At 68.6% G+C, this 56,206-nt stretch carries 51 protein-coding genes and 2 riboswitches (2 of these 53 running past the window's edge); of the genes, 24 read left to right on the top strand and 27 right to left on the bottom strand.

The window, feature by feature from the left end; all coding sequences use genetic code 11:
* Nucleotides 1-305 carry the 3' portion of a 2-hydroxyacid dehydrogenase gene (locus tag FG154_RS02385; protein WP_145103998.1) on the top strand. The gene continues 691 nt to the left of window position 1, outside the view, so only the last 305 of its 996 coding nucleotides appear in the window; its start codon lies off the left edge, out of view; its stop codon occupies nt 303-305.
* Nucleotides 306-458: 153 nt separating this feature from the next.
* Nucleotides 459-1,538, top strand: coding sequence for a GGDEF domain-containing protein (locus FG154_RS02380; RefSeq protein WP_186312269.1), 1,080 nt, complete (start codon nt 459-461; stop codon nt 1,536-1,538).
* A gap of 42 nt (nt 1,539-1,580) precedes the next feature.
* Here the strand turns inward: FG154_RS02380 and FG154_RS02375 are convergent, their stop codons facing one another.
* Nucleotides 1,581-2,036, bottom strand: a complete 456-nt coding sequence (locus tag FG154_RS02375; RefSeq protein ID WP_145104074.1) for an Lrp/AsnC family transcriptional regulator — start codon at nt 2,034-2,036, stop codon at nt 1,581-1,583.
* A 110-nt stretch (nt 2,037-2,146) separates the two neighbouring features.
* Here FG154_RS02375 and putA point away from each other — a divergent pair, with 110 nt between their 5' ends.
* Together putA and FG154_RS02365 are read left to right on the top strand one after the other, a co-directional pair.
* Complete coding sequence (putA, locus tag FG154_RS02370) at nt 2,147-5,590, top strand: bifunctional proline dehydrogenase/L-glutamate gamma-semialdehyde dehydrogenase PutA (RefSeq protein ID WP_145103996.1); 3,444 nt, start codon at nt 2,147-2,149, stop codon at nt 5,588-5,590.
* 95 nt (nt 5,591-5,685) lie between these two features.
* Nucleotides 5,686-6,426, top strand: coding sequence for a rhomboid family intramembrane serine protease (locus tag FG154_RS02365; RefSeq protein ID WP_145103994.1), 741 nt, complete (start codon nt 5,686-5,688; stop codon nt 6,424-6,426).
* Nucleotides 6,427-6,435: 9 nt separating this feature from the next.
* On the opposite strand, the gene FG154_RS02360 is transcribed toward FG154_RS02365, so the two are convergent.
* The 3 genes from FG154_RS02360 to FG154_RS02350 form a co-directional block, all read right to left on the bottom strand.
* The gene (locus FG154_RS02360) at nt 6,436-7,221 is read right to left on the bottom strand and encodes an inositol monophosphatase family protein (RefSeq protein WP_145103992.1); all 786 of its coding nucleotides are present in this window, start codon (nt 7,219-7,221) and stop codon (nt 6,436-6,438) included.
* 96 nt (nt 7,222-7,317) lie between these two features.
* Nucleotides 7,318-8,832, bottom strand: coding sequence for an inorganic phosphate transporter (locus FG154_RS02355; protein ID WP_145103990.1), 1,515 nt, complete (start codon nt 8,830-8,832; stop codon nt 7,318-7,320).
* Nucleotides 8,833-8,958: 126 nt separating this feature from the next.
* Nucleotides 8,959-9,864, bottom strand: coding sequence for a LysR family transcriptional regulator (locus FG154_RS02350; protein ID WP_145103988.1), 906 nt, complete (start codon nt 9,862-9,864; stop codon nt 8,959-8,961).
* Between the two features lie 93 nt (nt 9,865-9,957).
* On the opposite strand from FG154_RS02350, the gene metF reads away from it, so the two are divergent.
* Nucleotides 9,958-10,824, top strand: a complete 867-nt coding sequence (gene metF, locus FG154_RS02345) for a methylenetetrahydrofolate reductase [NAD(P)H] (protein ID WP_145103986.1) — start codon at nt 9,958-9,960, stop codon at nt 10,822-10,824.
* Nucleotides 10,825-10,877: 53 nt separating this feature from the next.
* Here the strand turns inward: metF and FG154_RS02340 are convergent, their stop codons facing one another.
* From FG154_RS02340 to FG154_RS02330, 3 genes are read right to left on the bottom strand one after another with little or no spacing between them, the layout of a single operon-like run.
* Nucleotides 10,878-11,420: a biotin transporter BioY gene (locus FG154_RS02340; RefSeq protein ID WP_145103984.1), complete on the bottom strand. Its 543-nt coding sequence runs from the start codon at nt 11,418-11,420 to the stop codon at nt 10,878-10,880.
* Between the two features lie 13 nt (nt 11,421-11,433).
* Complete coding sequence (locus FG154_RS02335; RefSeq protein ID WP_145103983.1) at nt 11,434-12,030, bottom strand: energy-coupling factor transporter transmembrane component T family protein; 597 nt, start codon at nt 12,028-12,030, stop codon at nt 11,434-11,436.
* Nucleotides 12,005-12,748 (bottom strand): energy-coupling factor ABC transporter ATP-binding protein, encoded by a 744-nt coding sequence (locus FG154_RS02330; protein ID WP_145103981.1) that lies wholly within the window; start codon nt 12,746-12,748, stop codon nt 12,005-12,007. Before FG154_RS02330 ends, FG154_RS02335 begins: the two co-directional genes overlap by 26 nt.
* Before the next feature lie 119 nt (nt 12,749-12,867).
* Here FG154_RS02330 and dprA point away from each other — a divergent pair, with 119 nt between their 5' ends.
* On the top strand, nt 12,868-13,977 hold the full coding sequence (dprA, locus tag FG154_RS02325) for a DNA-processing protein DprA (protein WP_145103979.1): 1,110 nt from the start codon (nt 12,868-12,870) through the stop codon (nt 13,975-13,977).
* An 88-nt stretch (nt 13,978-14,065) separates the two neighbouring features.
* Nucleotides 14,066-16,723, top strand: coding sequence for a type I DNA topoisomerase (topA, locus tag FG154_RS02320; protein ID WP_145103977.1), 2,658 nt, complete (start codon nt 14,066-14,068; stop codon nt 16,721-16,723).
* Here topA and choV read toward each other — a convergent pair whose 3' ends face one another.
* The 3 genes from choV to choX all read right to left on the bottom strand — a co-directional run bounded on the left by choV (nt 16,724) and on the right by choX (nt 19,644).
* Nucleotides 16,724-17,752 carry a choline ABC transporter ATP-binding protein gene (choV, locus tag FG154_RS02315; RefSeq protein ID WP_145103975.1) on the bottom strand — a complete coding sequence of 343 codons (1,029 nt, stop codon included), beginning with the start codon at nt 17,750-17,752 and terminating at the stop codon, nt 16,724-16,726. It abuts the gene before it with no gap.
* Nucleotides 17,749-18,585: a choline ABC transporter permease subunit gene (gene choW / locus FG154_RS02310; protein WP_145103973.1), complete on the bottom strand. Its 837-nt coding sequence runs from the start codon at nt 18,583-18,585 to the stop codon at nt 17,749-17,751. Before choW ends, choV begins: the two co-directional genes overlap by 4 nt.
* A 132-nt stretch (nt 18,586-18,717) precedes the next feature.
* Nucleotides 18,718-19,644 (bottom strand): choline ABC transporter substrate-binding protein, encoded by a 927-nt coding sequence (choX, locus tag FG154_RS02305; RefSeq protein ID WP_145103971.1) that lies wholly within the window; start codon nt 19,642-19,644, stop codon nt 18,718-18,720.
* 86 nt (nt 19,645-19,730) lie between these two features.
* On the opposite strand from choX, the gene betI reads away from it, so the two are divergent.
* The 4 genes from betI to FG154_RS02285 all read left to right on the top strand — a co-directional run bounded on the left by betI (nt 19,731) and on the right by FG154_RS02285 (nt 24,148).
* Entirely contained in the window at nt 19,731-20,315 is a 585-nt protein-coding gene (gene betI / locus FG154_RS02300; protein ID WP_145103969.1) for a transcriptional regulator BetI, read from the top strand.
* Nucleotides 20,312-21,763: a betaine-aldehyde dehydrogenase gene (gene betB / locus FG154_RS02295; protein ID WP_145103968.1), complete on the top strand. Its 1,452-nt coding sequence runs from the start codon at nt 20,312-20,314 to the stop codon at nt 21,761-21,763. The genes betI and betB overlap by 4 nt, the downstream gene beginning before the upstream one ends.
* A gap of 9 nt (nt 21,764-21,772) precedes the next feature.
* Complete coding sequence (betA, locus tag FG154_RS02290; RefSeq protein ID WP_145103966.1) at nt 21,773-23,419, top strand: choline dehydrogenase; 1,647 nt, start codon at nt 21,773-21,775, stop codon at nt 23,417-23,419.
* Between the two features lie 84 nt (nt 23,420-23,503).
* Nucleotides 23,504-24,148, top strand: coding sequence for a thermonuclease family protein (locus FG154_RS02285; RefSeq protein ID WP_145103964.1), 645 nt, complete (start codon nt 23,504-23,506; stop codon nt 24,146-24,148).
* Nucleotides 24,149-24,455: 307 nt separating this feature from the next.
* On the opposite strand, the gene pccR is transcribed toward FG154_RS02285, so the two are convergent.
* The 3 genes from pccR to FG154_RS02270 form a co-directional block, all read right to left on the bottom strand.
* Nucleotides 24,456-25,841, bottom strand: a complete 1,386-nt coding sequence (gene pccR, locus FG154_RS02280) for a propionyl-CoA assimilation transcriptional regulator PccR (protein WP_145103962.1) — start codon at nt 25,839-25,841, stop codon at nt 24,456-24,458.
* A gap of 61 nt (nt 25,842-25,902) precedes the next feature.
* On the bottom strand, nt 25,903-27,123 hold the full coding sequence (locus FG154_RS02275) for a multidrug effflux MFS transporter (RefSeq protein ID WP_145103960.1): 1,221 nt from the start codon (nt 27,121-27,123) through the stop codon (nt 25,903-25,905).
* Between the two features lie 35 nt (nt 27,124-27,158).
* Nucleotides 27,159-27,512, bottom strand: coding sequence for a DMT family protein (locus tag FG154_RS02270; RefSeq protein WP_011909266.1), 354 nt, complete (start codon nt 27,510-27,512; stop codon nt 27,159-27,161).
* Nucleotides 27,513-27,641: 129 nt separating this feature from the next.
* Here FG154_RS02270 and FG154_RS02265 point away from each other — a divergent pair, with 129 nt between their 5' ends.
* The 6 genes from FG154_RS02265 to FG154_RS02240 all read left to right on the top strand — a co-directional run bounded on the left by FG154_RS02265 (nt 27,642) and on the right by FG154_RS02240 (nt 33,141).
* Entirely contained in the window at nt 27,642-29,174 is a 1,533-nt protein-coding gene (locus FG154_RS02265) for an acyl-CoA carboxylase subunit beta (RefSeq protein ID WP_145103958.1), read from the top strand.
* Between the two features lie 105 nt (nt 29,175-29,279).
* A complete protein-coding gene (locus FG154_RS02260) occupies nt 29,280-29,630 on the top strand; it encodes a DUF6497 family protein (protein WP_145103956.1) in 351 nt (116 codons plus the stop codon).
* Between the two features lie 214 nt (nt 29,631-29,844).
* The gene (locus tag FG154_RS21695; RefSeq protein ID WP_044248239.1) at nt 29,845-29,979 is read left to right on the top strand and encodes a hypothetical protein; all 135 of its coding nucleotides are present in this window, start codon (nt 29,845-29,847) and stop codon (nt 29,977-29,979) included.
* A 72-nt stretch (nt 29,980-30,051) separates the two neighbouring features.
* Entirely contained in the window at nt 30,052-30,453 is a 402-nt protein-coding gene (locus tag FG154_RS02250; protein ID WP_145103954.1) for a hypothetical protein, read from the top strand.
* 313 nt (nt 30,454-30,766) lie between these two features.
* Nucleotides 30,767-30,994, top strand: a complete 228-nt coding sequence (locus tag FG154_RS02245) for a hypothetical protein (protein WP_011909263.1) — start codon at nt 30,767-30,769, stop codon at nt 30,992-30,994.
* A gap of 146 nt (nt 30,995-31,140) precedes the next feature.
* A complete protein-coding gene (locus tag FG154_RS02240; RefSeq protein WP_145103952.1) occupies nt 31,141-33,141 on the top strand; it encodes an acetyl-CoA carboxylase biotin carboxylase subunit in 2,001 nt (666 codons plus the stop codon).
* 1 nt (nt 33,142) lies between these two features.
* Here FG154_RS02240 and FG154_RS02235 read toward each other — a convergent pair whose 3' ends face one another.
* Nucleotides 33,143-33,583, bottom strand: a complete 441-nt coding sequence (locus FG154_RS02235) for a DUF4174 domain-containing protein (protein WP_145103950.1) — start codon at nt 33,581-33,583, stop codon at nt 33,143-33,145.
* Between the two features lie 92 nt (nt 33,584-33,675).
* On the opposite strand from FG154_RS02235, the gene scpA reads away from it, so the two are divergent.
* The 5 genes from scpA (at nt 33,676) to FG154_RS02210 (ending at nt 41,422) form a co-directional block, all read left to right on the top strand.
* A complete protein-coding gene (scpA, locus tag FG154_RS02230) occupies nt 33,676-35,805 on the top strand; it encodes a methylmalonyl-CoA mutase (RefSeq protein ID WP_145103948.1) in 2,130 nt (709 codons plus the stop codon).
* A 208-nt stretch (nt 35,806-36,013) separates the two neighbouring features.
* Nucleotides 36,014-36,101: riboswitch (glycine riboswitch) on the top strand.
* Between the two features lie 5 nt (nt 36,102-36,106).
* A riboswitch (glycine riboswitch) is annotated at nt 36,107-36,167 on the top strand.
* 71 nt (nt 36,168-36,238) lie between these two features.
* Entirely contained in the window at nt 36,239-37,372 is a 1,134-nt protein-coding gene (gene gcvT, locus FG154_RS02225) for a glycine cleavage system aminomethyltransferase GcvT (RefSeq protein ID WP_145103947.1), read from the top strand.
* 8 nt (nt 37,373-37,380) lie between these two features.
* Nucleotides 37,381-37,737, top strand: coding sequence for a glycine cleavage system protein GcvH (gcvH, locus tag FG154_RS02220; protein ID WP_011909258.1), 357 nt, complete (start codon nt 37,381-37,383; stop codon nt 37,735-37,737).
* Nucleotides 37,738-37,740: 3 nt separating this feature from the next.
* Nucleotides 37,741-40,611 (top strand): aminomethyl-transferring glycine dehydrogenase, encoded by a 2,871-nt coding sequence (gene gcvP, locus FG154_RS02215; protein ID WP_145103945.1) that lies wholly within the window; start codon nt 37,741-37,743, stop codon nt 40,609-40,611.
* A gap of 154 nt (nt 40,612-40,765) precedes the next feature.
* Nucleotides 40,766-41,422: a Hint domain-containing protein gene (locus FG154_RS02210; protein WP_186312268.1), complete on the top strand. Its 657-nt coding sequence runs from the start codon at nt 40,766-40,768 to the stop codon at nt 41,420-41,422.
* On the opposite strand, the gene FG154_RS02205 is transcribed toward FG154_RS02210, so the two are convergent.
* The 6 genes from FG154_RS02205 to FG154_RS02180 form a co-directional block, all read right to left on the bottom strand.
* On the bottom strand, nt 41,386-43,587 hold the full coding sequence (locus tag FG154_RS02205; RefSeq protein WP_145103942.1) for a 3-hydroxyacyl-CoA dehydrogenase NAD-binding domain-containing protein: 2,202 nt from the start codon (nt 43,585-43,587) through the stop codon (nt 41,386-41,388). The two genes, FG154_RS02210 and FG154_RS02205, sit on opposite strands and share 37 nt — an antisense overlap.
* A 14-nt stretch (nt 43,588-43,601) precedes the next feature.
* The gene (locus FG154_RS02200) at nt 43,602-44,813 is read right to left on the bottom strand and encodes an acetyl-CoA C-acetyltransferase (protein WP_145103940.1); all 1,212 of its coding nucleotides are present in this window, start codon (nt 44,811-44,813) and stop codon (nt 43,602-43,604) included.
* A gap of 72 nt (nt 44,814-44,885) precedes the next feature.
* Nucleotides 44,886-45,335 carry a GFA family protein gene (locus FG154_RS02195; RefSeq protein WP_145103939.1) on the bottom strand — a complete coding sequence of 150 codons (450 nt, stop codon included), beginning with the start codon at nt 45,333-45,335 and terminating at the stop codon, nt 44,886-44,888.
* 22 nt (nt 45,336-45,357) lie between these two features.
* Entirely contained in the window at nt 45,358-47,133 is a 1,776-nt protein-coding gene (locus FG154_RS02190) for an acyl-CoA dehydrogenase C-terminal domain-containing protein (protein WP_145103937.1), read from the bottom strand.
* Between the two features lie 20 nt (nt 47,134-47,153).
* The gene (locus FG154_RS02185; protein ID WP_011909252.1) at nt 47,154-47,549 is read right to left on the bottom strand and encodes a MerR family transcriptional regulator; all 396 of its coding nucleotides are present in this window, start codon (nt 47,547-47,549) and stop codon (nt 47,154-47,156) included.
* Nucleotides 47,550-47,672: 123 nt separating this feature from the next.
* The gene (locus FG154_RS02180; RefSeq protein WP_145103935.1) at nt 47,673-48,053 is read right to left on the bottom strand and encodes a MerR family transcriptional regulator; all 381 of its coding nucleotides are present in this window, start codon (nt 48,051-48,053) and stop codon (nt 47,673-47,675) included.
* Nucleotides 48,054-48,160: 107 nt separating this feature from the next.
* Between FG154_RS02180 and FG154_RS02175 the strand changes: the two genes are divergently transcribed.
* Entirely contained in the window at nt 48,161-48,646 is a 486-nt protein-coding gene (locus FG154_RS02175; RefSeq protein ID WP_145103934.1) for a PaaI family thioesterase, read from the top strand.
* Complete coding sequence (locus FG154_RS02170) at nt 48,643-49,149, top strand: PaaI family thioesterase (RefSeq protein WP_145103932.1); 507 nt, start codon at nt 48,643-48,645, stop codon at nt 49,147-49,149. The genes FG154_RS02175 and FG154_RS02170 overlap by 4 nt, the downstream gene beginning before the upstream one ends.
* Before the next feature lie 9 nt (nt 49,150-49,158).
* Here FG154_RS02170 and FG154_RS02165 read toward each other — a convergent pair whose 3' ends face one another.
* The 7 genes from FG154_RS02165 to FG154_RS02135 all read right to left on the bottom strand — a co-directional run.
* Nucleotides 49,159-49,917, bottom strand: coding sequence for a TIGR02186 family protein (locus tag FG154_RS02165; RefSeq protein ID WP_145103931.1), 759 nt, complete (start codon nt 49,915-49,917; stop codon nt 49,159-49,161).
* Nucleotides 49,914-50,834, bottom strand: coding sequence for a sulfite exporter TauE/SafE family protein (locus FG154_RS02160; protein WP_011909248.1), 921 nt, complete (start codon nt 50,832-50,834; stop codon nt 49,914-49,916). The genes FG154_RS02165 and FG154_RS02160 overlap by 4 nt, the downstream gene beginning before the upstream one ends.
* An 84-nt stretch (nt 50,835-50,918) precedes the next feature.
* Entirely contained in the window at nt 50,919-51,719 is an 801-nt protein-coding gene (locus FG154_RS02155; RefSeq protein ID WP_145103929.1) for a purine-nucleoside phosphorylase, read from the bottom strand.
* A 1-nt stretch (nt 51,720) separates the two neighbouring features.
* The gene (locus FG154_RS02150; RefSeq protein WP_186312267.1) at nt 51,721-52,686 is read right to left on the bottom strand and encodes an ABC transporter permease; all 966 of its coding nucleotides are present in this window, start codon (nt 52,684-52,686) and stop codon (nt 51,721-51,723) included.
* A complete protein-coding gene (locus FG154_RS02145; protein WP_145103926.1) occupies nt 52,686-53,780 on the bottom strand; it encodes an ABC transporter permease in 1,095 nt (364 codons plus the stop codon). The genes FG154_RS02150 and FG154_RS02145 overlap by 1 nt, the downstream gene beginning before the upstream one ends.
* Nucleotides 53,780-55,357 (bottom strand): ABC transporter ATP-binding protein, encoded by a 1,578-nt coding sequence (locus FG154_RS02140; RefSeq protein WP_145103924.1) that lies wholly within the window; start codon nt 55,355-55,357, stop codon nt 53,780-53,782. Before FG154_RS02140 ends, FG154_RS02145 begins: the two co-directional genes overlap by 1 nt.
* Nucleotides 55,358-55,359: 2 nt before the next feature.
* A protein-coding gene (locus tag FG154_RS02135; RefSeq protein WP_145103923.1) for a BMP family lipoprotein crosses the window boundary here: on the bottom strand, nt 55,360-56,206 show its 3' portion. 149 nt of this gene lie beyond the right edge of the window; only the last 847 of its 996 coding nucleotides appear in the window; the start codon falls outside the window, past its right edge; it ends in the stop codon at nt 55,360-55,362.

Below are 56,206 nucleotides of genomic sequence, written 5' to 3'. Positions count from 1 at the left end.
CGAGCCGCGGCGCCGTGGTGGATGCAAGCGCGGTGATCCGGGGCCTCAAGAGCGGCGTGATCGGCGGGCTCGCCCTCGACGTCTATGAGGAGGAGGCCGATCTCTTCTTCGAGGATCTCTCGCAGAAGGCCATCCAGGACGATGTCTTCGCGCGTCTCCTGACCTTTCCGAACGTCCTCATCACCGGCCATCAGGCCTTTTTCACCCGCGAGGCGCTGACCGGCATCGCCCGGACGACGATCGACAACATCAACGCCTTCGAGGATACGGGCCGCGTTCTCCATCCCGTTCTCGCCCCGCGCTGAGGATCGGCGTCGCGGGCGCCGGGGCGGGTCAGGATTCTCAGATCGGCAGCGGGGGCCCGCTGATCCGCCGGCGTTGAAGGTTGCAGCGGCCGGACAAGTCGGACAAAAAGAGCCATCGGCGTCCGATGCGCCTCAATTCATGGGTCGCATCCGGTGGCACTGGCTCTCCATCTGATAAACAGTTTCGCCATGATGGGCGCCATCGCGCTCATCTATGGCGGGGTCCAGCGGCTCAGCTGGTCGCGGCCCGCGCGGCATGTGCTGCTGGGCCTGGCCTTCGGCTTCGGCGCAAGCGTGCAGATGATGCAATCGCTGACGCTGGCTCCCGGGATCATCGTGGACAGCCGGGCGCTGTTCATCGGCTTTGCCGGCGCGTTTCTCGGGCCGCTCGGGGCGATGGTGGCCCTTCTGTCGAGCGCCATCCTGCGCATGTCGCTCGTGTCCACCGCCTCGCCGGTGATCGCCATCGGCTCGATGAGCGCCGCGGCCCTGATGGGCTCGCTCTGGCCGCCCGTGCGCAGGTGGCTCGGCATGGGGCATTTCGACGGGCTGTTCCTGCTGGCCGCAATGATCTCGCTGCCGCTGGTCGTGCTGGCCTGGCTGCCCGTCGCACCTGATCTTTCCCGCCTGATGATCGGGATGATCCTCGTCCTTCTCAATCTGGCCGGGGCGCTGGTCTTCGGCACGCTTCTGCAACGGGAACGGGCGGCCGCGCAGCGCGAGCGGGCGCTGGTCGCCGAAACCCAGACGGACGCCCTGACCGGCGTGCTGAACCGGCGGAGCTTCGAGCGGCGGTTTGCCGACGCCGACAGCCTCGCACGGTCGCGTGGGACGGGTCTGATGATCGTGGACATCGACCATTTCAAGCGGGTGAACGATGTCTATGGCCACGAGGCGGGCGACATCGTGCTGCGCGCCGCGGCCGATCGCCTGCGCCATGCGGTGCGGCCCAGCGACAGCGTGATCCGGCTGGGCGGCGAGGAGTTCGCGGTGCTGCTGCCCGACGTGGATGCGCAGGAGGCCGAGCGCGCGGCGCATCGGCTGCAGCGGATGCTGACGATGACCTGCCGGATCGACGACGCGCGGCGCGTGGACATCACGGTAAGCATCGGCGTGACCTTTCTTCCGCCCGGAAGCGCCGCCCTGCCCGAGGCCAGCCGCACGGCCGATGTCGCGCTCTACCGCGCCAAGAGCGACGGGCGGGCGCGGGTCGTGTTCTGCCCCTGCGCCTGAGCGGGCGGGGCCCATCGTTTCACGCTTCGCGAATGGCGGGGGTCAGCCCCGCGGTTCCTTGACGGACTCCATCGCCACATGGGTCGAGGTGGAGGCGACGAAGGGCAACGTCGAGAGCTTTTCGCCCAGCACGCGGCGGTAGTCCTGAATGTCGGCGGTGCGCACCTTCAGCAGATAGTCGAAGCGGCTGGCGATCATGTGGCACTCCTCGATCTCCGGCACCGCGAGCACGGCCCGGTTGAACGCCTGCAGCGCCGTCTCGCGCGTGTCCGAGAGCTTGACCTCGACGAAGGCCACATGGGCGAGCCCCATGCGGATCGGATCGAGCCGCGCACCATAGCCCGTGATGACGCCCGCGGCCTCGAGCCGCTTCATCCGCGCCTGCGTCGGCGACTTGGTCAGCCCGATGCGCCGGGCCAGCTCGGTCGCGCTGACGCGGCCGTCCGCGGCCAGAACCCGAAGGATCGCGCGGTCGAAACGGTCGAGTTCCAGCGTCATGCGGCCTGCCTTTCGCCTCATCTTCAGCCGATCCGGCTGCCAATCCGTGAAGATCGGGACGAACGGCTTTCGGTTGCAGGATAATCTAGGCGAAAGAGGAGTTCCCGTCCATGCTCGCCGCCGTCCCGCAGCCGCCCCTGAGCGACCGCCCCAACGAGGCCGACCTCGTCGCCCGCCTGATCGCCGAAGCCGATCTCGATGCCGAGGCCCGCGCCCGCATCGTGGCCCGTGGCGCGTCGCTCGTCCGCCGCATCCGCCAGGGCTCTCGCCCCGGTCTGATGGAGGGGTTCCTTGCGGAATACGGCCTCTCCACCGACGAGGGGATCGCGCTCATGTGTCTGGCCGAGGCGCTGCTGCGGGTGCCCGACGCCGACACGATGGACGCGCTGATCGAGGACAAGATCGCCCCGTCCGACTGGAACCGCCATCTCGGGCGATCGGCCTCGAGTCTCGTCAATGCCTCGACCTGGGCGCTGATGCTGACGGGCAAGGTGCTCGACGACCGCGAGCCGGGGGTGGCCGGCCATCTGCGGGGTCTGCTGAAGCGGATGGGCGAGCCGGTGATCCGGGCGGCCGTGGCGCGCGCGATGAAGCAGATGGGGCGGCAGTTCGTGCTGGGCGAGACGATCGAGGAGGCGCTCGACCGCGCGGCCGAGCTGGAGGGCCGGGGATACAGCTACAGCTACGACATGCTGGGCGAGGCCGCGCGGACCGAAGCCGATGCACGGCGCTATCATCTCGCCTATTCGCGGGCGATCACCGCCATTGCCGCCGCCGCCCGCAGCCGCGACATCCGCGACAATCCGGGGATCTCGGTCAAGCTCTCGGCGCTTCATCCGCGCTACGAGGTCGCCAAGCGCGCCCGCGTCATGGCCGAGCTGGTGCCGCGCGTGACGGCGCTGGCGGGGCTCGCACGAGCGGCGGGGCTGGGCTTCAACATCGACGCCGAAGAGGCCGAGCGGCTGGACCTCTCGCTCGAGGTGATCGAGGCCGCGCTGTCCGAGCCGTCGCTGGGCGGCTGGGACGGGTTCGGCGTGGTGGTGCAGGCCTACGGCCGCCGAGCGGGCGAGGTGCTGGACCGGCTCTACGGGATGGCCGTCCGGTTCGATCGCAAGCTGATGGTGCGGCTGGTCAAGGGCGCCTACTGGGACGGCGAGGTCAAGCGCGCGCAGGTGCTGGGGCTGGAGGATTTCCCCGTCTTCACCCGCAAGATGGCAACGGATGTGAGCTACATCGCGCAGGCCCGCAAGCTGTTCGCGATGTCGGACCGGATCTATCCGCAGTTCGCCACCCACAACGCCCACACGGTCGCGGCGATCCTCGAGATGGCCGACGGGCGCCCGTTCGAGTTCCAGCGCCTGCACGGCATGGGCGAGCGGCTTCACGATCTGGTGCGCGCCGACGAAGGGACGCGCTGCCGGATCTACGCGCCAGTGGGCGCCCATCGCGACCTGCTGGCCTATCTCGTGCGTCGCCTGCTCGAGAACGGGGCCAATTCGAGCTTCGTCAACCAGATCGTGGATGAAAGCCTCAGCCCGGAGGCGGTGGCGGCCTGTCCGCTGACCGCGATGGAGGCGCTGACGCCGGTGCCGAACCCGGTGCTGCGCACGGGCTCGGATCTCTTTCCGGGGCGGCGCAATTCCCGCGGATTCGATCTCGCGTCAGAGGCCGATCTCGCCCTGATCGAGAGCGCCCGCGCCCCGCACCAGACGGCGCTCTTTGACGCGCGGCCGCTGCTTGCGGGCTCGCTCGCCGGGGGTCAGCGGTGCGAGGTGGCCAATCCGGCGACGGGCGCGCGGGTGGGCAATGCCATCCCGGCCAGCCTGCCCGATGTCGAGGCGGCGCTGCACCATGCGGTGCCGTGGGAGGCGCGCCCGGAAGATCGGGCCGAGGTCCTGCGCCGCGCGGCCGACCTTTACGAACAGGCGTTCGGCCCGATCTTCGCCCTTCTCGCACGCGAGGCGGGCAAGACCCTGCCGGACGCGGCGGGCGAGCTGCGCGAGGCGGTCGATTTCCTGCGCTACTATGCGGCCGAAGGCGCAGCGTTGGACGGGGCCTCCCTTGGCACGGTCGTCTGCATCAGCCCGTGGAACTTCCCGCTTGCGATCTTCACCGGCCAGATCGCGGCCGCGCTGATGGCTGGCAACGCGGTGCTCGCCAAGCCCGCCGAGCAGACGCCCTTGATCGCGGCGCTGGCGGTCGAGCTTCTGCACCGGGCGGGCGTGCCGGCCACCGCGCTCCAGCTTCTGCCGGGCGAGGGGGGAACGATCGGCGCGGCGCTGACGCGCGATCCGCGGGTGAAGGGCGTCGTCTTCACCGGCTCGACCGAGACGGCGCTGGTGATCCGGCGCTCGATGGCGGAGCATCTCGATCCGTCCGCGCCGCTCATCGCCGAGACAGGCGGACTGAACGCGATGATCGTCGATTCGACCGCGCTGCCCGAGCAGGCGGTGCGCGACATCCTTGCCTCGGCCTTCCAGTCGGCGGGCCAGCGGTGCTCGGCCTTGCGCTGTCTCTACCTGCAGGAGGATGTGGCCGAGGGCGTGCTCGAGATGCTCTTCGGCGCGATGGACGAGCTGCGGCTGGGCGATCCGTGGGATCTTGCGACCGACGTGGGCCCCGTGATCGACGCCGAGGCGCAGGCCGGCATCCGCGACTGGATCGCCACGGCGCGCGCCGAGGGGCGCGTGCTCAAGGAACTGCCGGCGCCCGAGGGCGGCACCTTCGTCGGGCCCACGGTGATCCGGGTCGCCTCGATCCGCGAGATGGGGCGCGAGATCTTCGGGCCGGTCCTGCATGTGGCAACCTTCCGGGCCTCAGGGATCGACCGGGTGATCGAGGAGATCGAGGCAACCGGATTCGGGCTGACCTTCGGCCTGCATTCGCGGATCGACGACCGGGTGCAGACCCTCGTGGGACGGCTGCGGATCGGCAACATATACGTCAACCGCAACCAGATCGGCGCGGTGGTGGGCAGCCAGCCCTTCGGCGGCGAGGGTCTGTCGGGCACGGGGCCCAAGGCGGGCGGGCCGTCCTATCTGGCCCGGCTCCGGGTGCGCCCCGCACCGCCCGCGGCCGGAGCGGGTGCCGAACGCGAGGCGGCCGAGGCCGAGGTGCAGGCCGCGCTCGACCGGCTGGCCGATCAGGTGGGTCGGCCGCTCTCCACCCATGTCCTGCCGGGGCCCACGGGCGAGTCGAACCGCCTGTCGTGCCTTCGTCGCCCGCCGCTCCTGTGCCTCGGGCCAAGGGCAGAGGCCGCGCGGGCGCAGGCCGAGGCGGTCCGGGCGCTCGGCGGGCTTGCGGTCGAGGCGCCGGGTCTGCCGGCCGCGGCCCTCGGGCGGCTTGGCGGCTTTTCAGGGGCGCTGCATTGGGGCGGGGCTGAGGATGCCAGGCCCCATGCTCTGGCTCTCGCCGAGCGGGCGGGGCCGATCCTGCCGCTGATCGGCGGGCTGCCGGACGCGGCCCATGTCGCCGTCGAGCGGCATCTGTGCATCGACACCACCGCGTCGGGGGGCAATGCCGAACTGCTCGCGGCCGCCTCGGCCACGGGCTGAGGGCCGCGGCGCCGGGCGGTCCTGCCGCCGCAGCCCTGGCGTCGGGGCGGCCCTTCCCGCCTTGACGCCGCGCCGCGGATCGGGAACGCTGCGCCATGTTCCCCATCCGCGACCACAACCCCTCCGGCCGCACGCCCCATGTCACCTATGCGCTGATCGCGGCGAATGTCCTGATCTTCCTGCTGATGCATTACGGCGCCCCCTCACGGCTGGCGCTCGAGGTGGCCCTCTTCAACTGGGGGCTCGTGCCGGCCGAGCTGCTGCAGGGGACGGGCTACGAGGGGATCCTCACCTCGATGTTCCTGCATGGCGGCTGGGCCCATCTGCTGGGCAACATGCTCTTTCTCTACATCTACGGGGACAATCTCGAGGATGTGATGGGCCACTGGCGCTTTGCCGGCTTCTACCTCGCCTCGGGCCTTGCGGCGGCGGCGGCGCAGGTGATGGCCGATCCCCTCTCATGGATCCCGATGGTGGGGGCCTCGGGGGCCATCGCGGGGGTGATGGGGGGCTACCTGCTGCTCTTTCCGCGGGCGCGGGTCGATGTGCTGATCATCATCGTGATCTTCTTCCGCATCATCCCGGTGCCGGCCTACCTGCTGCTCGGCCTCTGGTTCCTGTTCCAGATCATCTCGGGCGTGGCGGTGCCGACCGATCAGGGCGGCGTCGCCTACTGGGCCCATGCCGGAGGGTTCGGCGCGGGCATCCTGCTCACGCTGCCCTTCTGGCTCGCCCGGGGCGGTCCGGCCTTCTGGCGGCGCACCCACGGGCTGCCGCCCCATCCCCAGTCGGCCCTGCCGCGATCGCGCGTGCCGCTGGTGCGCAGGCGGAAATGAGGCGCCGCCTCACTCGCCCCGGATGATCTTGCGGAAGGGCTCGAACAGGTTCTGGTTGCCGCAGATCAGCGAGCCGTCGATCGGGTTCTGCTCCTCGCGGATGCCCGAGATCAGGCCGCCAGCCTCGCGCACCAGCACCACGCCCGCCGCCACGTCCCAGGCGCTCACGCCGCGTTCCCAGTAGCCGTCGTAGCGGCCCGCCGCCACATAGGCGAGGTCGAGCGCGGCCGAGCCCCAACGGCGCACGCCCGCACAGGCGGGCATCAGCCGCGCCAGATCCTGAAGGGTCGCGGGCAGGGTGGGGCGGCCGCCGAAGGGCACGCCGGTGGCGAAGATCGCCTCGATCATGTGGCGCCGCCCCGAGACGCGCAGCCGGCTTTCGTTCATCCAGGCGCCAGCGCCCTTCTCGGCCCAGAACATCTCGTCCTTGGCGGCGTCGAAGATGACGCCCGCCACGATCTCGCCCTTGTGCTCGAGCGCGATCGAGACCGCCCAGTGCGGCAGGCCGTGGAGGTAGTTCGTGGTCCCGTCGAGCGGATCGACGATCCAGCGGCGGGTCGGATCCTGGCCGGCCGTCTCGCCGGTTTCCTCGCCCAGCCAGCCGTAGGTGGGGCGGCCGCCCATCAGTTCCTCGCGGATGATGCGCTCGGCCTCGCGGTCGGCCTTCGACACGAAGTCGCCGGGCCCCTTCGAGGAGACCTGAAGGTTCTCGACCTCGCGGAAGTCCTTCACGAGCGAGCGCCCCGCCTTGCGGGCCGCCTTGATCATCAGGTTGAGGTTCGCGCTGCCTTGCATCCGTCTGGCTCCATCCGTTCAAGGGCGCTGCTATAAGGCGAGGCGAGGCGGAAGGGAAGGGAAGAACGCGGCACCCGCCGCCGCCGCCCCGGCCCCTCAGCCCACGAAGGTGCGCAGCGCCAGGAAGACCGCCCCCGACAGCAGCGCCGTCGCCGGAACGGTGACAACCCACGCCGCCCCGATGGTCAGGAAATGCGCCCGCCGCACCAGCTTGCGGCGCTTGCGTTCCTCGGGCGGCAGCGGCTTGCCCTTGATGAGGCCGAGGGCCCGGCTCCGACGTTCGGCCTGCCATTCGCGGTAGAAGCCCACGCCGAAGATGCCGCCCACGGCGATGTGGGTCGAGGACACGGGCAGCCCCAGCCCCGAAGCCACGATCACGGTGATCGCGGCCGACAGGGCCACGCAATAGGCCCGCATCGGGTTCAGCTTGGTGATCTCGGAGCCGACCATGCGGATCAGCTTCGGCCCGAAGAGGACAAGGCCGAAGGAGATGCCCCCGGCGCCGATGACCATGACCCAGAGCGGGATCGCCACCTTGGCCGCCGTGTCCCCGTTCGAGACCGCATGGACGATGGCCGCCAGCGGGCCCACCGCATTGGCCACGTCGTTGGCGCCATGGGCAAAGGACAGCAGGGCCGCCGACGCCACCAGCGGCAGTCCGAACAGCTTCTTGAGCGATTTCTTGCGGTTCTCCATCCCCTCGGACTGGCGCCGCACCAGCGGACGGGTCAGGAAGACCGTCGCCACGCCGATCGCCACGCCGATCAACACCGCGGCCGGAAGCTGCACCTCCATGACCTTGCGCAGCCCCTTGAGCACCAGATAGGTCGCGAAGGTCGCCGCCATCACCCCGATCAGCAGCGGCACCCACAGGCGCGCGGCCGCGATCTTGTCCTCGGCGTCGAGCAGCCGGTTCTTGATGAAGGCGAGGAAGAGCGCCGCAAAGACGCCGCCGAGGACGGGAGAGATCACCCAGCTCGCGGCGATCTGGCCCATCACCGGCCAGTTCACCGCCGTCATGCCGGCGGCCGCGATGCCCGCGCCCATCACGCCGCCCACGATCGAATGGGTCGTCGAGACCGGCGCCCCGATGGCGGTCGCGATGTTCAGCCAGACGGCCGCCGCGATCAGCGCGGCCATCATGGCCCAGATGAAGATGCTCGCCTCGGAGACCGAGGCCGGGTCCACGATCCCGCCCGAGATGGTGCTCACCACATCGCCGCCCGCGATCAGCGCGCCCGCCGTCTCGAAGATGGCGGCGATGGCGAGGGCCCCCGTCATCGTGAGTGCGTTGGCGCCGACGGCGGGGCCCATGTTGTTGGCCACGTCGTTCGCGCCGATGTTGATCGCCATGTAGGCGCCGAAGGCCGCGGCCGCGACGATCACCAGCGAGTTGGGCGTCCCTCCGGTGATCAGCGAGGCCGCCACGCCCGCCACCACGATGAAGACGAGCGCGACCCCGATCGAGATGAGGGGGCGGCCGACGAACTGGCCGGCCTCCTCCAGCTGGACGATCCGCTTCAGGTCCTTGTCGAGCGTCTTCCACTGGTTGATCGAGGGGCTCGCGCCGCCGGGCGTCGGTTCGGCAGGACGGGTCGGTGGGAGGGTCATTCCAGGCCTGTCATGTGAGTTTTGCGCGGTGGAGGTATCGTTTTGCGCTTCTTCGGGCAATGTGATTCCGCCCGGTGGCGCGCGGCGCCATCCGGTTGCGACGTCGTGCGCGCGGCTTTGTTCCCGTCAGTTTCTCTGCAGCTTGACCGGCTCGGTCCGGCCCAACCTCAGGAAATGGGCCATGAAAGGCTTGGTCGCATCCTCGGCCCGCGTCGCGGCATAGAGGCGTTTGGTCACCGTCTGCGGCCCCAGCGGGCGGGTCACATAATCGGCATGGCTGCGGATGTCGCGCAGCACCCAGTCGGGCAGAACGGCCACTCCGCGATTCGAGGCCACCAGCATCAGGATCACCGCCGTCAGCTCGACCTGCCGGGTTCCGCGCGGCTCGACCTTGGCCGGTGTCAGCACCTCGGTGAAGACATCGAGCTTGTCGCGCGAGACCGGGTAGGTGATCAGCATCTGGTCGCGGAAATCCTCGGCCGAGATGAAATCCATTTGCGCCAACGGGTTGGAGGACGCGGCGACGAAGGTCGGGTGGTAGTCGAAGAGCGGGTTGAAGACCATGCCCTCGACCGTCACCGGGTCCGAAGAGATGACAAGGTCCACCTCCTCGCGCATCAGCGCGGGCAGGGCCTCGAAGGCAAGGCCCGCGCGGATGTCCACGTCGATCTCGGGCCAGGCGTGGCGGAACAGCTCCAGCACGGGAAACAGCCATTCGAAACATGCATGGCATTCAATGGCGATATGCAGCCGCCCCGTGCGCCCCGAGCGCAGCGCGCGGAACTCGTCCTCCAGCGCGTCGATCTCGGGCAGGATGCGCTCGGCAAGCCGCAGCATCCGCACGCCGGCGGCCGACAGCTTCAAAGGCTTGGAACGACGCACGAAAAGCTCGATCCCGGCCTGATCCTCCAGCCCCTTGACCTGATGCGACAGGGCCGACTGGGTCATGTTCAGCATGTCGGCCGCGCGCGCCAGCCCCCCCGCCTGATGGATCGCGCGGATGGTGCGCAGGTGGCGGAGTTCGAGGTGCATGTTACAATTCGCCTCATATTGATCTTGAGCATTATGAATTTGTCTCACATGGCCGATGCTGCCACAAGAGAGGCAAGGAACAGGAGACATCCCATGGCCAGACCGCGCATCTCGTTCGAGTTCTTCCCGCCGCAGACGCTCGAGGCGTCCTTCCGGCTGTGGGAGACGGCGCAGATGCTGGCGCCGCTGAAGCCCGACTTCGTGTCGGTGACCTACGGCGCGGGCGGCACCACGCGCAAGCTGACCCATGATGCGGTCGAGACGATCCACAACCATTACAGGCTGAACGTGGCCGCGCACCTGACCTGCGTCGATGCGACCAAGGCCGAGACGCTCGAGATCGCCAACTCCTACGCCGAGGCCGGCGTGACCGAGATCGTGGCGCTCCGGGGTGACGCGCCCAAGGGGGCCGAGCGGTTCACGCCGCATCCCGAGGGTTTTGCCAACTCGGTCGAGCTGGTCGAGGCGCTGGCCGCCACCGGCAGGTTCAAGCTCCATGTCGGCGCCTACCCCGAGCCGCACCCCGACTCGGCCGACACGCTGGCCGATGTGCGCTGGCTCAAGCGCAAGATCGAGGCGGGCGCGAGTTCGGCGATCACCCAGTTCTTCTTCGAGGCGGACACGTTCCTCCGCTTCCGCGATCTCTGCGTGAAGGAGGGGATCCGCGCCCCGATCATCCCCGGCATCCTGCCGATCGAGAACTGGTCAGGGGTGAAGAAGTTCGCCGCCCGCTGCGGGGCGCAGGTGCCGGGCTGGCTCGACGCGGCCTTCGCCAACGCCAAGCGCGACGACCGGGAAGAGCTGTTCTCGGTGGCGCTCTGCACCGAGCTGTGCGACCGGCTGCTGTCGGAGGGGGTGGAGGATCTGCACTTCTACACGCTGAACCGCCCGACCCTGACGCGTGAGGTCTGCCACGCTCTCGGCATCCTGCCCGATGTGGCCCTGCAGAACGTGGCCTGATGCGGCGGGCCGCGTAGGAAAGGACGCCCGGGGATCTCCCGGGCGCCGTCGTTTCAGGCGCGCGAGAGCACCATCCAGGGCCGGACCTGCTGAAGCCCGCGGGTCACCAGCGCGGCCGCGACGGCCTTGATCAGATCGCCCGCCAGGAAGGGCGTCAGCAGAAGCGCGGCCTCGGGCAGGGTCTTGCCCAGTTTCCAGGCCATCCCCACCACGCCGAAGCCGTAAAGCACCACGATCCCGCCGAGGATGCTGCCGGCCAGCGCCGACCAGGTCACCGGGGCGCGCCATTTCTCGACCACGAGGCCGGTCACGAAGGCCGCCACCGGGAAGCCCACGACAAAGCCCGCCGTCGGGCCCGCCAGCACGCCGATCCCGCCGCGGCCGCCCGACAGAAGCGGCAGCCCGAGGAACACCAGCACCAGGAACAGCAGCACCGCCAGGGCGCCCTTGCGCGCGCCGAGGACGGCGCCGCAGAGCATCACGCCCAGCGACTGCGCGGTGATTGGCACGCCCGACATGAGCGTGATCTGCGGCACGAGGCCGAGCACGGCGATCAGCGCCGCGAAGAGCGCCACATAGGCGACGTTGCGTTCCATGAAGTCCTTCTCCCTACAATCCGCCCCGGGCGCGCAGCGCCTCTGCCACCTGATCGGCATCGTCGAGCGCCCCGAGGGCCAGCGGAACGACGATCCTCCAGGTGGGGCGTCGCGCGCTTCGTGCCCGCCAGGCTTCGACAAGCCGCTCTGCACGCGCAAGTAGCACCGGCGTGAAGCGGATGACAAGCGCGATGGAAACGGCCAGCAGGTGCGGCTCGAGCCCGAGGCGCCGCAGCGGCCGGGCGAGCCGCTCGAGCACGGCGATCATCGCGTCGAGCCGTGTCGTCATGGTCACCAGATTGGCCAGCGCCACCGCGATCAGAAGCTTCACTCCGATGCCGGCGCCGCGCTCGAACTCACCCGTCCAGCCGTGCCAGAGCGCAAGGATGAGGAGAAAGGGCCAGAGCGGCCGCAGCATCCTGAGCCCGTGGCGCGCGAACTCGAGCCCCTGTGCCGCATAGAGCGCGAGTGTGCCCGCCAATGCCGCCCCCAGCGCGGGCAACCCCTCGAGCGGGGCGAGGGCCACCGCCGCCAGCGCCAGCGCCCCGAGCTTCAGCCCCGCGGGCAGGCGGTGCAGGCGGGTCTCAACCGGCGAGGTCAGCGTCAGCATCGAGGCCCCCCAGATGCTCCATCTCGGCCCGGAAGGCCGAGGCCACTTCGGGCGCGGGCCCATCCGCGCGCACCCGGCCCTGTTCCAGCCAGATCACCCGGTCATGGCCTGCGACCGCGGCCGGATCGTGCGAGATCGTCACGAGGCGCTGGGGCAGCGCGGCCAACCGGCGCGACAGGCGGATCTGCGTCGGCAGGTCGAGGCCCGAGAAGGGCTCGTCGAGCAGGATGGTGCGCGGCGCCATCGCCAGCACCGACAGCAGGCAGAGAAACTGCTTCTGGCCCTGCGACAGGGTGGCGACCGACGCCGCCGCCCAATGGGCGCGCCCGTGGGCGGCCAGCAGGTCGCGCGCCGCCCGGCGCGCCTCGGCGGCGCTGCGTCCCATCTGCTTCAGGCCGAACGCGAGTTCCTCCTCGACGGTGGGAAAGATGATCTGATGCTCGGGGTTCTGGAAGAGGATGCCGATCGCCCCCAGCATCGCCCGCCGGTCCGAGGCGGGCTCGATCCCCTCGACCGTCACCCGGCCCTCGGTCGGCGCCACCAGCCCCGCCATAAGGCGCAGGAGCGTGGTCTTGCCCGAGCCGTTGGGTCCAAGGATGCCGATCCGCCGCTCGGTCAGATGCAGAGAGATGTCCGACAGGATCGTGCGCCCGCCCACCGCGCAAGAGGCGCGGTCGAGGCGGATGCCCATGTCCGAAGGCGAGGAGACGTGCTGCATTCCGGCCTCTTAGCCGCGCCGAGCACGGCTGTCAAGCGGCGGCGCCACCCGATCTGCGCGATTCACCTGTCGTTAATCATTCGCCGCCATTGTCCGACGCTGGTCCATCAGAGGCAGCCATGCGGCCACAGGCACAGAGTCCCTCCTTTCCCGACCGCGAGCGCGTGGACCGGCTGCGGCTGATCCGCTCGCGCCGGGTGGGGCCCGCGACATGGCGGCGCCTGATGGCCGAACATGGCAGCGCCACTGAGGCGCTCGAGGCGCTGCCCGGCATCGCGTCCGCGGCCGGGATCGAGCGGTACGAGGCCTGTCCGGTCTCCGTCGCGCTGAAGGAGATGGCCGCCGGACGCGCGCAGGGGGCCGCAATGATCGGCCTCGGCGACCCGGCCTATCCCGCCGCGCTGGCCGAGATCGCCGATGCGCCGCCGATCCTCTGGGTGCAGGGCGATGCCGCCCTTCTCGCGCGGCCGATGGTCGCGCTGGTGGGGGCGCGGAACGCCTCGAGCCTCGGGCTCAGGATGGCGCGCAAGCTCGCGGCTGCGCTGGGTGAGGCGGGATATGTGGTCGTTTCGGGCCTCGCCCGCGGGATCGACGCCGAGGCGCATGAGGCCGCCCTCGACCGTGGCACGGTCGCGGTGCAGGCGGGCGGGGTGGATGTGATCTACCCGTCCGAGAATGCGGCGCTGGCCCACCGCATCTTGGTTGCGGGCTGCCGGATCTCGGAGCAGCCGATGGGGCTCGTGCCGCAGGCCCGCCATTTCCCGCAGCGCAACCGCATCGTCTCGGGGTTGGCGCAGGCGGTGGTGGTGGTCGAGGCCGCGGGCCGCTCGGGCAGCCTCATCACCGCGCGCGAGGCGCTGGATCAGGGGCGCGAGGTGCTGGCGGTTCCGGGCCACCCGTTCGACCCGCGGGCGGCGGGCTGCAACCAGCTCATCCGCGAGGGGGCGACCCTCGTGCGCCATGCGGGCGACGTGATGGAGGCCATCGGCACCCACCGGGCCGCCGCGCCCCCCGAACCGCAGCCCGATCCGCCGCGGCGACCGCTGTGCGATGTCGCGCCTGTCCACAGCCTGATCCTCGACCGGCTCGGCCCCGTTCCCGTGCCCGAGGATCAGCTGATCCGCGACCTGTCGCTGCCCGCCGGCCGCGTCGCGCAGGAACTGGTGGCGCTGGAACTCGACGGCCGCATCCAGCGCGATCCGGGGGGCCTCGTGTCCCGTCCGTCATGATCGGCCACCCCGGCCGCCCCCGAGCCGCGCATTGACATTGGCGCGTGATCCCCCACATGGTTCCGCGCCAATCCGCAGAGAGGGTTCCATGGCTGTCGTCGTCGTCGAAAGCCCGGCCAAGGCCAAGACAATCAACAAATACCTGGGCTCCGACTATACGGTTCTGGCCTCCTACGGGCATGTCCGCGACCTTCCGGCCAAGGATGGATCCGTCGATCCCGAGCATGAATTTGCCATGACCTGGGAGGTTGCGGCCGACTCGAAGAAACACGTCCGCGCGATCGCCGAGGCGCTGAAGACCGATGACACGCTGATCCTCGCCACCGACCCTGACCGCGAGGGCGAGGCGATCTCGTGGCACCTGCAGGAGGCGCTGGCCTCGTCCCTGAAGAAGGGCAAGACCGTCAGCCGGGTGACCTTCAACGCGATCACCAAGGCCGCGGTGACCGAGGCGATGAAGGCGCCGCGGCAGGTCGATACCGCGCTGGTCGAGGCCTATCTCGCCCGCCGCGCGCTGGATTATCTGGTGGGCTTCACCCTGTCGCCGGTGCTGTGGCGCAAGCTGCCGGGGGCGAAGTCGGCGGGGCGCGTGCAGTCGGTCTGCCTGCGCCTGATCGTCGAGCGCGAGATGGAGATCGAGGCCTTCCGCGCACGCGAGTTCTGGACCGTCTCGGCCGTGCTCGTCACCCCGCGCGGGCAGGAGTTCGAGGCGCGTCTGACGGTTCTGGGTGGCAAGAAGCTCGACAAGTTCGACCTTCCCACCGCCGAGGCCGCGGAGCTTGCGGTGCAGGCCGTGACCTCGCGGCCGCTCAAGGTCGCCTCGGTCGAGGCGAAGCCTGCGAGCCGCAACCCCTCGGCGCCCTTCATGACCTCGACCCTGCAGCAGGAGGCGTCGCGCAAGTTCGGCATGGGTGCCAAGCAGTGCATGTCGGCGGCGCAGCGGCTGTATGAAGCCGGCCACATCACCTACATGCGGACCGACGGCATCGACATGGCGCCCGAGGCCGTGATGGCCGCGCGCGACGAGATCAAGCGGCGGTTCGGGGCCGACTATGTCCCCGACAGCCCCCGGATGTACAAGAACAAGGCCAAGAACGCGCAGGAAGCGCATGAATGCATCCGGCCGACCGACATGTCGGCCTCGCCCGAGAAGCTGGGCCTGACCGAGGCCGACCAGCGCAAGCTCTACGAGCTGATCTGGAAGCGGACGCTGGCGAGCCAGATGGCCGCCGCCCGGCTGGAGCGCACGACGGTCGAGATCGCCAGCGCCGATGGGCAGGTGGGGCTGCGCGCGACGGGGCAGGTGGTGCTCTTCGACGGCTTCCTCAAGGTCTATGAGGAAGGTCGCGACGACCGCGGCGAGGGCGACGAGGACGAGGGCCGCCTGCCGCAGATCATGGCGAACGAGGCGGTGGAGAAGAAATCCATCACCCCCGAGCAGCACCACACACAGCCGCCGCCGCGCTATACCGAGGCCACTCTGGTCAAGCGGATGGAGGAACTCGGCATCGGCCGGCCCTCGACCTATGCCAGCATCGTCTCGACGATCCAGGACCGGGAATATGTGCGCAAGGACAAGAACCGGCTGATCCCCGAGGACAAGGGGCGGCTGGTGACGGCCTTCCTTGCGAACTTCTTCCGCAAATATGTGGAATACGACTTTACCGCCGATCTCGAGGGCGAGCTTGACGACGTCTCGGCCGGCGAGCGGAACTATAAGGAAGTGCTCGCGCGGTTCTGGCGCGATTTCTCGGCGGCGGTGGCCGAGACGGCTGATCTGCGCATCGGCGAGGTGCTCGACAAGCTCGACGATTTCCTCGCGCCGCATCTCTACCCGCCGCGGCCCGACGGGTCCGATCCGCGGATCTGCCCGACCTGCGGCTCGGGGCGTCTGCATCTGAAGACGGCGCGGGGCGGCGGGGCCTTCATCGGCTGCGGCAACTACCCCGAATGTCGCTACACGCGGCCGATCTCGGTCACGGGCGACGAGGACAACGCGATCTCGCCCGATGGCAAGCTCTTGGGCCATGACGAGGATGGCCAGCCGATCACGCTGCGCTCGGGCCGGTTCGGACCCTATGCCCAGAAGGGCGAGGCGACGGCCGAGGTGCCGAAGCCGCCGCGCGCCAGCCTGCCCAAGGGCTGGGCGCCGGATACGGTCGATCTCGAGCGGGCGCTGATGCTTCTGAACCTGCCGCGGCTGGTCGGGCAGCACCCCGAGGATGGCCAGCCGGTCGAGGCCGCGATCGGCCGCTACGGGCCTTATGTCAAGCATGGCTCGACCTATGCGAACCTGCCGGATGTCGAGGAGGTCTTCACCATCGGCATGAACCGCGCCGTCGAGGTGCTGGCGCAGAAGGCCGCCGGCCGCCGCGGCGCCTCGGCTCCGGCGCAGCCGATCAAGGAGCTGGGCGAGCATCCCGACGGCGGGATTCTGGCCGTTATGCCGGGGCGTTACGGGCCTTACGTCAAGTGGGGCAAGGTGAACGCCACGATCCCGAAGGGGATCGAGCCCGAGGCGATCACCCTTGAGGAGGCGCTGGCGCTGGTGGCCGAGAAGGCGGGCAAGGCGCCGAAGAAGAAGGCGCCCGCCCGAAAGGCCGCCAAGGCCGAAGGTGAGCCCAAGAAGGCCGCCAAGGCCGAGGGCGAGACGAAGAAGGCCGCGCCGAAGAAGGCGGCGGCCAAGAAGGTGGCTCCGAAAGCCTCTGGCCGGAAAAAGACGGCGTCGGACAGCGACGCCGCCTGATCAGACCGTTCCGCGCGGATCGATCAGACGGCCCATGACCGAAGCGGGGCGGATGGTGCCGATCACCGATCCGCCCTCGGTCACGGCAAGCTCGCTCGCCCCGTCGCGCATCAGCTCCATCACCGAGCGCACGGTGCAGTCGGCCTCGACCGCGCGGGTCGCCGAGGACGGCCCGGCCTCCATCACGTCGCGCGCGGTCAAGACGCCGAGCGGGTTCATGTGGGCGACGAAGTCGGCCACATAGTCCGAGACCGGGTTGGCGATGATCTCGCGCGCGGTGCCGCACTGGACGATCCGCCCGCCCTCCATCAGCGCGATGCGGTTGCCGATCTTGAAGGCCTCGTCAAGGTCGTGGCTGACGAAGATGATGGTGCGCCGCAGCTTGCGCTGAAGGTCCAGCAGCTCGTCCTGCAGGCGCGAGCGGATCAGCGGGTCGAGCGCCGAGAAGGGCTCGTCCATCAGCAGGATCGGCGCCTGGGTCACGAAGGCGCGGGCGAGGCCCACGCGCTGCTGCATCCCGCCCGACAGCTCGCCCACCTTGCGGTCGGCCCAGGCCGAGAGGTTGACAAGCGTCAACTGCTCGTCCACCAGCGCCCGCCGGTCCCGCGCGGGCATGCCCGCCATCTCGAGACCCAGCCCCACATTGTCGCGCACCGTCCGCCAGGGCAGCAGGCCAAAAGCCTGGAACACCATCGCGATATGGCTGAGGCGCAGCCGGCGCAGGTCGGCGGGGGAGGCGTGCGTGACCGACATCATCCGGTCGCCGTCCGACACCCGCACCTCGCCCCGCACCACCGGGTTGAGGCCGTTCACGCCGCGCAGCAGCGTGGACTTGCCCGAGCCGGACAGGCCCATCAGCACGAGGATCTCGCCCTCGGCCACGCTCAGCGAGCAGTCGTGCACGCCCAGCACCTGTCCGGTCTCGGCCTGCACCTCGGCCCGGCTCTTGCCCCGGTCCATCAGCGGCAGGGCGCGTTGGGGATCGTCTCCGAAGACGATGGAGACCCGGTCGAATTCCACGGCGGTCATTTGCGCGTGACCCTCAGCATGCGGTCGAGAATGATCGCCACCACGACGATGATGAAGCCCGACTCGAAGCCGAGCGCGGTGTTGACGGTGTTGAGCGCGCGCACCACCGGCACGCCGAGCCCGTTCGCCCCCACCAGCGCCGCGATCACCACCATCGACAGCGACAGCATGATCGTCTGGTTGAGGCCGGTCATGATCTGCGGAAACGCCCAGGGCAGTTCGACCTTCCAGAGCCTCTGGCGCGGAGTGGCGCCAAAGGCCGTCGCGGCTTCCTTGAGGGCGAGGGGGGTGGACGAGACGCCGAGATGCGTCAGCCGGATCGGGGCGGGCAGCACGAAGATCACGGTGGCGATCAGGCCCGGCACCATGCCCAGGCCGAAGAAGACGATGGCCGGGATGAGATAGACGAAGGTCGGCAGCGTCTGCATCAGGTCGAGGATCGGGCTCATGACCTGGTAGAGGCGCGGCCGGTGCGCCGCGGCGATCCCGAGCGGCACCCCGATCGCCATGCAGGTGACGCAGGCGAGCAGGATGAGCGTGAGGCTCTGCATCGTCTCGCGCCAGTAGCCCTGGTTCAGGATGAAGGCAAAGCCCACCACCACCAGGGCCGCCACGCGCCAGCTCCGCTGCAGATACCAGGCGAGGCCTGCAAGGATCGCGATGATCAGGAGCGGCGGCGATGCGCCGAGCACCCCCAGCATGGCGTCGATCACCGCCTGCATCATGCGGCTGATCAGGTCGAAGAACGGCCCGCCGTTCGCGTTGAGCCAGTCGAACATCATCTTCGACCAGCGGCCGACTGGCAACTTGTGGTCGGTCAGCCAATCCAGCATGCGCACCCCGTCAGTTGTGGATCGATCCGAGGCGGGGCTTCCGGCCGTCATGGCGGTCTGCCATGACGGCCGGACGCCCCGGAAGGCGCGCTCCGGGGGCTGACGCCTGCGGAACGCGCCGGAGGCGCAGCCTCAGAGGCCGAGGGCCTGCTTCACGACCGGAAGGCCGTCCTGGCCGTCGGTCGTGGTCACGCCCGCAAGCCACGGGTCGATCGTGTCGGGATTGGCCTTCAGCCACTCGAGCACGGCCGCGTCGGGCTCCATCCCGCCGTCGAGGATCTTGCCCATGATCTCGTTCTCCATGGGCAGGTTGAACTTCTGCTGCGCGAGCAGCTTGGTCACGTTCGGGCACTCTTCCTTGAAGCCCTTGCGCGCCACGGTCTTGACCACGCCTTCCTCGCCGAAGAAGTCCTCGCCGCCCGGCAGGTATTTCAGCGAGAAGGTGGCGTTCATCGGGTGCGGTTCCCAGCCAAGGAAGACCACGCCCTTTTCCTGCGGGTAGAAGCGGGCCACCTGCGCCAGCATCCCCTGCTCGGAGCTTTGCACGATCTCCATCCCCTCGAGCGGCTTGCCGGCTTCGGTCAGGCTGATGAGATATTCGTTGCCCTCGTTGCCGGGCTCGATCCCATAGACCTTGCCATCCAGCTCGTCCTTGAAGCTGGCGATGTCGGCATAGGTCTTGAGACCCTTGTCGTAGAGGTAGGTGGGCACGGCGAGCGTGTATTTCGTGCCGTCGAGGTTCGTGGTGATCTCTTCGATCGTGCCCTTCTCGAGGTAGGGGCCGATCGCGCCCTCCTGCGCCGGCAGCCAGGTGCCGAGGAACACGTCCACGTCGCCCTTGTCCATCGAGGCGTAGGTGACCGGCACCCCGAGGATGTCCACCTCGACCTCGTAGCCCAGGGCCTCGAGGATCTGGCGCGTGGCCGAGGTGGTCACGGTGATGTCGGTCCAGCCCACATCGGAGAAGGTGATCTCGCGGCACTGATCCTGGGCAAGCGCAGGTCCCGCAAGGGCCAGGGTGGAGGCGGCGGCCAGCAGGGCCTGTCGGATGGGCGTCATGGTGTCTCCCCGTTTTTTGTTGATTGACGAGTCAATAAACTTCACGATAGCTCGGCTTGGCAACCACAAAATCAGGTATCCTTCACATGCCGAAACTCGGTATGGAGCCTATCCGAAAGGCCGCGCTCGTCAAAGCCACGATCGCCGAGATCGGCCGGGCCGGCTCTCTCGATGTGACGGTGAGTCAGATCGCGCGACAGGCGGGCATGTCTTCCGCGCTTGCGCATCATTATTTCGGCGGGAAGGAAGCCCTTTTCCTTGCGGCGATGCGTCACGTCCTGGCGCTTTACGGCGCCGAGGTGCGGGGCGCGCTGAGGGGGGTCGCCACGCCCGAGGCGCGGATCACCGCGATCCTGCGGGCCTCGTTCTCGCCCACCAACTTCCGCCGCGAGGTGGTGGGGGCCTGGCTGAATTTCTATGTCCTGGCCCAGACCGTCCCCGAGGCCCGGCGGCTGCTCGCGGTCTATCAGCGCCGGCTGCGGTCGAATCTGCTTGTGGGGCTGCGTCCGCTGGCCGGGGTGCAGGCGGGCGAGCTGGCCGACGGGCTCGGCGCGCTGATCGACGGCCTCTATCTGCGCGAGGTGCTGAAGGATGGCGCGCCCGATGGCGCGGCCGCCGTCGCCTGTGCCCGGGCCTATCTGAAATCCCATCTGAAGGAACCGACCCTGTGAGAGCCCAGCCCGCCGCCAGCCATTTCGTTGACGGCCGCCCGCTCGAGGATGCGGCCGGCGCGCCGATCCCCGTGATCCACCCGGCCAATGGCGAGGAGATCGCGCGCCTGCACGAGGCCACGCCCGCCGTGATCGAAGCGGCGCTGGCGTCCGGTGCGCGGGCGCAGAAGGACTGGGCCGCGCTGCGCCCCGTCGAGAGGGCCCGCATCCTGCGCCGCGCCTCGGACCTGATCCGCGAGCGCAACGAGGAACTCAGCATTCTCGAGACGCTCGACACCGGCAAGCCGCTGCAGGAAACTCTGGTGGCGGACTGGCCGTCGGGCGCGGATGCGCTGGAGTTCTTTGCGGGCCTCGCGCCCGCCGTGACGGGTGAGACGGTCCCGCTGGGGCAGGATTTCGTCTACACGATCCGCGAGCCGCTGGGCCTTTGTGTGGGCATCGGCGCCTGGAACTACCCCAGCCAGATCGCCTGCTGGAAGGCGGCGCCGGCGCTGGCGCTGGGCAATGCGATGGTGTTCAAGCCCTCCGAAGTGACGCCGCTCGGCGCGCTGAAGCTGGCCGAAATCCTGATCGAGGCCGGCCTGCCGCCGGGGCTGTTCAATGTGGTGCAGGGCCGGGGCGCGGTGGGCGCTGCGCTGGTGAGCGACAGCCGGGTGGCCAAGGTCTCGCTGACGGGCTCGGTGCCCACGGGTCGCCGCGTCTATGCCGCCGCGGCCGATGGCGTGCGCCATGTCACGATGGAGCTGGGCGGCAAGTCGCCGCTGATCGTCTTTGACGACGCCGATCTCGAAAGCGCCATCGGTGCGGCGATGCTGGGCAACTTCTATTCGTCGGGCCAGATCTGCTCGAACGGGACGCGGGTCTTCGTGCAGAAGGGCATCAAGGAGGCGTTCCTCGCGCGTCTCGCCGAGCGCGCCGATGCGATCCGCATGGGCGATCCGCTCGACCCCGAGGTGCAGATGGGCCCGCTGGTGTCGCCGGCGCAGCTCGAGAAGGTGCTGGGCTTTATCGAGAAAGCCCGCGCCGAGGGGGGGCGGCTGGTCTGCGGCGGCGAGGCTTCGGTCAGCCCTGGCTGCTACGTCCAGCCCACGGTCTTTGCCGATGTGACCGACACCATGACCCTCGCGCGCGAGGAGGTCTTCGGGCCGGTGATGGCGGTCCTCGACTTCGAGACCGAGGAAGAGGTGATCGCGCGGGCGAACGGCACCGACTTCGGGCTTGCGGCGGGGGTCTTCACCGCCGATCTCACGCGGGCGCACCGGGTGGTGGCGCAGCTGCAGGCCGGGACCTGCTGGATCAACGCCTACAACCTGACGCCGGTCGAGGCACCCTTCGGCGGGGTCAAGATGTCGGGCGTGGGCCGCGAGAACGGCCGCGCCGCCGTCGAGCACTACACGCAGGTGAAGTCGGTCTATGTCGGCATGGGGCCGGTGGACTCCCCCTACTGAGGAACCGCGATGTTCGATTATGTGATCGTGGGTGCCGGCTCGGCCGGCTGTGCCATGGCCTACCGGCTGGGCGAGGCGGGCCGTTCGGTGCTGGTCATCGAGCATGGGGGGACCGATGCCGGTCCCTTCATCCAGATGCCGGCGGCGCTCTCCTATCCGATGAACATGGGGATCTACGACTGGGGCCTGAAGACCGAGCCCGAGCCGCATCTGGGCGGCCGGGTGCTGGCCACGCCGCGCGGCAAGGTGATCGGGGGGTCCTCCTCGATCAACGGGATGGTCTATGTCCGCGGCCATGCGCGCGACTTCGACCACTGGGCCGAGTCGGGGGCGGCGGGCTGGGGCTTTGCCGACGTGCTGCCCTACTTCAAGCGGATGGAGAACTGGCACGTTCCGGGCGACGTGGACTGGCGCGGCCATGACGGGCCGCTGCATGTGACGCGGGGGCCGCGGTCGAATCCGCTCTTCAACGCATTCATCGAGGCGGGGCGGCAGGCGGGCTATCCTGTGACCGACGACTACAACGGCGCCGCGCAGGAGGGCTTCGGCCCGATGGAGGCCACGATCTGGCAGGGCCGGCGCTGGTCGGCGGCCAACGCCTATCTCAAGCCCGCCATGAAGCGGTTCGGCGTCAAGGTCACGCGCGCGCTCGCGCTGCGGGTGGTGATCGAGGAGGGCCGGGCGGTCGGCGTCGAAGTGCAGCGCCGCGGCCGGCGCGAGGTGATCCGGGCGGGGCGCGAGGTGATCCTTGCCGCCTCGTCGATCAACACGCCGAAGCTGCTGATGCTGTCGGGCATCGGCCCGGCCGCGCATCTGGCCGAGCATGGGCTGCCCGTGGTGGCCGACCGGCCGGGCGTGGGCCGAAACCTCCAGGATCATCTGGAGGTCTACATGCAATACGCCAGCCTCCAGCCGGTTACGCTCTTCAAGCACTGGAACCTGCGCGGCAAGGTGATGGTGGGCGCGCAATGGCTGTTCACCGGGCGCGGCCTTGGCGCCTCGAACCAGTTCGAGGCCTGCGCCTTCATCCGCTCGAAGGCGGGGGTGGAGTATCCCGACATCCAGTACCACTTCCTGCCGATCGCCGTGCGCTATGACGGGAAGGCGGCGGCTGAGGGGCATGGCTTCCAGGTCCATGTCGGGCCGATGCGCTCGCCCTCGCGCGGGTCGGTCACGCTGCGCTCGGCCGATCCCGAGGCCGCGCCGGTGATCCGCTTCAACTACATGTCGACGCCCGAGGACTGGGACGACTTCCGCCGCTGCATCCGCCTCACGCGCGAGATCTTCGGGCAGGAGGCATTCCGCCCCTTCGTGAAGGGCGAGATCCAGCCGGGGCCGGCCTGCCAGTCCGACGACGAGATCGACGCCTTCATCCGCGAGCATGTGGAAAGCGCCTACCACCCCTGCGGCACGGCGCGGATGGGGCGGGCCGACGATCCGATGGCGGTGGTCGATCCCGAATGCCGGGTGATCGGCGTGGCGGGGCTGCGCGTGGCCGACAGTTCGATCTTTCCGCGGGTGACGAACGGCAACCTGAACGCCCCCTCGATGATGGTGGGCGAGAAGGCGGCGGACCATGTGCTGGGGCGGACACCGCTGGCGCCCTTGAATTACGAGCCGGTGGTGAACCCGAACTGGCGCCTGGCGCAGCGGTGACCTTTCAACGTTCCCTAGCCCTTCCTTAACCCTTCCTTAACTTCCGGCTTGCCTTTCGGCGCCCGAGCGTCGAAGTCAGCCGGTATGTTAAGACTTTGTTCTCTTCTCGTTCTGCTCGCCCTGCTGCCGTCCGGCGGGACCGCTGCGGCCCTCGAGGGGCCCGCGCGCGTCATCGACGGGGACACGCTGGAAATCGAGGGCGTCCGCGTGCGCCTGTTCGGGATCGACGCGCCCGAGCGCAACCAGACCTGCGGCGAGCGCGATCTCGTGTGGTCCTGCGGGGAATGGGCGACCGAGCGGCTCGAGTTGTTGCTGGGCGGCGGGCAGGTGCGCTGCACGGGGGGCGAACGCGATCGCTACGGGCGGCTTCTCGCCACCTGCGAGGTAGATGGGCAGGATGTCGGCGCGCGGATGGTGCGGTCCGGTGCGGCGCTCGCCTATCGGCGCTATTCCATGCGCTATGTCGGCGAGGAGGGGCGGGCGCAGGCGGAAGGCATGGGCGTCTGGTCCGGGCCGATGCAGCGCCCCGAGGACTACCGCCACCGTCCGCCCGCGTCGCCTCCGCCGGGCGAGTGCGCGATCAAGGGCAATGTCTCGAAGAACGGCCGGATCTACCACCTGCCGGGGCAGGCGGACTACGATCGCACCGTCATATCCGGCCCCGAGGAACAGTGGTTCTGCAGCGTGCGCGAGGCCGAGTCGGCGGGCTTTCGCCCGGCGCGCCGCTGACATTGATGCGCGTCAAGGCGCGAAAAGAATCTCCGGGGTAGCTTTTATTTAACGAAACCAAGAGGGAGCACGGCATGATCCACACCCCGCACGAGCTGATGGCGGATCTTCCGGACGTGACCGGGACGAGCGGCACCCTCAGGAAATCCGACCCGCATCTTGCGCGTCTTGTCTGGAATGAACGCGGCTGAACCTCGTGGTTCACAGGGTCCCACGTCGGACCGCTGACCCGGGCACGCACCGGATGAGGATCGCGCCATGAGCGCGTGCATATGAGACGGCTTGCAGGCCGCCCACGGGCGACCTGCTAATCGACAATCTCGTAGGGCAACAACCCGCGTCGGTCGGGGTCCACCCGAAGGCGCTTTTCCAGCGGCGGCACAGACCGCTGGTGGCACTCCTGCCGGTCGCAGATCCGGCAGGAGATGCCGATAGGCTCGAACCTCCCCTTCAGATCCAGCCCGTCCGCATAGACCAGCGCATCGGCGTGCAGCAACTCGCAGCCGAGGCCGATGGCGTAGCGGCGCACGGGCGCGGTAAAGGATCCCCCCGCTTTCGACACGTCCCGCGCCAGCAGCAGGTAGCGCACCCCGTCCGGCGTCTGGGCGAGCTGGCGCAGGAACTGGCCCGGCGTCTCGAAGGCGCGGTGGACGTTCCACAGCGGGCAGGCTCCGCCGAAGCGCGCGAACTGGAAGCGCGTGGCCGAATGGCGCTTGGTGATCGTGCCCGCCTGATCCACCCGGACGAAGAAGAAGGGCACGCCCTTGGCGCCGGGCCGCTGCAAGGTGGACAGCCGGTGCGCCACCTGCTCGATCGAGGCGCCGAAGAGGTCGGCCAGCCGCTCCAGATCGTGGCGCGTCTCGGCCGCCGCCTGCAGGAAGGGGCGGTAGGGCAGGAGGGCCGCCCCCGCGAAATAGTTGGCCAGACCGATCTTGGCGATCTCGCGCGCCTCGGGCGTCTGGAACCGTGCGAGATCCAGCGTCGCCTCGAGCAGGTCGTTCTGCGTCAGCAGCGCCACCTGATGCAGAAGCTGGAACCGTTGCGTGGGCGCGGCGGCGCGTGCCGACAGGCGCAGCGCATTGCCCTCGCGGCTGCGGATGGCCGGCATGTCCGAGATCTGCAGCTCGATCCCCGCCCGCGCCAGCGTCTCCATCGCGGCGGCGAGGATGTCGCGCCGGACCCCTCCGGGGGCTGCGTAATGTTCGGCCGCGCGGTCCACCGCGTCGATGTAATTGTCGCAATAGTGGAAGAAGTCGCGCACCTCCTCCCAGGGCGAGGGGCGCAGGTCGGCCTCATCCCGCCCCAGCGCCTCGTCGAGCGAGGCAAGGCGCTCGTGCGTCTGGCGGTAGGCGCGGTGCAGGTCGAGAAAGGCCCGCGCCAGCGCCGGGGCGTTCGAGGCCACGAGTCTCAGGTCGGCAAGCGGCGGGCTGTCGGTGAAGATCGGATCGGCCAGCGCCTCGCGCATGTCGGTGACGATCCGCTCGGCCTCGGAGGTGGTGAGCTTGGTCACATCCACCCCGAACTCCTGCGCGAGCGCCAGGACCACGGTGGCCGAGACGGGCCGGTGGTTGTTCTCCATCTGGTTGAGATAGGGCAGCGAGGCGCCCAGCCGCTCGGCAAAGACCTTCTGCGTCAGGCCGAGCTTGACCCGAAGCTCGCGCAGTTTCGCCCCGGCATAGAGTTTCTGCGCCATCTCCGGCCTCCCTTTGCAAAGCTGGTTGTGCCTTTGCAAAGGGTGCGCGTCAACGGCCCCGTCAGGTGGGCAGGCCGAGCGACCGGGCGCGCCGGATCACCCACAGGATGGCCGCGATCGAGGCGAGGCCCGAAACCAGCATGATGACGATCAGCGGCATCTCTCCGCCCTCGACGGTCAGCACCGCACCGGCGAGTGCCGCCAGCGCCGCGCCGCCACCGATCATGATCGCGCCGCCGAGGCCCGAGGCCGTGCCCGCAAGCTGCGGATGGATCGACAGCATCCCGGCGTTGGCGTTGGGCAGCACCATGCCGTTGCCCAGCCCCACGGCCGTCATCATGCCGAAGAAGAAGGTGGGATGGTGCAGCCCGGCCAGCGTGCCGCCCATCAGGATCGCCAGCCCGCCGGTCGTGGCCACCGACCCCCAGAGCACCATCCGGTTCATGCCCATGCGGATCGAGTAACGGCCCGACAGGAAGTTGCCGACCGCATAGCCGATGGCGGGGGCGGCGAAGTAGATTCCCACCTGCGAGGAGGAGAGGTGGAAGATCTCGGTCCCCACGAAGGGCGCGCCGCCGAGATAGGCGAAGAAGCAGCCCGAGGCGAAGGCCGCGCAAAGCACATAGCCCCAGAACCGCTGCGAACCGAGCAGCGCCGGATATTGCCGCATCTGCGCACCGAAGCTGACCGGCCGGATCTCGGATGTCTCGCCCAGATCGGCCCAGACCAGCACCGTGACCGCCACCCCCAGCGCCAGCAGCAGCGCAAAGTTCGCATGCCAGCCGAACAGCTCGTCCAGCACGCCGCCGATCACCGGCCCGATCATCGGCACCAGCGACATGCCCATCGTGACATAGCCGATCATCGAGGCCGCCTGCTCATCCGGCACCATGTCGCGCACGACCGCCCGGCTGACCACGATCCCTGCGGCAATCACCGCCTGCGCCATGCGGAAGAAGAGGAAGACCTCGGCCGTGGGCGCCACGAGCGTTCCCACCGTCGCCAGAAGGAAGAGCCCGAGCGACCACAGGATCACGCTGCGCCGCCCGAACCGGTCCGAGATCGGCCCGACCAGCACCTGCAAGACCGCGCTCAGGCCGAGATAGAGCGCGACCGACAGCTGGAGCAGCTGGTAGGGCGCCTCGAACCAGGCGGCCATGCCGGGCAGCGAGGGCAGGAAGATGTTCATCGACAGCGCCGCAAGCCCCGTCAGCATCACGAGCGTGATGATGTGGGGCGGCGACTGCCGGTTCAGGAAGCGGGGAGGGGGCAGGGCAAGCATCGTCGAGAGTTAGGCCTCCTGCGACGAACTGTCCATCAGCTCCAGCGATGGAAGATGAAGAAAGCCCCCAGCCCGATGAAGGCGAATCCGAGCAGATGATTCCATTGCAGCGGCTCCTTCAGGTAGAGCACCGAGAAGGCGGCGAAGACGGCCAGGGTGATCACCTCCTGTATGGTCTTGAGTTCGGCGGCCGAGAAATGGCCGTGTCCGATGCGGTTCGCCGGCACCTGAAGGAGATATTCGAAGAAGGCGATCCCCCAGCTTGCAAAGATGACGATGAGAAGCGGCGCGGTCTTGAACTTCAGATGCCCGTACCAGGCGAAGGTCATGAAGATGTTCGACGCGAGAAGAAGCCCGATGGTGACGAAAGGCACCGGAAGCGTAGGCATGGAGGGGTCCTGTTTGCGGATTTGCGATTTGCACGCTGCGCTGGCAAAGTAATTTGCAAATATCCCGAAATTTTCTTTCGCAGCAGCGGGCTCCTGACTATGGTGCGCCGAAATTCGGGGGGCAAGGCCATGAAAGACATTCTCCAGGAACTCGAAGATCGTCGCGCGATCGCCCGCGCCGGGGGCGGGCAGCGCCGTGTCGATGCCCAGCACAAGCGCGGCAAGCTGACGGCCCGCGAACGGATCGAACTGCTTCTCGATGAAGGCTCGTTCGAGGAGTTCGACATGTTCGTGCGCCACCGCTGCACGGACTTCGGGATGCAGGACGACCGGCCCGCAGGCGACGGCGTCGTGACCGGCTGGGGCACGATCAACGGCCGCATGGTCTATGTCTTCAGCCAGGACTTCACGGTGTTCGGCGGCTCGCTGTCGGAGACGCACGCCCAGAAGATCTGCAAGATCATGGACATGGCGATGCAGAACGGCGCGCCGGTGATCGGGCTGAACGACTCGGGCGGCGCGCGGATCCAGGAGGGCGTGGCCTCGCTCGCCGGCTATGCCGACGTGTTCCAGCGCAACATCATGGCCTCGGGCGTGATCCCGCAGATCTCGGTGATCATGGGCCCCTGCGCCGGTGGTGCGGTCTACTCGCCCGCCATGACCGACTTCATCTTCATGGTGAAGGACACCTCCTACATGTTCGTCACCGGGCCCGACGTGGTGAAGACCGTGACGAACGAGGTCGTGACCGCCGAGGAGCTGGGCGGTGCCTCGACCCACACGAAAAAGTCCTCGGTGGCCGATGGCGCCTTCGAGAACGACGTGGAGGCCCTCTATGAAATCCGCCGTCTGGTCGATTTCCTGCCGCTGTCGAACCGCACGCCCGCCCCGGTGCGCCCGTTCTTCGACGATGTGGCCCGGATCGAGGACAGCCTCGACACGCTGATCCCCGACAACCCGAACCAGCCCTACGACATGAAGGAACTGATCCTGAAGATCGCGGACGAAGGCGACTTCTACGAGATCCAGAAGGATTACGCGGCCAACATCATCACCGGCTTCATCCGCATGGAGGGGCAGACGGTCGGCGTGGTGGCGAACCAGCCGATGGTGCTGGCGGGCTGCCTCGACATCGACAGTTCGCGCAAGGCCGCGCGCTTCGTGCGCTTCTGCGATGCCTTCAACATCCCGATCCTGACGCTGGTGGACGTGCCGGGCTTCCTGCCGGGGACGGGCCAGGAATATGGCGGCGTCATCAAGCACGGCGCGAAGCTGCTGTTCGCCTATGGCGAGGCGACGGTGCCGAAGGTCACGGTCATCACCCGCAAGGCCTATGGCGGCGCCTATGACGTCATGGCCTCCAAGCACCTGCGCGGCGACTTCAACTACGCCTGGCCCACGGCCGAGATCGCGGTGATGGGCGCCAAGGGCGCGACCGAGATCCTCTACCGCTCGGAACTGGGCGATGCCGAGAAGATCGCGGCCCGCACCAGGGAATACAAGGACCGGTTCGAGAACCCGTTCGTGGCGGCCGAGCGCGGCTTCATCGACGAGGTGATCATGCCGCACTCGACCCGCCGCCGGGTGTCGCGCGCCTTTGCCAGCCTGCGGAACAAGAAACTCAGCAATCCCTGGAAGAAGCACGATAACATCCCCCTCTGACACCACGGAAGGGGAGGGGGAGATGAGACGTGTCGTCGTGCCGGGCGTTGCAGGGGCGCCCGGATCGCTGGCCGGTCAGGCCGCGCAGGTCCGGCGGTGCGCGGCATGACCGATGCGGCCGCGCTGATTCCGGTGCCCTCGGGCCAGGCGGTCACGCTTCTGGACACGATCTGGAACGAGCCGGGGCCTTCGGGTCTCACGTTCCGCTTCCGCTTCCTCGCGCCCGGCATCGGGAGCGGCGGAGGGATCGACCATGACATGGCCTTCGCCGACATGCTTGCGCTGTGCGAGGCCTATGTCGTGCCGAGGATCGTGGACGTCCTGCCCCAGCCGGAGCAGGTGATCATCTCCTTCTCGGACCGGCCGCTGCCCTTCGGCGCCGCCGACCCCGAGGCGACACAATATTTCGAGGCCTTCAGCGTTCAGGATGGCCACTGTATCTTGGAGGCCTTCTGATGACAGCACCATCTATTGTGGTCCCTTTCGGCGCCGAGCGGCGGGCTGATGTAGAAGAGTCACAGGGCGACGGTTTGAAACGCATGATGTGTCAATCGCTTGGGGGATCAGATACGATGGTGGACGACCGAACCCAAGCGGTCTATGCCTCGCAGGAAGTCCACGGAGAGGAAGGATCCTCTGCGTCGGCTTGCAATGATAAATGGAGTAGAGGATGTCGAAGAGCACTGTTGTTTTCGCGCTGTGCATGGTTGCGTTCGTCGCTGCCTGCGCGAAGAAAGAGGAAACGGTTTACGTGGAACAGCCGGCCGTCACGGCCGAGCCGGTCTACACGGGCAAGTACAAGTAATCTGCCCGGGCGGGCCGTCGAGCATCTCCGGCCCGCCCACCTTCCCGCCCTCCCGACGGGGGAGGGCGTGGCATGCTGAAGCATCGGGGCTTCCCCAGCCGCTATCCCGGCACCGACCTTCAATACACGATCCGCCGCGCCAACAAGGACGGCGCCACGCGCATCATCCGGCGCGAGCGTTACCGCGACCGCAAGGCCGTGGACCGCGCCGCCGATCTGGGCTTTCTCACGGCCCTGTGGGAGCATTTCGGCGAGGACCCGTTCGAGCGGGGCAACCTCGACGCGGGGCGCCTGTCGTGGCTCTTCGGCCGTGAGGTGGTGCCCGCCGAGGATCCGTTCGACCCCGAATCCTACGACGCGCTGCTGCGGATCGACCGGCGCAAGGCCGAGGCCGCCTTTCCCGAGATCTTTGCCCCGGACGCACCCACCTCGTCCCAGGACGAGGACGATTGGGGCGACGAGGAGGAGGAATAGGCGTGCTTCCGCGCAAGCTCCTGCTCCTGCGGCCGAATATCGCGCATCGCGGATCGCGCGCCCTCGCGGGCTTTGCCAGCGGGGGAGCGGCGCCCCATCTTTCGGGGGCGGAGGTGGCCGTTCCGGCGGATCGCTTTCCGCGAGACTGCGACCCTTCCCTTTCCTTCCGGTCCGGCGCCCCGCGCCCCGGACCGGCTTTTTCCCCGCGTGAGCGGCATTCGGCCGACCTCGCCGGTTGCAGCCTTTTCGGCTTTTCCATGCCGCAGGTTGCGGTAATTCTCTGCTCCGACATAACAGAAGCCGGAGGCAGAGCATGTCCAACATCACGAAATTCCTTCTTCTCGGCGCCATCGCCGCAACCGTCTCGGCCTGCGACACGGCCACGGGCCGGGCAGGCGGCGGCGCCCTCGCGGGGGCGGCGCTCGCCGACGCGACCGACGAGAACATGGTGGCCGGTGCCGCTCTGGGCGCCCTCGCCGGCGCTGCCAGCTGCGGCGTGCCGGGCCTGCCGCCCTGCCGCTCGGGCGGCAACTACTACTGAGTCCGGCGCCGCTCCGGCGGCGACCGCTCACGTCATCCGCGCCGCTGGTGCGGCGCAGGACCATCCGCAGGGACCGTCCGGGCAATCGCCCGGGCGGTCCTTTTCGTTTTCGCGCCTCCGGGCGTGCTGCTGACAAAGGGACGATGATGTTCAAGAAGATCCTGATCGCGAACCGGGGCGAGATCGCCTGCCGCGTCATCAAGACCGCCCGCAAGATGGGCATCAAGACGGTGGCCGTCTATTCGGACGCCGACCGCAACGCGCTCCACGTCAGCATGGCGGACGAGGCGATCCACATCGGGCCGCCGCCCGCGAACCAGTCCTACATCGTGATCGACAAGATCATGGAGGCGATCAAGGCGTCGGGCGCCGAGGCCGTGCATCCGGGCTACGGCTTCCTGTCGGAACGGATGGATTTCGCCGCCGCGTTGGAGAAGGCGGGCGTGGTCTTCATCGGCCCGCCGTCCCCGGCGATCGAGGCGATGGGCGACAAGATCACCTCGAAGAAGCTGGCGAAAGAGGCCGGCGTCTCGACCGTGCCGGGCTACATGGGCCTGATTGCCGATGCCGACGAGGCGGTGAAGATCTCGGACGAGATCGGCTATCCGGTGATGATCAAGGCCAGCGCCGGCGGCGGCGGCAAGGGGATGCGGATCGCCTGGAACGCGCAGGAAGCGCGCGAGGGGTTTGAATCCTCGAAGAACGAGGCCGCCAACAGCTTCGGCGACGACCGGATCTTCATCGAGAAGTTCGTCACGCAACCGCGCCACATCGAAATCCAGGTGCTGGCCGACAAGCACGGCAACTGCGTCTATCTGCACGAGCGCGAGTGCTCGATCCAGCGCCGGAACCAGAAGGTGATCGAAGAGGCGCCCTCGCCGTTCCTCGATGAAGCCACCCGCAAGGCGATGGGCGAACAGGCCGTCGCGCTGGCGAAGGCCGTGGGCTATGCCAGCGCCGGCACGGTCGAATTCATCGTGGACGGGCAGAAGAACTTCTACTTCCTCGAGATGAACACCCGGCTTCAGGTGGAGCACCCCGTGACCGAGCTGATCACCGGCATCGACCTTGTCGAGCAGATGATCCGCGTGGCGGCGGGCGAGAAGCTGCCCTTCCAGCAGTCGGACCTGAAGATCAACGGCTGGGCGATGGAAAGCCGGCTTTATGCTGAAGATCCCTATCGCAACTTCCTGCCCTCGATCGGGCGGCTCACCCGCTACCGCCCGCCGGTCGAGGCCGTCACGCCCACCTCGGTCGTCAGGAACGACACCGGCGTGTTCGAGGGCGGCGAGATCTCGATGTATTACGACCCGATGATCGCCAAGCTCTGCACCTGGGCGCCGACGCGGGAAGCGGCGATCGAGGAAATGCGTCTGGCGCTCGATACGTTCGAGGTCGAGGGCATCGGCCACAACCTGCCCTTCGTTGGCGCGGTCATGGACCATCCGCGCTTCGTGAGTGGCGACATCACCACCGCCTTCATCGCCGAGGAATATCCCGACGGCTTCCAGGGGGCGACGCTCGATGAGCCGACGCTGCGCCGCGTCGCCGCCGCCGCCGCCGCCATGAACCGCGTGGCCGAGATCCGCCGCACCCGCATCTCGGGCACGATGGACAACCACGAGCGGACGGTGGGCGACGACTGGGTGGTCTCGCTGCAGGGTGAGGACTTCCGGGTGGGCATCGCCGCCGACCGCGAAGGCTCGACCGTCACCTTCTGCGATGGCTCGTCGCTGCGCTGCACCTCGGACTGGACGCCGGGCCAGCCGCTGGCGCGGGTGATGGTGGACGGCAAGCCCCTGGTGATGAAGGTCGGCAAGATCCCGATGGGCTTCCGGCTGCGGCTGCGCGGCGCGGATCTGAAGGTCCATGTCCGCACCCCACGTCAGGCGGAGCTGGCGCTGCTGATGCCCGAGAAGCTGCCGCCGGACACCTCGCGCTTCCTGCTCTGCCCGATGCCGGGCCTGGTGGTGAAGATCAACGTCGATGAGGGCGACGAGGTGCAGGAAGGCCAGGCGCTCGCCACGGTCGAAGCCATGAAGATGGAGAACATCCTGCGCGCCGAGCGCAAGGGCGTGGTCAAGCGCGTCGCCGCCGCGCCCGGATCGAGCCTGCGCGTCGACGACATCATCATGGAGTTCGAATGAGCTACCGGCCGGCCGGGTTCCTCTCGAGCAGTTCATCCCTTCGCAGGGGGAACTTGTCGATGGCCCGGCCGATCTCGCGCACGTCCCAGGGCAGGGGCTTGCGCAGCTTCACCTGCCCGTCCTTGTCGAGCAGCACGAGCGAAAAGCCGCGCGGATGCAGCGCGCGGCGGATCTCGGAGGGCTCGGCCGGGTCGGTGTCGGTGATCACGATCACGTCGCGCTCGTCCAGATGGTCGAGCCGGGCGTCGATCATCTGCATCTGCCGGACGAAGTTCGGATCCGCAGGCGTGTCGGCAAAGACCACCACGGGCCGCTTCGTCCACAGGAACTGCGACAGCGTCAGGCCATGCGCATCCACCGGACCCGTCCCCGGATCGGGGCTCTCGGCGAGGGCCACGCAAGGCAGAAACGCGGCAAGAACAAGAATTTGAAAGGGTTTCATGCGGCCTCCCGCCCTCATATAGGCTGGCTTCCGCCGAAACCCAAGTCTCAACGCGCGGCCTCGGGCCCGCGGTCAGGAAAAGGGAAGACCCGATGACCGAAAATCTGGATGCGTGGCGCAAGCTCGCCGAGAAGGAGCTGAAGGGCAAAAGCCCCGACAGCCTGACCTGGAACACGCTGGAAGGCATCCCGGTCAAGCCGCTCTACACCAGGGCCGATCTCGACGGCATCGACCACCTGGGCGGGCTGCCCGGCATTGCCCCCTTCACCCGCGGCGTGCGCGCGACGATGTATGCCGGCCGGCCCTGGACGATCCGGCAATACGCCGGCTTCTCGACCGCCGAGGCCTCGAACGCCTTCTACCGCAAGGCGCTGGCGGCCGGTCAGCAGGGCGTCTCGGTCGCCTTCGATCTGGCCACCCACCGCGGCTATGACAGCGACCACCCGCGCGTGGTGGGCGATGTCGGCAAGGCGGGCGTCGCCATCGACTCGGTCGAGGACATGAAGATCCTGTTTGACGGCATCCCGCTGGAAAAGATCAGCGTCTCCATGACGATGAACGGCGCGGTGATCCCGGTGCTGGCGAACTTCATCGTTACGGGCGAGGAGCAGGGCGTTCCGCGCGATCAGCTGTCGGGCACGATCCAGAACGACATCCTCAAGGAGTTCATGGTCCGCAACACCTATATCTATCCGCCCGAGCCTTCGATGCGGATCATCGCGGACATCATCGAATACACCTCGAAGGAGATGCCGAAGTTCAACAGCATTTCCATCTCCGGCTATCACATGCAGGAAGCGGGGGCGAACCTCGTGCAGGAGCTGGCCTATACGCTGGCCGACGGGCGCGAATATGTCCGGGCGGCGCTGGCGCGCGGCATGAACGTGGACGATTTCGCCGGCCGGCTGTCGTTCTTCTTCGCCATCGGCATGAACTTCTTCATGGAGGCTGCGAAGCTGCGCGCCGCCCGGCTGCTCTGGCACCGGATCATGTCCGAGTTCGAGCCGAAGAAGCCCGGCAGCCTGATGCTGCGCACCCATTGCCAGACCTCGGGCGTGTCGCTGCAGGAGCAGGACCCCTACAACAACGTGATCCGCACCGCCTATGAGGCGCTGGCCGCGGCGCTGGGGGGCACGCAGTCGCTGCACACCAACGCGCTCGATGAGGCCATCGCGCTGCCCACCGAATTCTCGGCCCGGATCGCGCGCAACACCCAGCTGATCCTGCAGGAGGAAACCGGCGTTACCAAGGTCGTCGATCCGCTGGCCGGCAGCTACTATGTCGAGAGCCTGACCAACGAGTTGGCCGAAAAGGCCTGGGCGCTGATCGAGGAGGTCGAGGCGATGGGCGGCATGACCAAGGCCGTGGCCTCGGGGATGCCAAAGCTGCGGATCGAAGAATCCGCCGCCCGCCGTCAAGCCGCCATCGACCGTGGCGAGGATGTGATCGTCGGCGTGAACAAGTATCGCCTGGCGAAGGAGGATCCGCTCGAGATCCTCGACATCGACAATGTCGCCGTTCGCGAAGCGCAGATTGCACGGCTGGAAAGGATGCGCGCCACCCGCGACGAGGCCGCCTGCCAGGCGGCGCTGGACGAACTCACCCGCCGCGCGACCGAGGGCGGCAACCTGCTCGAAGCCGCCGTGGACGCCTCGCGCGCCCGCGCCTCTGTCGGAGAGATCAGCATGGCCATGGAAAAGGTGTTCGGCCGTCATCGCGCCGAGGTGAAGACGCTCTCGGGCGTCTATGGCGCGGCCTACGAGGGCGACGACGGCTTCGCGCAGATCCAGCGCGACGTGGAGGCCTTCGCGGAAGAAGAGGGCCGCCGCCCGCGGATGCTGGTGGTCAAGATGGGCCAGGACGGCCACGACCGCGGCGCCAAGGTGATCGCTACCGCCTTCGCCGACATCGGCTTCGACGTCGATGTGGGCACGCTGTTCCAGACCCCGGAAGAGGCCGCGCAGGACGCCATCGACAACGACGTGCATGTGGTGGGCATCTCGTCGCTCGCCGCCGGCCACAAGACGCTGGCGCCCAAGCTGATCGAGGCGCTGAAGGAGAAGGGCGCGGGCGACATCCTCGTGATCTGCGGCGGCGTGATCCCGCAGCAGGATTACGAGTTCCTCCACAACGCGGGCGTCAAGGCGATCTTCGGGCCGGGAACCAACATTCCCTCGGCCGCCAAGCACATCCTCGACCTGATCCGCCAGGCGCGGACCTGAAGACCCGGCGCCGCCCCCTCCGGGGCGGCGCCCCCGGCGCCCGGAGCGCGCATCCCCTTCATTCTCGCTCAAATATCCCGGGGGTGCGGGGGCAGCGCCCCCGCTCTCTCCCGCCTGCCCTCGCGCCGCGGCCGTCATGTCGCCTTTTCCGGTCAAAGCGTCGTGTTTTTCCGCTGGACAGGTGCTTCGTGCCCGGGCTAGGTGAGTCCCATCAGGATCGGGAGAATCCGGGGCAACCCGGTGCCGAAGGAGCAACCGCCCCGGTAAACTCTCAGGCGCAAGGACCGTCCTGACACGAAGACTCTGGAGAGAGGCCGGAAGGCCCGCCGAAGGGATAACGATCTCAGGCGCAAGGGACAGAGGGGGCACTGCAGGACGGGATCCGTCCATGCGGTGCCGCGCATTCCGCCGGCATCGAAACCAGGAGGGCGGCGTGAGCGACGATACCCAAGGGCTGCGGCAGCTGCCGCTGCATGATCTTCATGTCAGTCTGGGCGCCCGGATGGTGCCCTTCGCCGGCTGGGAGATGCCGGTCCAGTATTCCGCGGGCGTGATGAAGGAGCATCTCCACACCCGCGCGGCCGCCGGCCTCTTCGACGTGAGCCACATGGGCCAGCTTCTGCTGCGGCCGAAGGGGGCCATGGCCGATCTGGGCGCCGCGCTGGAACGGCTCATGCCGGTGGATGTGCTGGGCCTGCCCGAAGGGCGCCAACGCTACGGGATCCTCACCAGCGACACGGGCGGCATTCTCGACGACCTGATGTTCGCCAATCGCGGCGACCATGTCTTCGTTGTCGTGAACGCGGCCTGCGTCGCCAACGACACGGCCCATCTGCGCGAGGAACTGCGCGAGGTGGCCGAAGTCGCCTCGGTGGAAAGCCGCGGGCTTCTGGCGCTTCAGGGCCCCGCAGCCGAGACGGCGCTCGCGCGGCTGGTGCCTGCGGCGGCCGGCATGCGCTTCATGGATTTCGCCGTCGCCGGCTGGCAGGGCGAGGCGCTCTGGATCTCGCGCTCGGGCTACACCGGCGAGGACGGGTTCGAGATCTCGGTCCCGCGCGCCATCATCGCGCCCTTCGCCGAGGCGCTTCTCGCCATGGAGGAGGTGGCGCCCGTCGGGCTCGGCGCCCGCGACAGCCTCCGGCTCGAGGCGGGGCTCTGCCTCTACGGCCACGACATCGACACCACCACCTCGCCGATCGAGGCGGGCCTTTCCTGGGCGATCCAGAAGGTGCGGCGGCCCGGCGGGGCCCGCGCGGGCGGCTTTGCCGGCGAGCAACGCATCCTGCGGGAACTCGAGGCCGGCCCCGAGCGTCTTCGCGTGGGCCTGCGCCCCGAAGGCCGGGCGCCGATGCGCGAGGGGACCGAGCTTTACACCCCTGACGGCACACCCGTCGGCCGCGTCACATCCGGCGGCTTCGCACCCTCGCTCGAGGCTCCGGTCGCCATGGGATATGTGGCCGCCGCGCAGGCCGCGCCGGGCACGGCCCTTGCGGGCGAAGTGCGCGGCAAGCGCCTGCCCGTGATGGTGACCGACCTTCCGTTCCGACCCTCCACCTACAAACGCTGAGGCTGAAGATGAAATACACCAAGGAGCATGAATGGCTGCGGGTCGAGGGCGACCTCGTCGTGGTCGGCATCACCGAACATGCGGCGACGCAGCTTGGCGATGTCGTGTTCATCGAACTCCCCGAGGTCGAGACCATGGTGGCGGAGGGCGACGAGGTGGCCGTGATCGAGAGCGTCAAGGCCGCGTCGGACATCCTGGCGCCGATGGATGGCGAGATCGTGGCCGTCAATGAAAAGCTCACGGACAAGCCGGGGCTCGTGAACGCCGATCCGATGGCCGCGTGGTTCTTCAAGATGCGGGTCGAGGATCTGTCGGTGCTCGACGATTTCATGGACGAGGACGAGTATCAGGATCTGATCGGCTGAACCATGACCTTCACCCCCACCGACTACAACGCCTACGATTTCGCCAACCGCCGGCACATCGGCCCGTCGCCCTCCGAAATGGAGGAGATGCTGCGCGTGGTGGGGGTGTCCTCGCTCGACCAGCTGATCGAGGAGACGGTGCCCGCCTCGATCCGGCAGGACCAGCCGCTCGACTGGGCGCCGCTGGCCGAGCATGAGCTCTTGCAGAAGATGCGCGAGGTGGCGGCAAAGAACCGCGTGATGGTCTCGCTGATCGGGCAGGGCTATTACGGCACCGTGACGCCGCCCGCGATCCAGCGCAACATCCTGGAAAACCCGGCCTGGTACACGGCCTACACGCCCTACCAGCCCGAGATCGCGCAAGGCCGGCTCGAGGCGCTGCTGAACTATCAGACCATGGTGGCGGACCTGACCGGCCTGCCCGTTGCGAACGCCTCGCTTCTGGACGAGGCGACGGCCGCGGCCGAGGCGATGACCATGGCCGAGCGCGCCGCGAAGTCGAAGGCGCGCGCCTTCTTCGTCGATGCCGACTGCCATCCCCAGACCATCGCCGTGATCCGCACCCGGGCCGAGCCCCTGGGGATCGAGGTCATCGTGGGCCATCCCGCGCAACTGGTGCCCGAGGACGTGTTCGGCGCGCTCTTCCAGTATCCCGGCACCTACGGCCTCGTGCGCGACTTCACCCGCGAGATCGCGGCCCTGCACGAGGCGAAGGCGCTGGCGATCGTGGCAACCGACCTTCTGGCGCTCTGCCTGCTGAAGGAGCCGGGCGCGATGGGCGCCGATATCGCCATCGGATCGAGCCAGCGGTTCGGCGTGCCGATGGGCTATGGCGGCCCGCACGCGGCCTTCATGTCCTGCCGGGACGAGCTGAAACGCTCGATGCCGGGGCGCCTCGTGGGCGTTTCGGTGGATGCGCGCGGCAACAAGGCCTATCGCCTCGCGCTCCAGACCCGCGAGCAGCACATCCGGCGCGAGAAGGCGACCTCGAACGTCTGCACCGCGCAGGCGCTTCTGGCGGTGATGGCGAGCTTCTACGCCGTCTTCCACGGGCCCAAGGGCCTGCGCCACATCGCCGAGCGGGTGCATCTGAACACCGTCCGACTTGCGCAGGCGCTGAAGGACGCCGGCGCCCGTGTCAGCCCCGAGGCCTTCTTCGACACGATCACCGTCGAGGTGGGGGTGGGGCAGGCGGGCATCCTGGCCGCCGCGCGCCACCGCGGCATCAACCTGCGCAAGGTGGGCCGCGACCGGGTGGGGATTTCGCTCGACGAGACGACCGACGCGGGCGTGATCGCTCGCGTGCTCGATGCCTTCGGCATCCATGATCCCGCGCCCGCGACGGTGGGCCTCGGCTTCCCCGAGGCGATGCTGCGCGAGTCCGCCTATTTGACCCACCCGGTCTTCGACATGAACCGGGCCGAGTCCGAAATGATGCGCTACATGCGCCGCCTGTCGGACCGGGATCTGGCGCTCGACCGGGCGATGATCCCGCTGGGCAGCTGCACGATGAAGCTGAACGCCGCGGCCGAGATGATGCCGATCACCTGGCCCGAGTTCGCCACCCTTCATCCATTTGCGCCGCCCGAACAGGCGGCCGGCTATACAGAGGCGATCCGTGACCTCAGCGAGCGCCTCTGCCGCATCACCGGCTATGACGCCATGTCGATGCAGCCGAACTCGGGCGCGCAGGGGGAATACGCGGGGCTGCTCACGATCCTCGCCTACCACCGCGCGCGGGGCGAGGGCGAGCGCACCATCTGCCTGATCCCGATGTCGGCGCACGGCACGAACCCGGCCTCGGCGCAGATGGCCGGGATGAAGGTGGTGGTGGTGAAGTCCGCGCCGAACGGCGACGTCGATCTGGACGACTTCCGTGACAAGGCGGCGGCGGCGGGCGACCGGCTGGCGGCCTGCATGATCACCTATCCCTCGACCCACGGCGTCTTTGAAGAGACCGTGCGCGAGGTCTGCCGCATCACCCACGAGCACGGCGGCCAGGTCTATATCGACGGCGCCAACATGAACGCGATGGTGGGCCTCGTGCAGCCGGGCGCCATCGGCGGCGACGTGAGCCACCTGAACCTGCACAAGACCTTCGCCATTCCGCATGGCGGCGGCGGTCCCGGCATGGGGCCGATCGGGGTCAAGGCGCATCTCGCGCCCTACCTGCCGGGCCATCCCGAGACGGGCGGCCCCTTGGCCGGAGGCCAGATCGTGGCTACCCACGAGGGGCCGGTTTCGGCCGCTCCCTATGGCTCGGCCTCGATCCTGCTGATCTCCTGGGCCTATTGCCTGATGATGGGCGGCGAGGGGCTGACGCAGGCGACGCGGGTGGCGATCCTGAACGCGAACTATGTCGCGGCGCGGCTAAGGGGGGCCTACGACGTGCTCTTCATGGGCAACCGCGGCCGGGTGGCGCATGAATGCATCCTCGACACCCGCCCCTTCGCCGAGGCCGGCGTGACGGTCGATGATATCGCCAAGCGCCTGATCGACAACGGCTTCCATGCGCCGACCATGAGCTGGCCCGTCCCCGGCACGCTGATGGTGGAGCCGACCGAGTCCGAGACCAAGGCCGAGATCGACCGCTTCATCACGGCCCTTCTCGCGATCCGCGAGGAGATCCGCGCGGTCGAGGCCGGTGAGATCGCGGCCGCCGACAGCCCGCTGCGGCACGCGCCCCACACGGTCGAGGATCTGGTCGCCGACTGGGACCGCAAATACCCGCGCGAGCAGGGCTGCTTCCCGCCGGGCGCCTTTCGGGTGGACAAATACTGGCCGCCCGTCGGCCGGGTTGACAATGCCTGGGGCGACCGCAACCTCGTCTGCATCTGCCCGCCGGTCGAAAGCTACAGCGTCGCGGCGCAATAAGGCGGGAGGGGCAGGCGCTGCCCCTCCCGCTCCCGTTTCGGACGCATTCGAACAAACCACCCGAATTTCGGCCAGATCCTGTGCCGCTTTCGACGCCCGGGCCGGCGACGGTTGGAACCGGCACGCATGGGGCAAGCCGGAGCCGGATCGGGACATGACAGGAGCAGGCGAACAGGAGCCGCCGCGGGCAACCGCCGTTCTCGTCGAGGGGTTCCTCGGCGCGACGCCCATTGCCACGCCCGAGGGCTGGCGCCCGGCCGAGAGCCTCCAGACCGGCGATGCCGTGCTGACCTTTGCCGGCCCGCCGCAACCGATCCGGCGCGCGCAGCACAGCCGCGTCCACCCGGCCGACTGGCCGCGGCGGCTTGCCCCCTTGAGGGTTCCCGTCGGTGCGCTCGAGAACCACGAGGAACTCCTGCTGCTTTCGGGTCAGCAGGTGCTTTTGCAATGCGATCAGGCCGAGTCGCAGTTCGGCGAGCCCTTCGCACTGGTGCCTGCGGCGGCGCTGGAAGGGTTCCGGGGCATCGTCCGCGCGCGGGTTCCGGGGCGGCCGCTCGCCGTGACGCTCAACTTCGCGCAGGAAGAGCTGGTCTATGCCGCAGGCGCCGCCCTGCTGCGCTGTCCCGCGTCCGAGGGGCCCGACGACCCGCTTCGGGCGCTTCTGGCACGGGCCGAATCAGGACGGACGCCGGCCCTGTCGCTCGAGCAGTCGCTCCATCTGGTGGCCTGCCTGGTGGCGGAGGAGGCGGGCGCCGTCCTCCGCCAGTTTCCGCTTCAGGCCGCGCGGGCGCGGGGCGCGAACCGGCCGTAGAAGATCTCGCCCTGCCGAGCCATCTCGACCAGCAGTTGCGGCGGTGCAAAGCGCGCGCCGTGCCGGCCTGCCAGATCCTCGCACAGCTCGACCGCCCGTGCCGCGCCGATCATGTCGAGCCAGCTGAAGGGCCCGCCCGACCAAGGCGCAAAGCCCCAGCCGAGGATGGCCCCCACATCGCCCTCGCGGATGTCGGTCAGCACGCCCTGTTCGAGCGCACGCACCGCCTCGAGCACCTGCGCGAACAGGAGGCGATGCTGCACCTCGGTCAGCTCCGGCTGCAGGGGCGCGACCGGCCAGCGGTCTGCGAGCCCGGTCCAGAGACCCTGCCGCTTGCCCGCCTCGTCATAGGCGTAGAAGCCCGCCTGCGCCTTGCGCCCCATGCGGCCCTCGTCGGCCAGCCGGAAGATCACCTCGTCCACCGCCGAATCCGGGTAGGCATCGCCCATCGCGGCGCGCGTGGCTTTGGCGATCTTCACACCGAGGTCGATCGAAGTCTCGTCCACCAGTTGCAGCGGCCCGAGCGGCATCCCCACGAGCCGCGCCGCATTCTCGATGAGGGCGGGCTGCACGCCCTCGGCCACCATGCGGATCCCCTCGTTGAGATAGGGGATGATGCAGCGGTTGGCGTAGAAGAAGCGGGCGTCGTTCACCACGATGGGCGTCTTGCGGATCTGGCGCACGAAGTCGAGCGCCTTGGCCACGGCCCGGTCACCGGTCTGCTTGCCGCGGATGATCTCGACCAGCAGCATCTTGTCCACCGGCGAGAAGAAATGGATGCCGATGAACTGGTCGGGCCGCTGGCTGGCCTTGGCGAGCCCCGAGATCGGCAGGGTCGAGGTGTTGGTGGCGAAGATGCACTCCGGCCCCACCACGGCCTCGACCTTCTGCGTGACCTCGGCCTTCACCGACGGATCCTCGAACACCGCCTCGACGATCAGGTCGCAGCCCGCGAGCGCTCCGTAGTCGGTCGTGGCCGTGATGCGGGCCAACACCTCGGCCTTCTTCTCGGCCGTCATCTTGCCCCGCTTCATCCCCTTGTCGAGCAACCCTTCCGAATGCGCCCGCCCGCGGTCGGCGGCCTCCTGCGTCGAGTCGATCAGCACCACCTCGATGCCGGCGCTGGCGGCGACATGGGCGATGCCCGCGCCCATCATGCCCGCGCCGATCACGCCCAGCTTCCTCACCGACTGGTCGGGCAGGGCAGGGCGGACGGCGCCCTTCTCCAGCGCCTCCTTGTTGATGAAGAGCGACCGGATCATCGCCGAGGAGGAAGGGTTCATCAGCACATGGGTGAACCAGCGGGCCTCGATCTTCAGCGCCGTGTCGAAGGGCACCAGGGCCCCCTCATAGACCGCCGACAGCAGGGCCTTTGCCGCCGGATAGACGCCCATCGTCTTGCCCATCACCATGGCCGAGGCGCCCACGAAGGTCATGAAGCCGCCGGAATGGTAGGGCGTGCCGCCGGGCATTTTGTAGCCCTTGGCGTCCCAGGGCTTCACGAGGTCGGCGTCCGTTGCCGACAGCACCCATTCCTTCGCCCGCGCGAGAAGCTCGTCCGCGGGCACCACCTCATCCACCACGCCCACGGCCTTCGCGCCCTTGGGGTCGTTCAGCTTGCCCTCGAGCAGCAGCGGCGCGGCCATCATGGCGCCCAGCTTGCGGACAAGCCGCGTCGTGCCCCCGCCGCCGGGGAAGATCCCCACCATGATCTCGGGCAGGCCGATCTTCGCCTTCGGATTGTCGGCGGCGATGATGCGATGGCAGGCCAGCGGCAGTTCGAGCCCGATGCCGAGCGCGGTGCCGGGCAGCGCCGCCACGATGGGCTTGCCGCCCTTGTGGGTCTTTGGGTCCATTCCCGCGCGCTCGATCCGGCGCAGGACGGCGTGCATCTGCATCACGCCCTCGAAGACGGCCCTGGCCGGTTCCGCGCCGCCTTCGGCCTTCATGCGGGCGATGACGTTGAGATCCATCCCCCCGGCAAAGTCCTTCTTGCCCGAGGTGAGGATCACGCCCTTCACGCCCGGATCGGCGAGGGCCGCCGCGATCAGCCCGTCGAGTTCGGCAAAGCCGTCCATCGACATGACGTTCATCGACTTGCCCGGCACGTCCCAGGTGATGGTGCAGACGCCGTCGGCGTCGGTCTTGCTCGTGAAATCGGTCATCTGGTTCCCCTCCCTCAGACGCGCTCGATGATGGTGGCGGCACCCATGCCCGAGGCCACGCAGAGCGTCGCGAGACCCACCCCCTTGCCCGTCCGTTCAAGCTCGTCGAGCAGCGTTCCGATGATGATCGCGCCGGTGGCGCCCAGCGGATGGCCCATGGCGATCGCGCCGCCGTTCACGTTGACCCGGCCCGGATCCACGTCGAACGCCTGCTGGAAGCGCAGGACGACCGCGGCGAAGGCCTCGTTGACCTCGAAAAGGTCGATGTCCGAAACCTGCATGCCTGAGTCGCGGAGGATCTTTTCGGTGACGGGGACCGGCCCCGTCAGCATGATCGTCGGATCGGTGCCGATCTTGGCCGCAGCCCGGATGCGGGCGCGCGGTTTCAGCCCGTGCTTCTCGCCGAACGCGCGGCTGCCGATCAGCACCGCCGCGGCGCCGTCCACGATCCCCGAGGAATTGCCCGCGTGATGGATGTGGTCGATCCGCTCAAGCTCGGGATATTTCATCATCGCCAGCTTGTCGAAGCCCGGCATCTGCTCGCCCATCTCCTTGAAGGCGGGGCGGAGCGAGCCGAGCGACTGCATGTCCGTGCCGGGCCGCATGTGCTCGTCACGGTCAAGGATCGTCACGCCGTTCTGGTCGCGCACCGGCACGACCGACCGGGCGAAACGCCCCTCGGCCCAGGCGGTGGCGGCACGGCGCTGGCTTTCCACCGCCAGCGCGTCGGCCTCGTCCCGGCTGAAGCCGAAGCGGGTCGCGATGATGTCGGCCGAAATGCCCTGCGGCACGAAATAGCTTTTCATGGCCAGGGAGGGGTCCACCGCGATGGCCGCCCCGTCCGATCCCATCGCGACGCGGCTCATCATCTCGACGCCGCCCGCGATATAGGCCTCGCCCGCACCGGCGCGCACCTGATTGGCGGCGAGGTTCACCGCCTCCATTCCGCTCGCGCAGAAGCGGTTGATCGAGAGGCCCGGGATCGTCTCGTCGAGATCCGACAGCAGCACCGCCGAGCGGGCAAGGCAGCCGCCCTGTTCGCCGACCTGCGTGGCATTGCCCCAGATCACATCCTCGACCGCGGCGCCGTCGAGGTTGTTGCGTTCCTTCACGGCGTTCAGCACCCGCGCCGAAAGCGTGAGCGCCGTCACCTCGTGCAGCGCACCGTCCGGGCGGCCCTTGCCGCGAGGCGTGCGCAGGGCGTCATAGATATAGGCTTCCGTCATCTGTCCTCCTCGGCCCGGCTGCGATGGCCCGGCCCTGCTGGTCGGTTCGCGCGCCCCCTCTCGGGCACGCGGTCAATCTTCGGGGGCCTGATGCGAGACGACGCGGGCGAGCAGCTCCGGCCGCGTTTCCCGGTCGCGCTGGTGGGGCAGCGATGACAGCCACGCCACCCGCCCCTCGACGCCCGAGTTCAGCACCGGCCGGAAGTCGAAGCCCGAAAGCGAGCCCGCCATGAACTCGGTCGTGTCGCCGTCCTTGTCCCGGAAGAAGAGGGGTGTGCCGCAGATGGCGCAGAAGCCGCGCTCGGCGACGCTGGACGAGGCCCAGACCGTCGCCTCACCCTGCCACACGATCCCCGCGCTCGGCACCTCGAGAAGCGGCGCGAAGGCGTTGCCCGTCGCGCGCTGGCACATCCGGCAGTGGCAGACCGACGCGAGCTTCGGCCCGGCCGGCACCTCGTAGCGCACCGCGCCGCACTGGCAGCCGCCCCGCGCGGCCGGTTCCTCTGTCCATCCCTCGCGCATCATCCCCCTCCCGGATGTGGCCTCAGAAGGCCTCGGCGGGCAGGCCCATCACCGGCTCTGCCCCGGTCTCGATCCGCGCCAGATGCAGCGCGGTCGCGGGCAGGTGGCGGGCCATGTAGTAGCGCCCGGTCGCGATCTTGGCCTCGAGCGCGTCACGATCGCCGCGGCCCGCGTCGAGCGCCGCCAGCGCGGCCTTCGCCATCCGTGCCCACATGTAGCCGAGGCAGAGATGGCCCATCATCGTCATGAAGTCGTAAGAGCCCGCCAGCGCCTCGTCGGGGTTCTTCATCCCCCTCTCGGCAAAGAACATGGCCGCCTTCTGCGTGTCCTTCGAAGCCTGCTTCAGCGGCTCGAGGAAGCCCTTCAGCCGGGCATCCTCCTCGTTCTCCTTCAGGAAGGCGCGGATCATGTGGAAGAAGGCCATGGCCGGCTTGCCGCCCTCCGCCGCCAGCTTGCGCCCCACGAGGTCGAGCGCCTGGATGCCGTTCGCCCCCTCGTAGATCATGGCGATCCGCGCGTCGCGGACGAACTGGCTCATGCCGTTCTCCTCGACATAGCCGTGCCCGCCCCAGACCTGCTGCGCGGCCACGGCACTTTCGAGACCCTTGTCGGTCTGGAAGCCCTTGATGACCGGCGTCAGCAGCGAGATCAGCCCTTCGGCCTCGGCATCCCCCAGCCGCACCGAACGGTCGATGAGCTGCGCGCCCCAGAAGGTCAGCGCACGGGCGCCTTCGACGAAACTCTTCTGGTCCATCAGGTTGCGGCGGATGTCGGGATGCACGATCAGCGGATCGGCCGCCCCCGCCGTCGTCCCCTGACCCGAAAGCGAGCGGCCCTGCAGCCGGTCACGGGCGTAGGCGACGGCGTTCTGATAGGCGGTCTCGGCCACGGCGTAACCCTGCAGGCCCACACCCAGACGCGCCTCGTTCATCATGGTGAACATGGCGCGCATCCCCTTGTGCAGCTCGCCCAGAAGCCAGCCCTTGGCGCCGTCGTAGTTCAGCACGCAGGTCGCGTTGCCGTGGATGCCCATCTTGTGCTCGATCTTGCCGACCGAGACATGGTTGCGGTCGCCGAGCGAGCCGTCCTCGTTCACGAGATATTTCGGCACGATGAAGAGCGAGACGCCCTTGGTCCCCTCACCGCCGCCCGGAGCCTTGGCCAGCACCAGATGGACGATGTTCTCGGCCAGATCGTGATCGCCCGCCGAGATGAAGATCTTCTCGCCGGTGATGAGGTAGGAGCCATCCTCCTGCGGCTCGGCCTTGGTGCGCATCATGCCGAGATCCGTGCCCGCATGGGGCTCGGTCAGGTTCATGGTGCCGGTCCAGTCGCAGGTGACCATCTTGGGCAGCCAGGTGCGCTTCTGTTCTTCGGTGCCGTGGGTGTGGATCGCGGAATAGGCGCCGTGGGTCAGGCCCTGATACATGTTGAAGGCCATGTTGGCCGAGACGAAGATCTCGCCCACCGCCGTCTGCATGACGTAGGGCAGACCCTGGCCGCCATATTCGGGGTCGCAGTCCAGAGCGGTCCAGCCGCCGTCCTTGAGCTGGGCAAAGGCCTCGGCGAAGCCGTCGGGCGTGCGCACGACGCCGTTCTCCAGCCGGCAGCCCTGCCTGTCGCCCACCTGGTTCAGCGGTGCCAGCACGTCACGGGCCAGCTTGCCCGCCTCGTCCAGCACGGCGGCGGTGAAGTCGGGTTCCAGCTCGTCGTAGCCCGGAACCTCGGACCCGGACACGTTCAGCACCTCATGCAGGATGAACTGCATGTCGGTCACGGGTGCGTTGTAGATTGGCATCGTCTCCTCCCCCTCTGTCCTTACTCTGCCGCCGCGCGGCGGAAGGCGGCCAGCGCCTCCTCGCCCCAGGCCAGCTGGTCCTTCAGCTCCGCGATCGCCTCGTCGAGTTCGGCCCGCTGCCGCTCCATCTGCTCCAGCCGCTGCCGGGCCACCTGGTAGGTGCGCTCGAGCTGCAGCTCCTGGCTGCCGTCGCGGTCGTAGAGGTCGAGAAGCTGACGGATCTCCTCGAGGCTGAAGCCGAACCGCTTGCCGCGCAGGATCAGCTTCAGCCGCGCGCGATCCCGCCGCGTGAAGAGGCGTCGGGTGCCGTCCCGGATCGGAAACAGCAGTTCCTTCGACTCGTAAAAGCGCAAGGTGCGGGGCGTCACGTCGAACGCGTCGCACATTTCCCGGATGGTCATCACGTCGCTGGTCATCACTCTCTCGCACGGTCCGGTGGGGCAGTTCTGCCCTCCAGATGGATCGCCGAGACAGGGTTACCAGAGGAGTTGACGTTGACGTAAACGTGACGTGACGTCAAAGAGTCCTGTGACGTCGTGTCAGCTTTCGGGGGCGGCCAGTTCCGCAGCGGTCGAGTCCCGAAGCGCCTGCAGATCCGCGATCGTGACCTCGAGTTCCGCCCGCTGCCGGGTCAGTTCCCCGAGCTGCCGGTCGGCCATCTCGATCCAGGCTTCCAGCTGGGGCCGGGTGCCCTTCTGCTGGTAGATGAGCAGCCACTGCCGGATCTCCTCGAGGCCGAAGCCGAAGCGGCGGCCGCGCAGGATCAGCGTCATGCGGGCGATCTCGCGCGGGCCGTAGAAGCGGGCGCGGCCATCCTTCTCGGGCTGCAGCAACTCGATGTATTCGTAGTAGCGCAGGGTCCGGGGCGTGACGTCGAACCGGGCGCACATTTCCTTGAAGTTGAGACGCGTTTCCGACATGGGCTTCCTCCGTGGCCGCACCGTAAGCGCAAGGCGGTGCCGGTGCAATCTGGCCTTGCGGCCCGCGTGCGATGGGCGATGATGCAGGCCCCTGAGGAAGGTGACCCATGACAGACATCACGCTCGCCCGGCAGTTCATCGAGGCCATCCCCCATTCGCGCGCGCTGGCCATGCATCTGGACGAACTCGGCGAGGGGCGGGCGGTGATCTCGATGCCGTGGGATGCCCGCTTCGTGGGCGATCCCGCGACGGGGGTGATCCACGGCGGCGCCGTCTCGGCCCTGATGGACACGGCGAGCGGCGCCGCCGTCATGTCCCATCCCGAGGCGGGGCCCTCGACCGCGACGCTCGATCTGCGCATCGACTACATGCGCCCCGCCGCGCCGGGGCAGCGCATCCGGGCGGTGGCCGAGTGCTACCATGTCACCCGCACCGTGGCCTTCGTGCGGGCCGTGGCGACCGACGAGGACGAAAGCCGGCCCGTGGCCACCGCCTCGGGCGCCTTCACCGTCGAACGCCCGCGCAGGGAGAGCGAGGCGGGTGCCGCCACGGCCGTCGCGGGCGCGGCCGAAGCAAAGGGAGAGACGCAATGACCCGGCCGCAGCCCGAACCCGTTCAGGTGGTCAAGCAGCGGCGCGACGCGGCGCTGCACGCGCTCGTCTCGGGCGTGCCCTACATCACCTATCTCGGCATCCAGTTCGACCGTCGGGGCGATGAGCTGACCGCCGTCCTGCCCTTCGATGAAAAGCTGATCGGCAACCCGATGCTGCCCGCGATCCACGGCGGCGTGACGGCGGCCTTTCTCGAGGTGGCGGCGATCATCGAACTGTCCTGGTCGGTCCTCTGGCACGAGATGGAGCAGGGCCGTCTCGATCCCGCCCAGATCGAGGCGCATCTGCCGCGCCTGCCCAAGACCATCGACTTCACGGTGGATTACCTCCGCTCGGGTCTGCCGCGCGACGCCTATGCGCGCGCGCGGGTCAACCGCTCGGGGCGCCGCTACGCAAGCGTCCATGTCGAGGCGTGGCAGGACAACCGCCTGCGCCCCTTTGCACAGGCCACCGGACACTTCCTGATGCCCACGCGCAACGGCTGAGAGCGGCCGTCAGCGGACGAAGCGGAAGGCCGCCGCAGCGCCCCAGCCGGCGACCACCGCCAGAACCAGCGACAGGAGACCGTAGATCAGCGGCTGCTCGTGGGCGAGCGCATGGATGAACCGCTCGATCCCGGCCTTCTGCACGCCGATGCTGTCCTCGAACATGTCCACCACCTGACCGTCACGGGTCAGAAGCACCCGCACGCCATAGTTGCCCTCGGTGAGATTGACCGGAAGCTGGATGTCGGTGCGAAAGAGCGTGCCCGCGGTCAGCCGCACGGCGCCCTCCTGCATCGCATAGAGGCCCTCGTTGGTGCGGATCCTCTCCAGCGCCTCGACGAAGGTCGGCGCGTTTTCGGCCTGCGCGCTGATCCCGATGGCGCGGATGGCGCGGGGGATGGCGATCTTGTAGCGCAGGTTGTCGGTCTCCGAGAGCACCTCGTTCAGAGGCCCCGAGGTCGCCACGGCGTAGAAGCTCGGCGCGCGGCCGATCCGCACCTTTTCGCGGTTGATCCAGATGGCGACCCGCCGCTCCTTCTTGCGGACCATGACCTGCGTGGGCGGTCCCGAGACGGTCACGATCACGCCGAGATTGCCCTCGGGTTCGGGGCTGTAGCGCTGCACGGCGCCGTAGATCATGATCTGAGAGCCTTGGAAATCGGCGGTGATCGCGACCCGCGTCTCCGAAAGGCCCAGCACGATCCGCTCGTCCTGCGCCAGCGCGGAGGGCGCGCAGAGGGCGAGGATCAGGACGAGCAGCCGGATCATGGCAGCACCCCCACGGTCAGGCTGTAAAGCTCGTTCGGCCGGATCAGCAGGTCGGCCGCGATCTTGCCGCAGACGGCGAGCACCAGAAGCGAGAGCAGGATGCGCAACTGTTCGGCCCGCAGGCGCACGCCGATCCGCGCGCCCACCTGCGCGCCGATGACCCCGCCCAGGATCAGCAGCAGCGCCAGCGCCATGTCCACCGTCTGGCTGGTGACGGCGTGCATGACCGTGGTGAAGGCCGTCACGAAGATGATCTGGAACAGCGAGGTGCCGATCACGATCTTGGTGGGCATCCCCAGCAGGTAGATCATCGCGGGCACCATGATGAAGCCGCCGCCCACCCCCATGATCGCCGCAAGGAAGCCCACGAAGGCCCCCACGAGCAGCGGCGGGATCACCGAGATGTAGAGGCCCGAGGCCCGGAACTTCATCTTCAGCGGCATCTTGTGCGCCCAGCCATGCTGGCGCGAACGCCGGACGGGCGCATCGGTCCGCCGGGCCCGTCTCAGCGCCCGGATGCTCTCCTGCAGCATGAGGGCGCCGACGAGGCCGAGGAACAGCACATAGGAGAGCTGCACGAAGAGATCGACCTGCCCGAGCGTGTTCAGCCGCGCAAAGACGGCGACGCCGAAGGCCGATCCCGCCACGCCTCCGGCCAGCAGCACCATCCCCATTCGGAAATCGACCGCCTTGCGCTTGATCTGCGCCAGCACGCCCGAGACCGACGAGGCCACCACCTGGTTGGCGCCGGTGGCGACCGCCACGGCGGGCGGGATGCCGATGAAGAACAGAAGCGGCGTGATGAGGAACCCTCCGCCCACGCCGAACATGCCGGACATGAAGCCGACGATCCCGCCGAGCCCGAGAAGGAGGAAGATGTTGACCGACACCTCGGCGATGGGCAGGTAAAGCTGCATGGAGCCGTTCACGAGGGGGAGGGGACGTGCTCAAGACATGCGCGCTGCGTCATGACTTGTCAAATGGCGGGTCTGGCAGGTGCCTCATCGCAGCCGGCGCAGGAACTCCCGCAGCAGCGTCTCGAGCTTGGCCGCGCCGAGGGGGGCCATCGCCTTGGTGTGCTCGTGGCTGATCGCCTCGTCGGACAGGCCCGCGCCCATGTTGGTGATGGTCGAGATCGCCGCGACGCGCAGCCCGAGGAAGCGGGCAAGGATCACCTCGGGCACGGTGGACATGCCGACCGCATCCGCGCCGAGGGTCCGGGCCATGCGGATCTCGGCCGGCGTCTCGAAGGAGGGGCCCGAGAACCAGGCATAGACGCCCTCGCCAAGATCCACGCCCGCCGCACGGGCGGCCTCGCGCAGCCCCGCGCGCAGGGCCGGATCGTGGGCGTCGGTCATGGGCACGAAGCGGGCGTCCGACGGCTCGCCGATCAGCGGGTTGGCGCCGGACAGGTTGATGTGGTCCGACAGCAGCATGAGGCTGCCCGGCGGCAGGTCGGCCCGCAGGCTTCCGGCCGCGTTGGTCGCGATCAGTGCCTCGGCCCCCAGTTTCTTCAGCACGGCCAGCGGCAGGCGCATCGCGGCCGGGTTGCCGCTCTCGTAATAATGGGCCCGCCCGCCGAAGACGGCCACGCGCACCCCCTCGAGCGTGCCCACCACCAGCTTCGGATTATGGCCCGAGACACCGGCATGGGGAAAGCCCGTCAGCTCCTCGTAGGGCAGCGCCACGCCCTCGACCGCTTCGGCCAGATGGCCTAGCCCCGAGCCGAGCACGAGGCCGAGCCGCACCGGCTCGTGCCCCGCACGCGCCCGGATCTGGCCTGCGATCGTCTCGACGGGCATCTCAGCGCTCCTTCACATAGGGTTGGCCGCCGGCGCGCGGCGGGATCGCCTTGCCGACGAAGCCGGCCAGGATGATGACGGTGAGAATGTAGGGAAGCGCCTGCATGAACTGCACCGGAAGCGGCACCCCCCAGAGGTTCAGCGACTGGTAACGGTTGGCCACGGCCTCGAGCAGGCCGAAGAGCATGGTCGCGCCAAGCGCCTGCCACGGCCGCCACTTGGCAAAGATCAGGGCGGCAAGCGCGATGTAGCCCCGCCCCGCCGTCATTTCCTTCACGAACCCCGCCGAGAGCCCGCAGGCGAGATAGGCCCCGGCAAGCCCGGTCAGAAGCCCGCAGATCGCCACGGCCGCAAAGCGGATGCCCACCACCGACACGCCCGCCGTATCGACCGCGGCGGGGTTCTCGCCCACGGCGCGCAGCCTCAGCCCGAAGCGTGTCCGGTAGAGCAGCCACCACGACAGCGGCACGAGCGCGAAGGCGACATAGACGAGGGCCGTGTGTCCCGAGATCAGCTCGTAATAGATCGGGCCGATCACCGGCACCTCGCGCAGCTCGCGCGCGAAGGGCAGCGTGATCGGCATGAACCGGGCCGCCCCCTCGAGCGAGGGCGTGCGGCCCCCCAGCGCGAACCAGTACTGTCCCAGCAGCACCGTCAGCCCCGAGGCGAGGAAGTTGATCGCCACGCCCGAGATCAGCTGGTTGCCGCGGAAGGTGATCGAGGCGAGCCCGTGGATCGCCGACATCATCAGCGCCGCCACCAGCCCGGCCAGCACGCCCAGCCAGACCGATCCGGTGACGAAGGCCACCGCCGCCGAGAGGAAGGCCGCCGAGAGCATCTTGCCCTCGAGCCCGATGTCGAAGATCCCCGCCCGTTCCGAGAAGAGCCCGGCAAGGCAGGCCAGCAACAGCGGCGTGCCCAGCCGGATCATCGAATCGAGGATCTGGAGGAGGGTCGGCAGATCCATCACTTCGCCCCCTTCCGCGCGCGCAGGAACAGGGCCTCGACCGGCTGGCGCACCATGTTGTCGAGCGCGCCCGTGAACAGGATCACCAGCGCCTGGATCACGGTGATCAGCTCCCTCGGGATCGAGGTCCAGAGCGCAAGCTCCGCGCCCCCCTGATAGAGGAAGCCGAACAGCAGCGCCGCCAGCAGCACCCCGAACGGGTGGCTGCGCCCCATCAGCGCCACCGCGATGCCGATGAAGCCCGCCCCCTCGACCGAGTTCAGCACCAGCCGCTCGGCCTCGCCCATCACGTTGTTGATCGCCATGAGGCCCGCCAGCGCCCCCGAGATCAGCATGGCCAGCATGGTGATGCGGACGGGCGAGATCCCGGCATAGACGGCGGCCTTTTCGGACTTGCCGAAGGCGCGGATCTCGTAGCCGAGCCGCGTTCGCCAGATCAGCGCCCAGACGAGGATGCAGGCCCCGATCGCCACGAAGAGGCTGACGTTGGCGGGGGTCGTGCGGGCGAAGGGGATGCCGATGGCGGTGAGCATCTCGCCGATGCCGGGCAGGTTCGTGGCCGCGGGAAAGCGCGCGGTCGCCGGGTCCATGCTGCCGGTCGGTCGCAGCACGTTGACAAGGACGTAGTTCAGCAGCGAGGCGGCGATGAAGTTGAACATGATCGTCGTGATGACGATATGGCTGCCGCGGCGGGCCTGAAGCCAGGCGGGCAGGGCGGCCCAGAGCGCGCCGAAGGCCGCGCCCATCGCGGCGGCCCCGATCAGCGCCAGCGACCAGTGCGGCCAGGGCACGAAGAGGCAGGCGAGCGCCACTCCGAGCCCGCCCAGCGTCGCCTGACCCTCGCCGCCGATGTTGAAGAGGCCCGCATGGAAGGCCACCGACACGGCCAGCCCCGTGAAGATGAAGTTCGTCGCGTAATAGAGCGTGTAGCCCCAGCCGTAGCTGGAGCCGAGCGCCCCCGTCACCATCAGCTTCATCGCCTGCCACGGGTTCTCGCCGATGGCGAGGATCACCAGCGACGAGATGGCAAAGGCCACCAGAAGCGAGATCAGCGGCACGAGGAGCGCGTCCGCCCAGCCCGGCATCCTGTCCATCAGGCGGCCCCCCTCGTGTCGTCCACGCCGGCCATCAGCAGGCCCAGCTCGCGCTCGTCCGTTGCCGCCGGGTCGCGCAAGCCCATGATGCGGCCGTCGAACATCACCGCGATCCGGTCCGAGAGGCTCATGATCTCGTCGAGTTCCACGCTGACCAGAAGGATGGCCTTGCCCGCGTCGCGCAGCGCCACGATCTGCTTGTGGATGAACTCGATGGCGCCGATGTCCACCCCGCGCGTCGGTTGCCCGATGAGCAGCAGGTCGGGGTTGCGCTCGATCTCGCGCGCCACGATCAGCTTCTGCTGGTTTCCGCCCGAAAAGCTCTTGCCGGCCAGCGAGGCGATGGGCGGGCGCACGTCGAAGCGCGCCATCTTGCCCTCGCAGTCGGTGCGCAGCGCCTCATTGTCCATGAAGAACCGCCCCGAGCGGTATTCCGGCGCGTCCTGATAGCCGAAGGCCACATTCTCCCACGCCGCAAAGTCGAGGATCATGCCCAGATGCTGCCGGTCCTCGGGCACATGGGCGATGCCGGCCGCACGCCGGGCGCGCCCGTTGCAGCCCCGCCCCGAAAGATCCAGCTCGGTCCCGTTCAGCCGCACGTGCCCCGTGCCGTGCGCGATCCCGCCCAGCACCTCCAGAAGCTCGGACTGGCCGTTCCCCGCAACGCCGGCGATGCCCAGGATCTCGCCCGCGCGCACCGCAAGGCTCACGCCCTTGAGCCGCTCGACGCCATGAGCATCGCGCACCCGCAGATCCTCGACCTCGAGCACCGTCCGCCCCGGTGCAGCGGCCGCCTTGTGCACGCGCAGCAGCACCTTGCGCCCCACCATCAGCTCGGCCAGCGCCTCGGGGCTCGTTTCGGCCGTCCGCACCGTCGCCACCATCTCGCCGCGGCGCATCACGCTCACCTCGTCGGTGATCTCCATGATCTCGCGCAGCTTGTGGGTGATGAGGATGATGGTCTTGCCCTGTTCCCTCAGCCCCCTGAGGATGCGGAACAGATGGTCGGCCTCGGACGGGGTGAGAACGCCCGTCGGCTCGTCGAGGATCAGGATGTCGGCCTGGCGGTAGAGCGCCTTCAGGATCTCGACCCGCTGCTGGTGGCCCACGGACAGATCCTCGACCAGCGCGTCGGGCTCGACCTCGAGTTCGTATTCCCGCGCAAGCCGCGTCAGCTCGGTGCGGGCCCTGGCCAGCGAGGGGCGCAGCAGCGCGCCCTCCTCGGCGCCAAGGATCACGTTCTCGAGCACGGTGAAGTTCGGAACCAGCTTGAAATGCTGGAACACCATTCCGATGCCGGCGCGGATGGCGCTCTGGCTGTCGGGGATGGCGGTGGGCTTTCCGCCGATCAGGATCTCGCCCGAATCCGCCCGGTAAAAGCCGTAGAGGATCGACATGAGCGTGGACTTGCCCGCGCCATTCTCGCCCACGATGCCGTGGATCGTGCCGCGGGCGACCCTCACGCAGATGTCGCGGTTCGCCTGCACCGGCCCGAAGGCCTTCGAGATCCCCCGAAGTTCGATGGCCGGGGGAAGGGCGGCCGCCTCCGGCCGCCCCTGTGCCTGCCGCTCGGCCATTCTCAGAAGGTCGCGGCGGGGCAGGTGTTGTCGGTCATGTAGTCGTGCACCTCGATCTCGCCCGACTTGATCTGCTCGGCCGCCGTATCGACCGCGGTCTTCATCTCTTCGGTCACGAGAGCGGCGTTGTGCTCGTCAAGCGCATAGCCGACGCCGTCGCCAGCCAGATCCGCCACGAACGTGCCGGTCTCGAGGTCGGTGCCCGCCACGAAGGCGTCATGCACCGTATTGTCCACCCGCTTGATCATCGAGGTCAGCACCTTGCCCGGATGCAGGTGGTTCTGGTTGCTGTCCACCCCGATCGAGAGGATGTCCTCGTCCGCCGCCGCCTGCAGCACGCCCAGGCCGGTCGATCCCGCGGCGGCATAGATCACGTCCGCCCCCTGCGAGATCTGCGACCGGGCCAGTTCGGCGCCCTTGACCGGATCGGCCCAGGCCGCCGGGGTGGTGCCGGTCATGTTGATCACGACCCGCGCCTCGGTGTTCACCGCCTTCACACCCTGCGCATAGCCGCAGGCGAACTTGCGGATCAGCGGAATGTCCATGCCGCCCACGAAGCCCACCGTGGCCGTCTTCGAGGCCATGGCCGCCATCATCCCCACGAGATACGAGCCCTGATGTTCGGAAAAGATCACCGAACGGACGTTGGGCTGGTCCACCACCGCATCAATGATGGCAAAGCGCGTCTCGGGATAGTCGGGGGCCACCTTGTCGAGCACCTCTCCGAAGGCAAAGCCCGTCATCACGATCGGGTTGGCGCCCGTCTCGGCCAGCCGGCGCAGCGCCTGCTCGCGCTGGGCCTCGGACTGCATCTCCAGTTCCTTGTAGCTGCCGCCGGTCTCCTGCACC

Origin of the sequence: Cereibacter sediminicola, assembly GCF_007668225.1 — a bacterium.
GTDB classification, from domain to species: domain Bacteria; phylum Pseudomonadota; class Alphaproteobacteria; order Rhodobacterales; family Rhodobacteraceae; genus Cereibacter_A; species Cereibacter_A azotoformans.
Note: the sequence above shows the minus strand (reverse complement) of the source record. Positions and strands in the feature narration are given on the sequence as shown.

Excerpts from the sequence above, each read along its gene's own strand:
- FG154_RS02155 (WP_145103929.1), bottom strand. The coding sequence starts at position 51,719 with ATGCCCGTCGAGACGATCGCAGGCCAGATCCGGGCGCGTGCGGGGCAC.
- FG154_RS02340 (WP_145103984.1), bottom strand. The coding sequence starts at position 11,420 with ATGGAACGCAACGTCGCCTATGTGGCGCTCTTCGCGGCGCTGATCGCC.
- betI (WP_145103969.1), top strand. The coding sequence starts at position 19,731 with ATGCCGAAACTCGGTATGGAGCCTATCCGAAAGGCCGCGCTCGTCAAA.
- FG154_RS02170 (WP_145103932.1), top strand. The coding sequence starts at position 48,643 with ATGACCCGGCCGCAGCCCGAACCCGTTCAGGTGGTCAAGCAGCGGCGC.
- gcvH (WP_011909258.1), top strand. The coding sequence starts at position 37,381 with ATGAAATACACCAAGGAGCATGAATGGCTGCGGGTCGAGGGCGACCTC.
- choW (WP_145103973.1), bottom strand. The coding sequence starts at position 18,585 with ATGCTGGATTGGCTGACCGACCACAAGTTGCCAGTCGGCCGCTGGTCG.
- FG154_RS02185 (WP_011909252.1), bottom strand. The coding sequence starts at position 47,549 with ATGACCAGCGACGTGATGACCATCCGGGAAATGTGCGACGCGTTCGAC.
- FG154_RS02175 (WP_145103934.1), top strand. The coding sequence starts at position 48,161 with ATGACAGACATCACGCTCGCCCGGCAGTTCATCGAGGCCATCCCCCAT.
- FG154_RS02210 (WP_186312268.1), top strand. The coding sequence starts at position 40,766 with ATGACAGGAGCAGGCGAACAGGAGCCGCCGCGGGCAACCGCCGTTCTC.
- scpA (WP_145103948.1), top strand. The coding sequence starts at position 33,676 with ATGACCGAAAATCTGGATGCGTGGCGCAAGCTCGCCGAGAAGGAGCTG.
- FG154_RS02205 (WP_145103942.1), bottom strand. The coding sequence starts at position 43,587 with ATGACCGATTTCACGAGCAAGACCGACGCCGACGGCGTCTGCACCATC.
- topA (WP_145103977.1), top strand. The coding sequence starts at position 14,066 with ATGGCTGTCGTCGTCGTCGAAAGCCCGGCCAAGGCCAAGACAATCAAC.
- FG154_RS02350 (WP_145103988.1), bottom strand. The coding sequence starts at position 9,864 with ATGCACCTCGAACTCCGCCACCTGCGCACCATCCGCGCGATCCATCAG.
- pccR (WP_145103962.1), bottom strand. The coding sequence starts at position 25,841 with ATGGCGCAGAAACTCTATGCCGGGGCGAAACTGCGCGAGCTTCGGGTC.
- FG154_RS02330 (WP_145103981.1), bottom strand. The coding sequence starts at position 12,748 with ATGCAGCACGTCTCCTCGCCTTCGGACATGGGCATCCGCCTCGACCGC.
- FG154_RS02160 (WP_011909248.1), bottom strand. The coding sequence starts at position 50,834 with ATGCAGCTTTACCTGCCCATCGCCGAGGTGTCGGTCAACATCTTCCTC.
- FG154_RS02250 (WP_145103954.1), top strand. The coding sequence starts at position 30,052 with ATGCTGAAGCATCGGGGCTTCCCCAGCCGCTATCCCGGCACCGACCTT.
- FG154_RS21695 (WP_044248239.1), top strand. The coding sequence starts at position 29,845 with ATGTCGAAGAGCACTGTTGTTTTCGCGCTGTGCATGGTTGCGTTCGTC.
- choX (WP_145103971.1), bottom strand. The coding sequence starts at position 19,644 with ATGACGCCCATCCGACAGGCCCTGCTGGCCGCCGCCTCCACCCTGGCC.
- FG154_RS02240 (WP_145103952.1), top strand. The coding sequence starts at position 31,141 with ATGTTCAAGAAGATCCTGATCGCGAACCGGGGCGAGATCGCCTGCCGC.
- FG154_RS02200 (WP_145103940.1), bottom strand. The coding sequence starts at position 44,813 with ATGACGGAAGCCTATATCTATGACGCCCTGCGCACGCCTCGCGGCAAG.
- FG154_RS02285 (WP_145103964.1), top strand. The coding sequence starts at position 23,504 with ATGTTAAGACTTTGTTCTCTTCTCGTTCTGCTCGCCCTGCTGCCGTCC.
- FG154_RS02260 (WP_145103956.1), top strand. The coding sequence starts at position 29,280 with ATGACCGATGCGGCCGCGCTGATTCCGGTGCCCTCGGGCCAGGCGGTC.
- FG154_RS02360 (WP_145103992.1), bottom strand. The coding sequence starts at position 7,221 with ATGCAAGGCAGCGCGAACCTCAACCTGATGATCAAGGCGGCCCGCAAG.
- FG154_RS02150 (WP_186312267.1), bottom strand. The coding sequence starts at position 52,686 with ATGGATCTGCCGACCCTCCTCCAGATCCTCGATTCGATGATCCGGCTG.
- FG154_RS02355 (WP_145103990.1), bottom strand. The coding sequence starts at position 8,832 with ATGACCCTCCCACCGACCCGTCCTGCCGAACCGACGCCCGGCGGCGCG.
- FG154_RS02195 (WP_145103939.1), bottom strand. The coding sequence starts at position 45,335 with ATGCGCGAGGGATGGACAGAGGAACCGGCCGCGCGGGGCGGCTGCCAG.
- FG154_RS02365 (WP_145103994.1), top strand. The coding sequence starts at position 5,686 with ATGTTCCCCATCCGCGACCACAACCCCTCCGGCCGCACGCCCCATGTC.
- FG154_RS02140 (WP_145103924.1), bottom strand. The coding sequence starts at position 55,357 with ATGGCCGAGCGGCAGGCACAGGGGCGGCCGGAGGCGGCCGCCCTTCCC.
- FG154_RS02145 (WP_145103926.1), bottom strand. The coding sequence starts at position 53,780 with ATGGACAGGATGCCGGGCTGGGCGGACGCGCTCCTCGTGCCGCTGATC.
- FG154_RS02235 (WP_145103950.1), bottom strand. The coding sequence starts at position 33,583 with ATGAAACCCTTTCAAATTCTTGTTCTTGCCGCGTTTCTGCCTTGCGTG.
- FG154_RS02270 (WP_011909266.1), bottom strand. The coding sequence starts at position 27,512 with ATGCCTACGCTTCCGGTGCCTTTCGTCACCATCGGGCTTCTTCTCGCG.
- gcvP (WP_145103945.1), top strand. The coding sequence starts at position 37,741 with ATGACCTTCACCCCCACCGACTACAACGCCTACGATTTCGCCAACCGC.
- FG154_RS02165 (WP_145103931.1), bottom strand. The coding sequence starts at position 49,917 with ATGATCCGGCTGCTCGTCCTGATCCTCGCCCTCTGCGCGCCCTCCGCG.
- FG154_RS02190 (WP_145103937.1), bottom strand. The coding sequence starts at position 47,133 with ATGCCAATCTACAACGCACCCGTGACCGACATGCAGTTCATCCTGCAT.
- putA (WP_145103996.1), top strand. The coding sequence starts at position 2,147 with ATGCTCGCCGCCGTCCCGCAGCCGCCCCTGAGCGACCGCCCCAACGAG.
- betA (WP_145103966.1), top strand. The coding sequence starts at position 21,773 with ATGTTCGATTATGTGATCGTGGGTGCCGGCTCGGCCGGCTGTGCCATG.
- FG154_RS02245 (WP_011909263.1), top strand. The coding sequence starts at position 30,767 with ATGTCCAACATCACGAAATTCCTTCTTCTCGGCGCCATCGCCGCAACC.
- metF (WP_145103986.1), top strand. The coding sequence starts at position 9,958 with ATGGCCAGACCGCGCATCTCGTTCGAGTTCTTCCCGCCGCAGACGCTC.
- FG154_RS02180 (WP_145103935.1), bottom strand. The coding sequence starts at position 48,053 with ATGTCGGAAACGCGTCTCAACTTCAAGGAAATGTGCGCCCGGTTCGAC.
- FG154_RS02335 (WP_145103983.1), bottom strand. The coding sequence starts at position 12,030 with ATGCTGACGCTGACCTCGCCGGTTGAGACCCGCCTGCACCGCCTGCCC.
- choV (WP_145103975.1), bottom strand. The coding sequence starts at position 17,752 with ATGACCGCCGTGGAATTCGACCGGGTCTCCATCGTCTTCGGAGACGAT.
- FG154_RS02275 (WP_145103960.1), bottom strand. The coding sequence starts at position 27,123 with ATGCTTGCCCTGCCCCCTCCCCGCTTCCTGAACCGGCAGTCGCCGCCC.
- dprA (WP_145103979.1), top strand. The coding sequence starts at position 12,868 with ATGCGGCCACAGGCACAGAGTCCCTCCTTTCCCGACCGCGAGCGCGTG.
- FG154_RS02265 (WP_145103958.1), top strand. The coding sequence starts at position 27,642 with ATGAAAGACATTCTCCAGGAACTCGAAGATCGTCGCGCGATCGCCCGC.
- FG154_RS02375 (WP_145104074.1), bottom strand. The coding sequence starts at position 2,036 with ATGACGCTGGAACTCGACCGTTTCGACCGCGCGATCCTTCGGGTTCTG.